This is a genomic window from Pseudomonas sp. HY2-MNA-CIBAN-0224, from assembly GCF_040310285.1.
Taxonomy (GTDB): Bacteria; Pseudomonadota; Gammaproteobacteria; order Pseudomonadales; family Pseudomonadaceae; genus Aquipseudomonas; species Aquipseudomonas helleri.
In genome coordinates this window covers 1-55,981 of the sequence record NZ_JBEOPQ010000014.1, presented here as the reverse complement: position 1 = coordinate 55,981, position 55,981 = coordinate 1, and the positions used below count along the sequence as shown (strand labels likewise).

50 protein-coding genes and 4 tRNA genes (1 of these 54 cut by a window edge) are annotated in these 55,981 nt (G+C 59.2%); 32 read left to right on the top strand and 22 right to left on the bottom strand.

The features are described from left to right. From lspA to ispH, 3 genes are all read left to right on the top strand, one after another. A protein-coding gene (gene lspA, locus AAEZ03_RS09575; RefSeq protein WP_048367375.1) for a signal peptidase II crosses the window boundary here: on the top strand, nt 1–161 show its 3' portion. The gene continues 358 nt to the left of window position 1, outside the view; the window shows 161 of its 519 coding nt (coding positions 359–519); its start codon lies off the left edge, out of view; its stop codon occupies nt 159–161. Next, nucleotides 154–591 carry an FKBP-type peptidyl-prolyl cis-trans isomerase gene (fkpB, locus tag AAEZ03_RS09570; protein WP_019411874.1) on the top strand — a complete coding sequence of 146 codons (438 nt, stop codon included), beginning with the start codon at nt 154–156 and terminating at the stop codon, nt 589–591. The genes lspA and fkpB overlap by 8 nt, the downstream gene beginning before the upstream one ends. 65 nt (nt 592–656) lie before the next feature. Then, nucleotides 657–1,604: a 4-hydroxy-3-methylbut-2-enyl diphosphate reductase gene (gene ispH / locus AAEZ03_RS09565; protein WP_048388074.1), complete on the top strand. Its 948-nt coding sequence runs from the start codon at nt 657–659 to the stop codon at nt 1,602–1,604. Here ispH and AAEZ03_RS09560 read toward each other — a convergent pair. Next, nucleotides 1,601–2,140: a GspH/FimT family pseudopilin gene (locus tag AAEZ03_RS09560; protein WP_350578045.1), complete on the bottom strand. Its 540-nt coding sequence runs from the start codon at nt 2,138–2,140 to the stop codon at nt 1,601–1,603. The two genes, ispH and AAEZ03_RS09560, sit on opposite strands and share 4 nt — an antisense overlap. A gap of 232 nt (nt 2,141–2,372) precedes the next feature. Here AAEZ03_RS09560 and pilV point away from each other — a divergent pair, with 232 nt between their 5' ends. Genes pilV through thiO form a run of 5 tightly spaced genes read left to right on the top strand, consistent with a single transcriptional unit; the run spans nt 2,373 to nt 5,603 of the window. Beyond that, nucleotides 2,373–2,813: a type IV pilus modification protein PilV gene (gene pilV, locus AAEZ03_RS09555; protein WP_185059672.1), complete on the top strand. Its 441-nt coding sequence runs from the start codon at nt 2,373–2,375 to the stop codon at nt 2,811–2,813. Beyond that, nucleotides 2,810–3,505, top strand: a complete 696-nt coding sequence (locus tag AAEZ03_RS09550; protein WP_123751292.1) for a PilW family protein — start codon at nt 2,810–2,812, stop codon at nt 3,503–3,505. Before pilV ends, AAEZ03_RS09550 begins: the two co-directional genes overlap by 4 nt. Before the next feature lie 8 nt (nt 3,506–3,513). Continuing rightward, entirely contained in the window at nt 3,514–4,056 is a 543-nt protein-coding gene (locus tag AAEZ03_RS09545) for a pilus assembly PilX family protein (protein ID WP_350578041.1), read from the top strand. Nucleotides 4,057–4,066: 10 nt separating this feature from the next. Then, a complete protein-coding gene (locus tag AAEZ03_RS09540) occupies nt 4,067–4,468 on the top strand; it encodes a type IV pilin protein (RefSeq protein ID WP_048367354.1) in 402 nt (133 codons plus the stop codon). A gap of 34 nt (nt 4,469–4,502) precedes the next feature. After that, nucleotides 4,503–5,603: a glycine oxidase ThiO gene (thiO, locus tag AAEZ03_RS09535; protein WP_350578037.1), complete on the top strand. Its 1,101-nt coding sequence runs from the start codon at nt 4,503–4,505 to the stop codon at nt 5,601–5,603. Between the two features lie 138 nt (nt 5,604–5,741). Here thiO and AAEZ03_RS09530 read toward each other — a convergent pair whose 3' ends face one another. Together AAEZ03_RS09530 and AAEZ03_RS09525 are read right to left on the bottom strand one after the other, a co-directional pair. Continuing rightward, entirely contained in the window at nt 5,742–5,972 is a 231-nt protein-coding gene (locus tag AAEZ03_RS09530; RefSeq protein ID WP_048367351.1) for a PP0621 family protein, read from the bottom strand. Nucleotides 5,973–6,089: 117 nt separating this feature from the next. After that, nucleotides 6,090–7,103, bottom strand: coding sequence for an outer membrane protein assembly factor BamD (locus AAEZ03_RS09525; RefSeq protein WP_153326862.1), 1,014 nt, complete (start codon nt 7,101–7,103; stop codon nt 6,090–6,092). A 148-nt stretch (nt 7,104–7,251) separates the two neighbouring features. Between AAEZ03_RS09525 and rluD the strand changes: the two genes are divergently transcribed. The 7 genes from rluD to AAEZ03_RS09490 all read left to right on the top strand — a co-directional run bounded on the left by rluD (nt 7,252) and on the right by AAEZ03_RS09490 (nt 12,353). Then, nucleotides 7,252–8,214: a 23S rRNA pseudouridine(1911/1915/1917) synthase RluD gene (gene rluD, locus AAEZ03_RS09520; RefSeq protein ID WP_048367800.1), complete on the top strand. Its 963-nt coding sequence runs from the start codon at nt 7,252–7,254 to the stop codon at nt 8,212–8,214. Further along, entirely contained in the window at nt 8,211–8,945 is a 735-nt protein-coding gene (gene pgeF, locus AAEZ03_RS09515) for a peptidoglycan editing factor PgeF (protein ID WP_350578032.1), read from the top strand. The genes rluD and pgeF overlap by 4 nt, the downstream gene beginning before the upstream one ends. Before the next feature lie 120 nt (nt 8,946–9,065). Next, the gene (gene clpB, locus AAEZ03_RS09510; RefSeq protein ID WP_123751296.1) at nt 9,066–11,633 is read left to right on the top strand and encodes an ATP-dependent chaperone ClpB; all 2,568 of its coding nucleotides are present in this window, start codon (nt 9,066–9,068) and stop codon (nt 11,631–11,633) included. Nucleotides 11,634–11,940: 307 nt separating this feature from the next. Continuing rightward, nucleotides 11,941–12,016, top strand: a tRNA-Asn gene (locus AAEZ03_RS09505). Between the two features lie 9 nt (nt 12,017–12,025). After that, nucleotides 12,026–12,102: transfer RNA gene (locus tag AAEZ03_RS09500), tRNA-Pro, on the top strand. Nucleotides 12,103–12,107: 5 nt separating this feature from the next. Then, nucleotides 12,108–12,183, top strand: a tRNA-Lys gene (locus AAEZ03_RS09495). 93 nt (nt 12,184–12,276) lie between these two features. Beyond that, nucleotides 12,277–12,353, top strand: a tRNA-Pro gene (locus AAEZ03_RS09490). 228 nt (nt 12,354–12,581) lie between these two features. On the opposite strand, the gene AAEZ03_RS09485 is transcribed toward AAEZ03_RS09490, so the two are convergent. Together AAEZ03_RS09485 and glsA are read right to left on the bottom strand one after the other, a co-directional pair. Then, entirely contained in the window at nt 12,582–14,111 is a 1,530-nt protein-coding gene (locus tag AAEZ03_RS09485) for an amino acid permease (protein ID WP_123751297.1), read from the bottom strand. A 24-nt stretch (nt 14,112–14,135) separates the two neighbouring features. Continuing rightward, nucleotides 14,136–15,080 carry a glutaminase A gene (gene glsA, locus AAEZ03_RS09480; RefSeq protein ID WP_048367346.1) on the bottom strand — a complete coding sequence of 315 codons (945 nt, stop codon included), beginning with the start codon at nt 15,078–15,080 and terminating at the stop codon, nt 14,136–14,138. Nucleotides 15,081–15,253: 173 nt separating this feature from the next. On the opposite strand from glsA, the gene gad reads away from it, so the two are divergent. Next, the gene (gene gad, locus AAEZ03_RS09475; RefSeq protein ID WP_048367344.1) at nt 15,254–16,651 is read left to right on the top strand and encodes a glutamate decarboxylase; all 1,398 of its coding nucleotides are present in this window, start codon (nt 15,254–15,256) and stop codon (nt 16,649–16,651) included. A gap of 58 nt (nt 16,652–16,709) precedes the next feature. Here gad and AAEZ03_RS09470 read toward each other — a convergent pair whose 3' ends face one another. The 6 genes from AAEZ03_RS09470 to AAEZ03_RS09445 form a co-directional block, all read right to left on the bottom strand. After that, nucleotides 16,710–18,011 (bottom strand): NAD(P)/FAD-dependent oxidoreductase, encoded by a 1,302-nt coding sequence (locus AAEZ03_RS09470; protein ID WP_278941006.1) that lies wholly within the window; start codon nt 18,009–18,011, stop codon nt 16,710–16,712. 283 nt (nt 18,012–18,294) lie between these two features. Beyond that, nucleotides 18,295–18,924, bottom strand: a complete 630-nt coding sequence (locus AAEZ03_RS09465; protein WP_048367338.1) for a DUF1780 domain-containing protein — start codon at nt 18,922–18,924, stop codon at nt 18,295–18,297. Between the two features lie 80 nt (nt 18,925–19,004). After that, complete coding sequence (gene yacG / locus AAEZ03_RS09460; RefSeq protein ID WP_048367331.1) at nt 19,005–19,211, bottom strand: DNA gyrase inhibitor YacG; 207 nt, start codon at nt 19,209–19,211, stop codon at nt 19,005–19,007. Then, nucleotides 19,208–19,831, bottom strand: a complete 624-nt coding sequence (gene coaE / locus AAEZ03_RS09455) for a dephospho-CoA kinase (RefSeq protein WP_048367327.1) — start codon at nt 19,829–19,831, stop codon at nt 19,208–19,210. The genes yacG and coaE overlap by 4 nt, the downstream gene beginning before the upstream one ends. A gap of 1 nt (nt 19,832) precedes the next feature. Continuing rightward, complete coding sequence (locus AAEZ03_RS09450) at nt 19,833–20,699, bottom strand: prepilin peptidase (RefSeq protein WP_350578023.1); 867 nt, start codon at nt 20,697–20,699, stop codon at nt 19,833–19,835. Beyond that, a complete protein-coding gene (locus AAEZ03_RS09445) occupies nt 20,696–21,913 on the bottom strand; it encodes a type II secretion system F family protein (RefSeq protein WP_350578020.1) in 1,218 nt (405 codons plus the stop codon). The genes AAEZ03_RS09450 and AAEZ03_RS09445 overlap by 4 nt, the downstream gene beginning before the upstream one ends. 220 nt (nt 21,914–22,133) lie before the next feature. On the opposite strand from AAEZ03_RS09445, the gene AAEZ03_RS09440 reads away from it, so the two are divergent. The 3 genes from AAEZ03_RS09440 (at nt 22,134) to AAEZ03_RS09430 (ending at nt 24,619) form a co-directional block, all read left to right on the top strand. Next, nucleotides 22,134–22,544, top strand: coding sequence for a pilin (locus AAEZ03_RS09440; RefSeq protein WP_241486374.1), 411 nt, complete (start codon nt 22,134–22,136; stop codon nt 22,542–22,544). An 84-nt stretch (nt 22,545–22,628) separates the two neighbouring features. Further along, nucleotides 22,629–24,125, top strand: coding sequence for an AlkA N-terminal domain-containing protein (locus tag AAEZ03_RS09435; RefSeq protein WP_350578016.1), 1,497 nt, complete (start codon nt 22,629–22,631; stop codon nt 24,123–24,125). Next, a complete protein-coding gene (locus tag AAEZ03_RS09430) occupies nt 24,122–24,619 on the top strand; it encodes a methylated-DNA--[protein]-cysteine S-methyltransferase (RefSeq protein WP_350578014.1) in 498 nt (165 codons plus the stop codon). The genes AAEZ03_RS09435 and AAEZ03_RS09430 overlap by 4 nt, the downstream gene beginning before the upstream one ends. Before the next feature lie 83 nt (nt 24,620–24,702). Here the strand turns inward: AAEZ03_RS09430 and nadC are convergent, their stop codons facing one another. Beyond that, nucleotides 24,703–25,551 carry a carboxylating nicotinate-nucleotide diphosphorylase gene (gene nadC / locus AAEZ03_RS09425; protein WP_048367315.1) on the bottom strand — a complete coding sequence of 283 codons (849 nt, stop codon included), beginning with the start codon at nt 25,549–25,551 and terminating at the stop codon, nt 24,703–24,705. A 400-nt stretch (nt 25,552–25,951) separates the two neighbouring features. On the opposite strand from nadC, the gene AAEZ03_RS09420 reads away from it, so the two are divergent. The 3 genes from AAEZ03_RS09420 (at nt 25,952) to ampE (ending at nt 28,866) form a co-directional block, all read left to right on the top strand. Further along, entirely contained in the window at nt 25,952–27,388 is a 1,437-nt protein-coding gene (locus tag AAEZ03_RS09420) for a DUF1631 family protein (RefSeq protein WP_502947917.1), read from the top strand. Between the two features lie 81 nt (nt 27,389–27,469). Then, complete coding sequence (ampD, locus tag AAEZ03_RS09415; RefSeq protein ID WP_153326848.1) at nt 27,470–28,033, top strand: 1,6-anhydro-N-acetylmuramyl-L-alanine amidase AmpD; 564 nt, start codon at nt 27,470–27,472, stop codon at nt 28,031–28,033. Beyond that, on the top strand, nt 28,030–28,866 hold the full coding sequence (ampE, locus tag AAEZ03_RS09410) for a regulatory signaling modulator protein AmpE (RefSeq protein ID WP_350578010.1): 837 nt from the start codon (nt 28,030–28,032) through the stop codon (nt 28,864–28,866). The genes ampD and ampE overlap by 4 nt, the downstream gene beginning before the upstream one ends. 83 nt (nt 28,867–28,949) lie before the next feature. On the opposite strand, the gene AAEZ03_RS09405 is transcribed toward ampE, so the two are convergent. Both AAEZ03_RS09405 and cra read right to left on the bottom strand, forming a co-directional pair. Beyond that, the gene (locus tag AAEZ03_RS09405; RefSeq protein ID WP_350578008.1) at nt 28,950–29,735 is read right to left on the bottom strand and encodes a TatD family hydrolase; all 786 of its coding nucleotides are present in this window, start codon (nt 29,733–29,735) and stop codon (nt 28,950–28,952) included. A gap of 9 nt (nt 29,736–29,744) precedes the next feature. Continuing rightward, nucleotides 29,745–30,734, bottom strand: a complete 990-nt coding sequence (gene cra, locus AAEZ03_RS09400) for a catabolite repressor/activator (protein ID WP_273218569.1) — start codon at nt 30,732–30,734, stop codon at nt 29,745–29,747. A 341-nt stretch (nt 30,735–31,075) separates the two neighbouring features. Between cra and ptsP the strand changes: the two genes are divergently transcribed. Genes ptsP through AAEZ03_RS09385 form a run of 3 tightly spaced genes read left to right on the top strand, consistent with a single transcriptional unit; the run spans nt 31,076 to nt 36,632 of the window. Beyond that, nucleotides 31,076–33,940, top strand: a complete 2,865-nt coding sequence (gene ptsP / locus AAEZ03_RS09395; protein ID WP_350578005.1) for a phosphoenolpyruvate--protein phosphotransferase — start codon at nt 31,076–31,078, stop codon at nt 33,938–33,940. Continuing rightward, nucleotides 33,940–34,884, top strand: a complete 945-nt coding sequence (gene pfkB / locus AAEZ03_RS09390; RefSeq protein WP_350578002.1) for a 1-phosphofructokinase — start codon at nt 33,940–33,942, stop codon at nt 34,882–34,884. The genes ptsP and pfkB overlap by 1 nt, the downstream gene beginning before the upstream one ends. A gap of 11 nt (nt 34,885–34,895) precedes the next feature. Continuing rightward, the gene (locus AAEZ03_RS09385; protein WP_153336931.1) at nt 34,896–36,632 is read left to right on the top strand and encodes a PTS fructose-like transporter subunit IIB; all 1,737 of its coding nucleotides are present in this window, start codon (nt 34,896–34,898) and stop codon (nt 36,630–36,632) included. A 161-nt stretch (nt 36,633–36,793) separates the two neighbouring features. Here the strand turns inward: AAEZ03_RS09385 and AAEZ03_RS09380 are convergent, their stop codons facing one another. Further along, the gene (locus AAEZ03_RS09380) at nt 36,794–37,063 is read right to left on the bottom strand and encodes a short-chain dehydrogenase (RefSeq protein WP_123751314.1); all 270 of its coding nucleotides are present in this window, start codon (nt 37,061–37,063) and stop codon (nt 36,794–36,796) included. 424 nt (nt 37,064–37,487) lie between these two features. Further along, complete coding sequence (locus AAEZ03_RS09375; RefSeq protein ID WP_350577994.1) at nt 37,488–37,817, bottom strand: DUF559 domain-containing protein; 330 nt, start codon at nt 37,815–37,817, stop codon at nt 37,488–37,490. A gap of 201 nt (nt 37,818–38,018) precedes the next feature. On the opposite strand from AAEZ03_RS09375, the gene AAEZ03_RS09370 reads away from it, so the two are divergent. Then, the gene (locus AAEZ03_RS09370) at nt 38,019–38,375 is read left to right on the top strand and encodes a hypothetical protein (protein WP_148070719.1); all 357 of its coding nucleotides are present in this window, start codon (nt 38,019–38,021) and stop codon (nt 38,373–38,375) included. A gap of 53 nt (nt 38,376–38,428) precedes the next feature. On the opposite strand, the gene AAEZ03_RS09365 is transcribed toward AAEZ03_RS09370, so the two are convergent. Both AAEZ03_RS09365 and AAEZ03_RS09360 read right to left on the bottom strand, forming a co-directional pair. Further along, the gene (locus AAEZ03_RS09365; RefSeq protein ID WP_350577991.1) at nt 38,429–40,966 is read right to left on the bottom strand and encodes a PepSY domain-containing protein; all 2,538 of its coding nucleotides are present in this window, start codon (nt 40,964–40,966) and stop codon (nt 38,429–38,431) included. A gap of 139 nt (nt 40,967–41,105) precedes the next feature. Next, nucleotides 41,106–43,415, bottom strand: coding sequence for a TonB-dependent receptor (locus AAEZ03_RS09360; RefSeq protein WP_350577988.1), 2,310 nt, complete (start codon nt 43,413–43,415; stop codon nt 41,106–41,108). 217 nt (nt 43,416–43,632) lie between these two features. On the opposite strand from AAEZ03_RS09360, the gene AAEZ03_RS09355 reads away from it, so the two are divergent. Together AAEZ03_RS09355 and AAEZ03_RS09350 are read left to right on the top strand one after the other, a co-directional pair. Continuing rightward, nucleotides 43,633–44,313: a Fe2+-dependent dioxygenase gene (locus tag AAEZ03_RS09355; RefSeq protein ID WP_350577985.1), complete on the top strand. Its 681-nt coding sequence runs from the start codon at nt 43,633–43,635 to the stop codon at nt 44,311–44,313. A 3-nt stretch (nt 44,314–44,316) separates the two neighbouring features. Beyond that, complete coding sequence (locus AAEZ03_RS09350) at nt 44,317–45,075, top strand: tetratricopeptide repeat protein (protein WP_350577982.1); 759 nt, start codon at nt 44,317–44,319, stop codon at nt 45,073–45,075. 74 nt (nt 45,076–45,149) lie between these two features. Here AAEZ03_RS09350 and AAEZ03_RS09345 read toward each other — a convergent pair whose 3' ends face one another. Together AAEZ03_RS09345 and AAEZ03_RS09340 are read right to left on the bottom strand one after the other, a co-directional pair. Continuing rightward, nucleotides 45,150–46,313, bottom strand: coding sequence for a type III PLP-dependent enzyme (locus AAEZ03_RS09345; RefSeq protein WP_048367284.1), 1,164 nt, complete (start codon nt 46,311–46,313; stop codon nt 45,150–45,152). Between the two features lie 396 nt (nt 46,314–46,709). Continuing rightward, nucleotides 46,710–48,944, bottom strand: coding sequence for a TonB-dependent siderophore receptor (locus AAEZ03_RS09340; protein WP_350577979.1), 2,235 nt, complete (start codon nt 48,942–48,944; stop codon nt 46,710–46,712). 184 nt (nt 48,945–49,128) lie between these two features. Here AAEZ03_RS09340 and AAEZ03_RS09335 point away from each other — a divergent pair, with 184 nt between their 5' ends. From AAEZ03_RS09335 to AAEZ03_RS09320, 4 genes are all read left to right on the top strand, one after another. Then, nucleotides 49,129–49,887, top strand: a complete 759-nt coding sequence (locus AAEZ03_RS09335) for a response regulator (protein ID WP_350577976.1) — start codon at nt 49,129–49,131, stop codon at nt 49,885–49,887. Between the two features lie 19 nt (nt 49,888–49,906). Continuing rightward, nucleotides 49,907–51,277, top strand: a complete 1,371-nt coding sequence (locus AAEZ03_RS09330) for an ATP-binding protein (RefSeq protein ID WP_350578087.1) — start codon at nt 49,907–49,909, stop codon at nt 51,275–51,277. 112 nt (nt 51,278–51,389) lie between these two features. After that, entirely contained in the window at nt 51,390–52,265 is an 876-nt protein-coding gene (locus AAEZ03_RS09325) for an alpha/beta fold hydrolase (protein ID WP_278938373.1), read from the top strand. A 38-nt stretch (nt 52,266–52,303) separates the two neighbouring features. Beyond that, on the top strand, nt 52,304–53,221 hold the full coding sequence (locus AAEZ03_RS09320) for a LysR substrate-binding domain-containing protein (protein WP_350577973.1): 918 nt from the start codon (nt 52,304–52,306) through the stop codon (nt 53,219–53,221). Between the two features lie 563 nt (nt 53,222–53,784). Here AAEZ03_RS09320 and leuD read toward each other — a convergent pair. Next, a complete protein-coding gene (gene leuD, locus AAEZ03_RS09315) occupies nt 53,785–54,399 on the bottom strand; it encodes a 3-isopropylmalate dehydratase small subunit (RefSeq protein WP_350578084.1) in 615 nt (204 codons plus the stop codon). Continuing rightward, nucleotides 54,396–55,817, bottom strand: coding sequence for a 3-isopropylmalate dehydratase large subunit (gene leuC, locus AAEZ03_RS09310; protein WP_350577971.1), 1,422 nt, complete (start codon nt 55,815–55,817; stop codon nt 54,396–54,398). Before leuC ends, leuD begins: the two co-directional genes overlap by 4 nt. Nucleotides 55,818–55,981 lie beyond the last annotated feature (164 nt).

Genomic DNA, 55,981 nt, shown 5'->3' with positions numbered 1-55,981 from the left:
TTGTGTACGGTCATGTGGTCGATTTCATTCTGGTGCATTGGCAAAACCGCTGGTATTTCCCGGCCTTCAACTTCGCCGACAGTGCGATTTGCGTGGGCGCGGTGATGCTGGCACTGGATATGTTCAAAAGTAAAAAGTCTGGAGAACCGGCTCATGACTGAGCAACGTATTGGCCAGAACACGGAAGTCACGCTGCATTTTGCATTGCGCCTGGAGAATGGCGACACCGTCGACAGTACATTCGACAAGTCCCCGGCGACCTTCAAGGTCGGTGATGGCAGCCTGTTGCCAGGTTTTGAAGCCGCCTTGTTTGGCTTCAAGGCGGGCGACAAACGCACCTTGGAGATCCTCCCGGAAAACGCGTTCGGCCAGCCAAACCCGCAAAATGTACAGATCATTCCACGTTCGCAGTTCAAGGACATGGACCTGTCTGAAGGTTTGCTGGTGATCTTCAATGACGCGGCCAACACCGAGCTGCCGGGTGTGGTCAAAGCCTTTGACGACGAGCAAGTGACCATCGATTTCAACCACCCGTTGTCAGGCAAGACTCTGACTTTCGACGTGGAAATCAAAGACGTTAAAGCGCTGTAATTCAGAGCCCGGCGTGTGCCGGGCCTGATTGGCATTATTTTTCTGCGCGACCCACGAGGCTCAGCATGCACATCAAACTCGCCAACCCCCGTGGCTTCTGCGCTGGGGTGGACCGAGCGATTGAAATCGTCAATCGCGCTCTCGAAGTCTTCGGTCCGCCTATTTATGTTCGCCACGAAGTGGTGCACAACAAATTTGTCGTCGAAGACCTGCGCTCCCGTGGCGCGATCTTTGTTGAAGAGCTGGACCAGGTACCGGATGACGTCATCGTGATTTTCAGTGCCCACGGCGTTTCTCAGGCCGTGCGCACCGAAGCGGCAGGCCGTGGCCTTAAAGTGTTCGACGCCACCTGCCCGCTGGTGACCAAGGTGCACATCGAAGTGGCACGCTACAGCCGCGATGGCCGTGAGTGCATTTTGATCGGCCACGCCGGGCACCCGGAAGTGGAAGGCACCATGGGGCAGTACGACGCGAGCAATGGCGGCGCGATTTATCTGGTTGAAGACGAAAAAGATGTCGCCAACCTGCACGTCAACAACCCCGAAAAACTCGCGTTTGTGACCCAGACCACCTTGTCGATGGACGACACCAGCCGTGTGATCGACGCGCTGCGTTCGCGCTTCCCGGCCATTGGCGGACCGCGCAAGGATGACATCTGCTACGCCACGCAAAACCGTCAGGATGCGGTCAAGCAACTGGCCGACGAGTGCGACGTGGTCTTGGTGGTGGGCAGCCCGAACAGCTCCAACTCCAACCGCTTGCGCGAGCTGGCTGAACGCATGGCCACCCCGGCTTACCTGATCGATGGCGCCGAAGACCTGCAAAAAAGCTGGTTTGACGGTGTGCAGCACATTGGTATTACCGCAGGGGCGTCGGCGCCTGAGGTGCTGGTGCGCGGTGTGATTCAGCAGTTGCATGCCTGGGGTGCAACGGGGGCAGACGAACTGGCTGGCCGCGAAGAGAACATCACCTTCTCGATGCCTAAAGAACTGCGCGTTCGCTCCCTGATTTAAGCCATGGCGCACAATGCCTGCGTCGCTTGATCGCTGCGCAGGCTGATGCGACCGCTCTTGGCTAGTACCACCTGGTAGTGGCTCAGAGCGGTGTCGGCCTGGCAAATATGCAACGTCCCCGCCTGAAATGCCCCGCCACTTAATAACGGTTCGCCCAGCGGGTTGAACCGCACGTAATGTTTTACCGGCGTATTACCGGCAATCGGTATTTGCGTGTTGCCTTGCTTGTACGCAAGGACCGGGTTGCTCTCATCCAGATGCCCCAGGCCGCTCTGATCCAGAATAATCCTCCAGCCTTTGCTCCAATCGTCTTCCAGTGCGTGCACCACCACATAGTGGTGGCGAACCAGCGCCTCGGTGCGCGCGTTGCGCAAACCGCTGGCCAATTGCTCGGCCGCGACCTGACGGCGTTGCTGTTCAACCAGAACGCCGTAGGCCGGGCCGGCGAATTGCGCGGTAATCGCGACAATCGCCAGCGTGAACAACAGTTGGATCATGCTCATGCCGTGTTGATACACCTTGTCCTCCCTGGACATGCCCTCGCGCATTCCTTGCGCTTGTATCGGTATAGCCCAGCCATGACGGGTGCCGCTCACGCAACGATTTCAGCATGTTTAAGGCGTTATCAGCGTTAGTTGGCTGACCTGAATGGACGATTAGTCCCGGCGCCTTACCAGCTAGATCCTACAAGTAAGCCCCGTGTGCAGGGCTAGGCTTTGGGCAGGTCGACACAGGACGTGTCGGCGAGTGAAGGCCAGGGTGGCACACATGAGTCGATCGGATAAACGCTGGCAACGCGGAGTCACCTTGATTGAGGTGCTGGTGGCGACGGTTATTTTGTCGGGCGGGCTGCTGGGGGCTGCCGCTGTACAGCTGAATGCGCTGAAACACACTGACAGCGCGTTGATGACCACCCAGGCCAGTTTTATTGCCTACGACATGCTGGATCGTATTCGTGCTAACCCTGCGGCTGATTACGCGGGGGCGACTGCCGGAGTGGGTTTGCACAGTGTGCTGGGCCAGGATTTGAATGACTTCAAACGCAATGTTCGCCAATTCGGCGGGGCAAGTGCCAAGGGCAGCATTGCGATCAATGAGCGTGAGGTGGCCATCACACTGGAATGGGATGACAGGCGCCCCGGGGAGTCGCTGCAAACATTCACCCTGACCAGCCAGATTGCATCCGGGTTCGCGGTGGGTGCCTCATGACACGCTGCAATGCCGGGTTTGGTCTGCTAGAGCTGCTGATTGCCCTGGCGCTGGGCGTGCTGCTGGTGTCGGGGGGCACTCAGGTTTTTTTAAGTGCTCGTGAGACTTACCTTGCGCAGTATGCCGCCGCCATCGCCCAAGAAGACGCCCGTTTTGTACTGAGCAAAATCGCGCAGGAAATTCGCATGATTGGCATGTTTGGCTGCCTGTCGACAGACAGCATCATCAATGCGCCTGCGGTGTTCCAGACGCCTGTTTCATGGCAGGGCGCAGCGGGTTCCAGGTCGTGGCGGTTCGTCAGTGGCGATGTCGGCCTGCAGGGCGCCCGGCCGGACTGGACGGTGGTGTCAGACTGTAAACGTTATGCACAGGCCTATGCCGGGCAGCCTGGGCCGCTTGAACCCGGTGAAACCGCCTTTGCATTACGTAACGTTGTTTACTGGTTTGAGAACGGGCAGCTCAAGACTGGCCCGGGTAAAGCGGTGCTGCTGGATAACGTGGCGGCGTTTGAGGTGACGTTTGGTGTCGCCAGTTCGGCAGCGGGGGCATCGGTTCAGCGCTATGAACAAAGCCCAAGTAGTTTGGCCAGTATCCGCAGCCTGAAAATAGCCCTGACACTGCGCGATCCCAAGGCACGGGTAAAGGATCAGACCTACCACCTGGTGGTGGCCCTGCGTAATCGGCTGGGTTAGGGGGAGTTATGCGTGATTACCCGCGTAAACAGTCGGGCATGGTCCTGTTGGTTTGCCTCACATTGTTGCTGTTGCTCAGTGTGCTGGGGCTTACCTCCTTACAGAGCGCCGTGCAGCAAGAAAAAATGGCGGGCAGTGTGTGGTTTGCCAATCACTCGTTGCAGGCCGCGGAAACGGGGCTGCGCATGGGCGAGGCGCAGGTGCAGACGCAGTGGCGTGAGCTGCTGGTATGCAGCGCGCCGGCTCAATGCGTGCCGCCTTTGTCGGCCCGCACGCAGGTCTTGCTCGGCCTGGACCCGCAGTCCGGTGTGCTGTGGCTTAAGGCGCCTGATGGCGTGTTCGGTATTCAAAGCCTGGGTGTGGGCGTAACGCCTGCACACTTGCCGGGTATTGCTTCAGCGCACTTTTACCGTGTGACCGCCGTTGGGGCGCGCGGCCCTTCACGTACGGTGCTGGAGAGCGTTTATGCGCGTTATCAGCCAACAGACAGCGAGGCGGGCGAACCCGTACGTCAGCAGTTTCGACGCATCATGTGGCGGCAAATCCAGTAAGGGCAACGGTATGAAAAGGTATGGAGCAGGGTTCACGTTGATGGAGCTTATGATCGTGGTCGCGATCATCGGCATCCTTGGCGCGTTCGCGTATCCGCTTTACAGCGACTCAGTGAAGCGCGGCTATCGCGCTCAACTTGTATTGCTGTTGTCAGAGCAATCCCAAAGTCTTGAGCGTTTTTATACGAAAAAAGGTTTATACAGTGGGGCGGAAAATGTCAGCCCGGGTAATCAGCACTACCTGATGACCTATGAGCTCGCCGATCACACCTACCTGTTGACGGCGACACGTCGAGCAGACTCGCCCATGGCGGGAGACGCCTGTGGTGACTACACGTTGAACCACGTGGGCCTGGCAGCCAATACAAACGCCGCCCCGGACCTGACAAGGCAACAGTGTTGGGGGCGCTGACGATTAATGTGCATTTTTTGAGCTGAGTGGATAGATGGCTAAGCAGCAACGAGTGGTGATTGTAGGCGGTGGCGTGATCGGGCTTCTGACGGCGTTTAACCTGGCGGCGGAGGTTGAACACGTGGTTTTGCTGGATCGCAGTGGCGTCGGGCAAGAGTCTTCATGGGCGGGCGGCGGGATTGTCTCGCCCCTGTACCCTTGGCGCTACAACCCGGCCGTCACGGCGTTGGCGCATTGGTCCCAGGACTTTTACCCACAACTGGCCGACCGTCTGTTCACCACCACCGGTGTCGACCCCGAAGTCCACACCACCGGTTTGTACTGGCTGGACCTTGAAGACGAAGAGCAAGCGCTGGCGTGGGCGCAGCGTGAAGGTCGTCCTTTAAGTGCCGTTGAGATTCCGGCAGTTGAACAGGCCGTGCCCGTGCTGGGCGGTGGCTATTCGCAGGCAATTTACATGGCGGACGTGGCGAACGTGCGTAACCCACGGCTGGTGAAATCACTGAAAGCGGCGCTGCACGCCATGGCTAATGTGACGATCCATGAGCATTGTGAAGTTCAGGGGTTTATCCGTGAGGGCAGCACCATTGCCGGTGTGAACACCGCGAAGGGTGAAATTCGCGGCGACCAGGTGGTGTTGTCGGCGGGTGCCTGGAGCGGCGAGTTGCTGGGCCTTTTGGGTCTGGAGCTGCCAGTAGAGCCGGTAAAAGGGCAGATGATCTTGTACAAGTGCGCGCCAGATCTGCTGTCGAGCATGGTTTTGGCCAAAGGCCGTTATGCGATCCCGCGCCGGGATGGGCATATCTTGATTGGCAGTACGCTGGAACACGAAGGCTTTGATAAAACGCCAACTGACGTAGCGCTAGAAAGTCTAAAGGCTTCGGCTGTTGAACTGATTCCTGCGCTGGCGGACGCCGAGCTGGTGGGGCATTGGGCTGGTCTGCGACCGGGCTCGCCTGAGGGCATCCCGTACATTGGCCGGATGTCTGGGTTTGACGGGTTGTGGCTTAACTGCGGGCACTACCGTAACGGCCTGGTGCTGGCGCCAGCGTCGTGTCAGTTGTTTGCCGACCTGTTGCTGGGCCGTGAGCCGATTATCGACCCGACGCCGTATGCGCCGACCGGGCGGATTTAAAGCACACCAAGCCGTAGCAGTTGACGAGCCTTGCGAGGCTACGTTCGGCTGCGCAGCAGTCGTAAAAGCAAGATCAAAAGATCGCGAGGCAAGCTCGCTCCTACAAGGCGTGACCACCGTAGGAGCGCGCTTTTGACTTTAACGGGGGGCTTGTGGCCCTTGCTGCAGGTGCTCTTGTGAGCAGAACCATTGCTGCTGTTTGCTCAGGGCGCGATCGCGCGGCAGGTGCACGCCGCAGTGGGCGCAACGCACCATTGGTTGTGCGCCCGGGTCGGCCGGTTTTTTAGGCGCCTGGAGGCTGGCTTTGTATTTGCGCCAGAACCACACGCCAGCCGCAATCAGAGCAGCCCAGATCAGTAAACGAAGCATGGTTATCCGCTATTCGAGAAAAGGTCAGCCAGTTTAGCCAAGGACTTGGCGGGCGCACAGCGGCAAATCATAGACAAAAAAAAGAGCCTCGAAAGGCTCTTTTTTATTGCCGAACATTCAGTCGAACAGACCAAAGGTCATGTAGCTGAACCACGAGCGGCTTTTGCTGGTGTCTTCCGGGTCTTCGATGATGTTGCCATCAGCGTCTTTGGCTTTGAGCTCCGACGGAATCGCGTCCTTGGCATCCTGGTATTGCTTCTGGATGTCGAGGTTGGCGCGGGTTTCACCCGGTGGCAGCGGTGTCGACGACTCGATCAGGCCCAGAGTGGCCTTGCTCAGCCATGACCGGTTGTCCGCTTCGGAAACCTGCGGCACAAACTCACCGTTCACCAGGCTTGGGTGGTTCGGGTAGTTGTCCTTGAGCACTTCAAGGCTGGTGGCAGCCAGTTGGTCAAGGTGCATGCGCTGGTAAGACTCAACCATCACCGCCAGGCCGTCACCGACCGAAGGGGTTTCCTGGAAGTTCTCAACCACATAACGGCCACGGTTGGCAGCGGCGACATAGGCCTGACGGGTCAGGTAGTAGTCGGCCACGTGGATTTCGTATGCCGCCAGCAGGTTACGCAGGTAAATCATGCGTTGCTTGGCGTCAGGAGCATAACGGCTGTTCGGGAAACGGCTGGTGAGCTGGGCGAACTCGTTGTAGGAGTCGCGTGCAGCGCCAGGGTCACGCTTGGTCATGTCGAGCGGCAGGAAGCGCGCCAGCAGGCCAACGTCCTGGTCAAACGAGGTCAGGCCCTTGAGGTAGTAGGCATAGTCGACGTTTGGATGCTGCGGATGCAGGCGAATAAAACGCTCGGCGGCGGACTTGGCCGCTTCCGGTTCGGAGTTTTTATAGTAGGCGTAGATCAGTTCGAGCTGTGCCTGGTCGGCATAACGGCCGAACGGGTAGCGCGACTCTAAAGCCTTCAGCTTGGCGGTGGCACTGGTATAGCTGTTGTTGTCCAGGTCGGCCTGCGCCTGCTGGTACAACTCGACTTCGCTCAAGTTTTCGTCAACGACTTCTTTTGTCGACGAGCAAGCGGCGGTCAGTGCGAGGATGGCGATCAGCAGCAGGTGTTTCACTTGCATGGCGGCTTGCGTCCCTATGACGGCCGCTGTCTTGGGCGGGTCCGTCCTGTTATGATGAGCGCCCCGTGAAAAGCCTCGGGGCAAAAGACGCCGTATTTAACCACAAGCGCGCAGCCGAAACCAAAGGCTTGGCGCGGTCCTGATGAGCATGTCCGAGAAAATTCAACTTCGCGAAGAGGTGCCGTCCGAACTGGGTGGCCAACGCCTCGATCAAGTCGCCGCACAATTATTCGCTGAGCACTCGCGCTCGCGCCTTTCCGCCTGGATCAAAGACGGCCGCCTAACAGTGGACGGAGCCGTCATACGCCCTCGTGATATCGTCCACGGGGGTGCCATCCTGGAGCTGACTGCCGAGCAGGAAGCACAGGGTGAATGGGTCGCCCAAGACATCCCTCTGGATATCGTTTACGAAGACGATGACATTCTGGTGATCAACAAGCCTGCGGGCCTGGTGGTGCATCCGGCTGCCGGCCACGCCGACGGTACGTTGCTCAACGCCTTGCTGCACCACGTGCCGGACATTGTGAATGTGCCGCGTGCAGGGATCGTGCATCGCCTCGACAAAGACACCACCGGTCTGATGGTGGTCGCCAAGACTATCCAGGCGCAGACACAACTGGTTGCACAGTTGCAGAGCCGCAGTGTCAGCCGTATTTATGAGTGCATCGTGATCGGTGTCGTCACCGCCGGGGGCAAGATCAACGCGCCCATCGGCCGTCACGGCCAGCAACGCCAGCGCATGGCGGTGATGGAAGGCGGCAAGCAGGCGGTGAGTCATTACCGTGTGCTTGAGCGTTTCCGTTCCCACACCCATGTGCGGGTCAAGCTCGAAACCGGTCGCACGCACCAGATTCGTGTACACATGGCACACATTAACTTCCCGTTGGTCGGAGACCCTGCCTACGGCGGTCGCTTCCGTATCCCGCCGGCAGCGAATGTGAACATGGTCGAATCGCTTAAAAACTTCCCGCGCCAGGCCCTGCATGCGCGTTTCCTCGAGTTGGATCATCCGACGAGCGGTGTACGCATGAGCTGGGAATCGCCATTGCCGGACGACTTTACCTGGTTGCTGACCCTGCTTAAGCAAGACCGTGAGGCTTTTATCGGATGAACACCTTCCTGATTCCTGACTGGCCCGCGCCGGCAGGCGTCAGGGCCTGTGTGACCACCCGTGCGGGCGGCGTCAGTGTGGCGCCGTTCGACAGCTTCAATCTGGGCGACCATGTGGGCGACGACCCCGTCGCCGTTGCCCATAACCGCCAACGCTTGACCCATATTTTTGACGTACAGCCCGCCTGGCTTAACCAGGTTCACGGGGTTGTCGTTGCGCCTGCCACCCCCGGCCAGATCGCAGAGGCCGATGCCAGCTGGACAGCCACCCCCGGCATTGCCTGTACGGTAATGACGGCTGACTGTTTACCTGCCTTGTTCTGTGATCGCGCGGGCACTCGCGTCGCTGCGGCCCATGCCGGTTGGCGCGGGCTGGCGGCCGGAGTGCTTGAAGCGGCGGCGCAAAGCCTCAATGTTGAACCACAAGACATACTGGTCTGGCTCGGCCCGGCCATCGGGCCCAAGGCCTTTGAAGTCGGCGGCGAAGTGCGTGAAGTCTTTATAAAAGACCTGCCCGACGCCGCTGCGGCTTTTGTTCCGAGCATCAATGAAGGCCGCTACATGGCCGACATCTATGAGCTGGCGCGCCTGCGTCTGGCCCGTTGCGGCATTACGGCGGTGTATGGCGGCGGTTTCTGCACCGTCACCGACCCGCGTTTTTTCTCCTACCGGCGCAGCCCTCGCACCGGTCGTTTCGCCTCTCTGGTATGGATCGAAACGCCTGCCAGTTGACGTACATCATTTTCTATACGCTTGAAACTCTCGAAACCGCCCGCATCTACTAAGGTATCTGGCAGGTTTCTTCATTCAGGAGTTTCCATCCCTCCGGCCTGCTCATAAGGAAGGTGACGAATGCGTATAGATAGATTAACCAGCAAGTTGCAATTGGCGTTGTCCGATGCCCAGTCATTGGCCGTTGGTCATGACCATCCGGCTATCGAGCCTGTGCACTTGATGCAAGCATTGTTGGAACAGCAGGGCGGTTCGATCAAGCCGCTGCTGATGCAAGTCGGTTTTGATGTAAACAGCCTGCGTAAAGAGCTGACCAAAGAGCTCGACCAACTGCCAAAAATTCAGAATCCAACCGGCGACGTGAATATGTCGCAGGATCTGGCGCGTCTGTTGAATCAGGCAGATCGTCTGGCGCAGCAAAAAGGCGATCAGTACATCACTAGCGAGCTGGTCGTGCTGGCCGCGATGGACGACAACAACAAGTTGGGTAAATTGTTGTTGAGCCAGGGCGTAACCAAAAAAGCCCTGGAAAACGCCATCAACAACCTGCGTGGCGGCGAAGCGGTCAACGATCCAAACGCTGAAGAGTCGCGTCAGGCGCTGGATAAATACACCATCGACCTGACCAAGCGTGCCGAAGACGGCAAGCTCGACCCGGTGATTGGCCGTGACGATGAGATCCGTCGCACCATTCAGGTCTTGCAACGCCGGACCAAAAACAACCCGGTACTGATCGGTGAGCCTGGCGTCGGTAAAACCGCAATTGCCGAAGGTTTGGCGCAGCGGATCATCAATGGCGAAGTGCCGGATGGTCTTAAAGGCAAACGCCTGCTGTCGCTGGACATCGGTGCACTGATTGCCGGTGCCAAGTTCCGTGGCGAATTCGAAGAGCGTCTGAAAGCAGTGCTCAACGAGCTGTCGAAACAGGAAGGGCAAGTCATTCTGTTTATCGACGAACTGCACGTCATGGTCGGTGCCGGTAAAGGCGAGGGCGCCATGGATGCGGGCAACATGCTCAAGCCAGCGTTGGCCCGGGGCGAGCTGCATTGCGTCGGTGCGACCACGCTCAACGAGTACCGCCAATATATAGAGAAGGACGCAGCGCTTGAGCGTCGCTTCCAGAAAGTGCTGGTCGATGAGCCAAGTGAAGAAGACACCATCGCGATTCTGCGGGGTCTGAAAGAGCGCTATGAAGTGCACCACAAGGTGGCGATCACTGACGGTGCGATCATTGCGGCGGTCAAACTCAGCCATCGCTACATCACTGATCGGCAGTTGCCTGACAAGGCGATCGACCTGATGGACGAAGCGGCCAGCCGCATTCGCATGGAGATCGACTCCAAACCGGAAGTGCTGGACCGTCTTGAGCGCCGCTTGATTCAACTGAAGGTTGAAGCCCAGGCGCTGAAGAAAGAAGAAGATGAGGCGGCGAAAAAACGTCTCGAGAAACTGCAGGAAGAAATCGAGCGCCATGAGCGTGAGTATTCTGACCTGGAAGAAATCTGGACCTCGGAAAAAGCCGAAGTGCAGGGTTCTGCCCAGATCCAGCAGAAAATCGAGCAGGCTCGCCAAGAGCTGGAAGTGGCACGCCGCGGTGGCAACCTTAACCGCATGGCCGAGTTGCAGTACGGGATCATCCCTGACCTGGAACGCAGCCTGCAGATGGTCGACGAGCACAGCAACCAGACTGAGAACCAGTTGTTGCGCAGCAAAGTGACCGAAGAAGAAATCGCTGAAGTCGTCTCGAAGTGGACCGGTATCCCCGTGTCGAAAATGCTCGAAGGCGAACGCGAAAAACTCATGAACATGGAAAACCTGTTGCATGAGCGCGTGATTGGTCAGGACGAGGCCGTGGTGGCCGTGGCGAACGCGGTACGTCGTTCGCGGGCTGGCTTGAGTGACCCGAACCGTCCAAGCGGCTCGTTCATGTTCCTGGGCCCAACCGGTGTCGGTAAAACCGAGTTGTGCAAGGCGCTGGCCGAGTTCCTCTTTGATACTGAAGAGGCGATGGTACGGATCGACATGTCCGAGTTCATGGAGAAACATTCCGTGGCCCGACTGATCGGTGCGCCACCAGGGTATGTGGGTTACGAAGAAGGCGGTTACCTGACCGAAGCAGTACGGCGCAAGCCTTACTCGGTGGTGCTGCTGGATGAAGTCGAGAAGGCGCACCCGGATGTGTTCAACGTGCTGCTGCAAGTGCTTGAAGACGGTCGCCTGACTGACAGCCATGGCCGTACGGTGGATTTCCGCAACACGGTGATCGTGATGACCTCCAACCTGGGCTCTGCACAGATCCAGGAACTGGTGGGTGATCGTGAAGCACAGCGGGCTGCGGTGATGGATGCGGTGAGTACGCACTTCCGTCCGGAGTTTGTGAACCGGATCGACGAAGTGGTGATCTTCGAGCCTCTGGCACGTGATCAGATCGCGGGCATTGCCGAGATCCAGTTGGGTCGTCTACGTAGCCGCCTGGCTGAGCGTGACCTGACGCTGGAACTGAACCAGGATGCCTTGGACAAGTTGATCGCTGTGGGTTACGACCCGGTGTATGGCGCACGGCCACTCAAACGTGCGATTCAGCGCTGGATCGAAAACCCGCTGGCACAACTGATTCTTTCGGGTCAGTTCTTGCCAGGCACCACGGTAGTGGCCAGTGTGAAAGACGACGAAATCGTCTTCGCATAAGGCTCAAGGCCCGTGTTTTAAGGAAGGCCTCACTGAGTGAGGCCTTTTTTTACTTAGGGTGTTGATCTGTAAGGAAAACGCTTGTAAGATGCGCCCCGCAGTAAGTCACCCGCAACGGCAACTTGGCCCAAACCAAGAAGCCCATTAGAAGACCTAAATCATTGTCTTCTAAGGAAAAAAAAGGGTTGACAAGGGTTTGAAAGGTTGTAAAATGGCCCGCCTCAGAGACGCCAACGCAGCGATGCGATGAAGTCAAAGAGAGCTGCAAAGATGTAAAGCAGTAACGTTGTAAATTGAAACAAATAGTTCCGCGATAGCTCAGTTGGTAGAGCAAATGACTGTTAATCATTGGGTCCCTGGTTCGAGTCCAGGTCGTGGAGCCAGTTTCAAGCCGGGGTATAGCGCAGTCCGGTAGCGCGCCTGCTTTGGGAGCAGGATGTCAGGAGTTCGAATCCCCTTACCCCGACCATTTTTGGGTCGTTAGCTCAGTTGGTAGAGCAGTTGGCTTTTAACCAATTGGTCGTAGGTTCGAATCCCACACGACCCACCATTTTTGGCTCCAGTTCGCTGGAGCTAGATCTTAAGATCAGAGGCCAAAAGCGCTGATCGCAGAAGGCGCCTCTTGAAGGTGCCTTTTTTTTACCGGGGTATAGCGCAGTCCGGTAGCGCGCCTGCTTTGGGAGCAGGATGTCAGGAGTTCGAATCCCCTTACCCCGACCATTTTCTGCCCGGCAGTAATGGGTGTGAAAAATCAGGCACTGATGCCAATCGCATCAGAGGCCATAAAAAAAGCGTCCTTAGGGACGCTTTTTTTATGCCTGTAGAAAACCCGGTTCCCCGCGACCTTGTAGTCGCTGCCGCAGGCTGCGATAAGGCCCGAAGGGCCTTCGGTTTTAAGCAGGACCGCGATGCGGTCCATCGCAGCCTTCGGCAGCGACTACAGGCCCATCACGCCTTCGCAGCCTTGGCGTCGGCGTCCTGCAGATCTTGCAATGCCGCTGAATATTGATCGGCCTCGGCTTTTGGCACCATCTGCCATGACGGTTTGCGCACAGCATAGAAGATGAACGGCGGCACGCCAGCAATCACCAGCCCGATCAACAAGACCCCTGCGTACTCGAAAAACGGCATGCTGCTGAAGTTATTCGGCGGGATAAAGCCGAATACCAACGCCACGCACGTCGAGAACAGCCCCAGGTAGCACCAGCCATGCAGTCCTTTAAGGACATAGCCGCGTTTAACGTTGGGCTGGGTTTTACGCAGCTTCATGGCGGACAGGAACATAAACACATAAATAATCAGGTACATCAGCGCCGCCATCGCACTGATCATCCAGAACGCATCGGACACGTTGTCGATAAAGATGTAAATCGTTGAGAGCAACGTGACGATCACCGCCTGCAGGTACAAAATATTTTTCTGCACGCCTTTCTTGTTCACTTCTTGCAGCACAGGCGGAAGCATTCCGGCCTTGCCGACAAACAACAGACCCGTCGAAGGCCCCGCGGTCCAGGCCAGTACTCCGCCCAACGCCCCGATAATCAGCAAAATTGCCATGATCGGCGTCGCCCACGGCATGTTGAAGCCTGCAAAGAAGGCGGCATAGGCCTGAATCACACCGGCTGTGAGGCTGGTTGAGTCAGCCGGTACCACCAGCGAAATCGCCACGGTCGGCGGGATGAACACCAGCAGGATCATAAAGAACGCCAAAAGAATCGCACGCGGCATTTCTTTTTGCGGGTTACGCAATTCGCGGGCGTGGATGGCGTTCATTTCGATACCGGCAAACGCCAAAAAGTTACTCACAATCAACACCAGGCCGGTAATCACCCCGGTGAATTCGCGCCACAAGTCCGAGTGCAGGTTGTGCGGGCCTGCCTTAACCGTGGTGGAAGTGTCGAAAATGGCCGGGATCAGCGCGTCCAGGGTTAATGGCGCCGCAGACTTGTGCCCCAGTACCAGCCAAGCCACGCCCAGCAATACCAGCACGGCAGCAGGCAGGGCCGTGCCCAGCAACATGAACCAGGACGTCAGCTTGGACAGCGCACCCAGGCCGTTAAGCGCGACAAACGTTGATAACCAATACAACACGATGATCACCGCCGCCGTGAACACCCCGCTTTTGGCCAGGTCCGGGTTGATCAAGTAGGCCATGGTACTGGCTGCAAATCCGAGCACGATGGGGTACCACACCACCACCTGTACCCACATGAACCACATGATAAAAAAGCCCGGACGGTCGCCGTACGCCTGCCTCACCCAGCCGTAAATCCCGCCATTCCAGCCGGTGCCCAGTTCAGAGGCCACCAGTGACACGGGGATGAAGAACAACAGGGCTGGAATCACATATAGAAAAATAGAGCCCAGGCCATAAACGGCCATGGTCGGTAGTGAGCGGATACTGGCAACAGCGGCCACCATCATGAAACAGATGGTGAGCCATGACATGTAAGTTTTTGCTTTGCTGGTCGTAGCCATTTGCGCCTCCCTTAATCTTCCTGATCAGTGCAGCAAGCTCAGATTGAGCGTGCGGCTGAGATATTCAGCGGCCAATTGGCCGCGAACGCTGTTGCCTGCTACATCCAGTGGCGGAGCAAAGGCGGCGATGGCGCACACCCCGGGTACAACGGCCAGAATCCCGCCGCCAACACCGCTTTTGCCGGGTAAACCGACTTTGTAGTACCAGTCACCGGTGGTGTCATAAAGGCCATTCAAGGTCATTTCGGACAGTATCGGCGCTACGTTTTTGGCCTCTACCACGCGTTTACCGGTGAGCGGATTAACCCCGCCATTGGCCAGTGTCACGCCCATCGTGACCAGGTCCTGGCAGGTGATCGACACCGAACATTGGCGGGTGTACACGGCGCAGACTTCCATCGGATCGGCGTACATGTAGCCGTAACTTTGCAGCAACCAGGCAATGCCGCGATTGTGCTGATTGCTGGCGGCTTCGGACTTGTACACCTCTTCGTTGACGCTTAACTCGCGCCCGGCAAAGGCGTTGTAAGTGGCCTGGATTTTCTCCCAGCGCACTTGCGGGTTTTCGGCCTTGATCAAGCTGACGGTGGCCATGGCGCCGGCGTTTACAAACGGGTTGAGCGGTCGGCCTTTGTGCAATTCCAGCGCGACCACCGAGTTGAAAGGCTCGCCGGTCGGGTCACAGCCAATCTTGCTGCGCAACGTTTGCGGGCTGTATTCGTCGAGCACATGGGCGAGGGTGAAGACTTTGGAAATCGACTCGATGGCGAATTCGTAATCGGTGTCTCCGACCTCGGCATGGGTGCCGTCGCAGAACATGATGCTGATGCCGAACAACTGCGAAGGGACAGACGCCAGATAGGGGATGTAACTGGCGTTTTTACCGTGGTGGTTGCTGGCGAAGCGTTTCAAGGCTTCCTCCAGGGCCTGTGTGACGGTGGCGTCGGCAGTCGTGACTTTTCGCTTCATTACGCTCGCTCCGTGAGTTCAGTACAGGAACGAAGACTATAGATCGGAAAAAAAGCGTTGATCGTAAATCGGACAGCAAACTCCAAATGCTTGGCTAAGCTGCATGGGTCGATGCTGAGCCGGTGGCAAGCGGTAGGTTCAGTTGTGTTGCTTATTACTCAAGGAGAGTTTTCATGGCACTGCACCGCGTCAAGCGTCACTCTGCGACTGACCCTATTTTTGGTTCATCGACTTTGGATCATGCCGCCGCGATCAAGCGCTTCCCGGAGTCGGAGCAGGTCGCAAGCGAGGTTTTCCAATTGGTCCACGACGAGTTGTATCTGGACGGTAACTCCCGACAGAACCTCGCCACTTTCTGCCAAACCTGGGCAGAAGATGAAGTGCACCGGCTGATGGACTTGTCGATAGACAAAAACATGATCGACAAAGACGAGTACCCGCAATCGGCGGAGCTTGAGAGCCGTTGCATTCATATGCTGGCCGACTTATGGCATTCCCCTGATGCGGCGAGCACCTTGGGCACCTCCACCGTGGGTTCCAGCGAAGCTTGCATGCTCGGCGGTCTGGCTGCGCTGTGGCGCTGGCGTGCTGCACGTAAAGCCGCTGGCAAATCGACTGCCACCCCGAACATGGTCTGCGGGCCGGTGCAGGTGTGCTGGCATAAGTTCGCCCGTTATTGGGACGTAGAAATCCGCGAAGTGCCGATGTCCGAAGGCCACTGGTTCATGACCCCGGAAGACCTCGACGGCCGGGTCGATGAGAACACCATCGTAGTGGTGCCGACGTTTGGCCAAACCTTTACCGGCTTGTACGAGACGGTCCAGCCGCTGTCAGATGCCCTCGATGAGCTGGAAAAACGCACCGGCCTGAGCGTGGATATTCACGTCGACGGCGCCAGCGGTGCATTCTTGGCCCCGTTCTGTGCGCCTGAAGTGCTGTGGGATTTCCGTGTTGCCCGGGTCAAATCCATCAGCACCTCCGGCCACAAATTCGGCCTGGCGCCATTGGGGGCGGGCTGGGTGGTCTGGCGCGATGCGCAGGACCTGCCAGAAGGGTTGATCTTCCACGTGAACTACCTGGGCGGCGACATGCCGACTTTCGCCCTGAACTTCTCGCGCCCGGCCGGGCAGATTATTTCCCAGTACTACAACTTCTTGCGTCTGGGGCGTGAGGGCTACGAGCGTATTCACTCGGAATGCTATGCAACGGCGCAGTACCTGGCACGTGAACTGGTCAAGATCGGGCCGTTTGAAATGCTCTTCAGTGGCGACCCCAAGCTCGGGATCCCGGCACTGACCTGGCGTTTGAAGCCGGGCGCCGACACCAATTACACCCTGTATGACCTGGCTGACCGGTTGCGTATTCGTGGCTGGCTGGTGCCCGCGTACAGCCTACCGGCGAATGTTGAAGACGTCGTGGTGCAGCGGATTCTGGTCAGACAAGGCCTGTCGATCGACATGGCCAAGCTGCTGCTGGAAGACTTTGCGCGCAACGTGAAGTTTTTTGAAGACCACAAACCCCACGGCTTTAAAGGCCGTGAGGCGGAAGCAGGGAACCACGCAGGGCGTTGAAACCTGTGGTCGCTGTCCAGGCATGAGGCCGCGCCTCGTGCTTGGACAGCGGCTGCGGTTAATGCAGTTTCAGGCGCGGTTCGGTGCCGCGTCCGATTCTGCTGCCCAGCATCAGCATCAACGTACGGAACGTGCCATACAGCGCCATCTGGTGCATGCGGTACAGCGAAATGTAGAACATCCGCGCCAACCAGCCCTCCAGCATCACCGTGCCCATCAGGCTGCCCATCAAGTTACCCACTGCCGAAAAACTCGACAGCGAGATCAACGAGCCGTAATCGCGGTAGTGGTAGTCCGGCAATTGCGTTTTACCTTCCAGGCGCAGCTTCAACGATTTGGCCAGCAACGAAGCCTGCTGGTGAGCCGCTTGCGCGCGCGGTGGCACCATTTTGTCGGTGCCCGGTTGCGGACAGGCCGCGCAATCACCAAAGGCGAAAATGTTCTCGTCGCGAGTGGTTTGCAGGGTAGGCAGCACCACCAATTGGTTGATGCGGTTGGTCTCAAGACCCGCCAGATCCTTCAAAAAGCCCGGCGCGCGAATACCGGCTGCCCAGACTTTCAGGCTCGCAGGAATCACTTGCCCATCGGCGGTCACCAGACTGTCTGCGGTCACTTCGCTGACGGCCGAGTTGGTCAGCACTTTAACCCCAAGTTTTTCCAGGGTTTTATGCACAGGTCCGCCAATGCGCTCAGGCAATGCAGGCAACACCCGTGGCCCGGCTTCGATCAGGGTGATGTGCATGTTTTCAGGTTTGATGCGGTCCAGGCCGTATGCCGCCAGTTCGTGCGCCGCGTTATGCAGTTCGGCGGCCAGTTCGACCCCGGTCGCACCGGCACCGACAATGGCCACGCTGATGGTTTCGACCGCATCTGTTTGTCCGGCATGGGCGCGCAGATAGTGGTTGAGCAATTGCTGATGGAAGCGCTCGGCCTGCTTGCGGGTATCCAGAAACAAGCAATGTTCAGCCGCGCCCTTGGTGCCGAAATCGTTGGTGGTACTGCCCACGGCAATCACCAGCGTGTCGTAGCTCAACTCGCGCGCAGGCACCAGTTCTTGCCCGTTTTCGTCGAGGGTCGCCGACAATGAGATCTTTTTCAGCTCACGGTCCAACCCGCTCATGCGCCCCAGCTGGAATTCGAAGTGATTCCATTTGGCTTGGGCCACATAGTTGAGTTCGTCTTCTGATGAGTTCAGCGAGCCAGCAGCGACTTCATGCAGCAGCGGTTTCCAGATATGGGTCAGGTTGGCATCCACCAGCGTGACGTTGGCTTTGCCGCGCTTGCCCAGGCTCTTGCCCAGGCGGGTCGCCAACTCCAGACCGCCAGCGCCGCCGCCGACGATAACAATACGATGGGTCATAGGTATCACTCACAAGGCTTAAAAAAATCGGTGCGCGGGTTATCTGGGCGAGCGCAAAGCAGCTCAAAGCGCCGGAGAACCTGGAATTCGGTGTGCAACGGGTCATCTGGGTTATGGGGCCAGGCATAAAGAGTGCCCCGTCAGATAGACGTTGCAGGGTGTGACAAAGCTACAGCATTAGCGCCATCAGGATCAAAGCCAGCATAACGGTTGCAGCTCAACGGCTCGACTCTCAGTTTGTCGTGTAGACGAACGAGGGTGTTTTCAATTAACCGCTTTGGGCTCACAAACTGATCCCGACATCGAAAATAATGCTGCGGCCCAGATTGTTGCGCAAAAAATCTGGCGCATCCGGTTGGGCGAACAATACTCGGGCAAAGGTCGGTCCCACCAGTGAAAGCGAGCGCCAGCCCTGGCGCAAATACTCGGTGGGCGGCGGGAAATGACTGTTCAGGTCCAGCACTTCACGTTTGAGGCTGGAAAAAGCGACGATGTCCAATTGGCCTAAGTCGATGTCGCGCTCTTGGTAGTTCTTGGCTTTTTTGTGCAGCGTGGGGCCCAGACGTTGCAGCAGCTTGCTGGCCGGGATCCGCTTGGGCCGCGCTTCGCGGCGCACCAGTTGGCTCAAGGAGTAAGCGCTGCGACGGCGCTGGAGTTCTTCGCGCCATTCATCGTTGAGACGACGGCCTTCATCGAGCACAAAGAACACCTCAAAACGCGCCTCACCAAACAATACGTCGGGCGGTTCCTGGCTGGCTTGAGTGAAGTCCTCGGTGTGGTAGGCAATATTCAAGCCCTGAAGCAGCCGTTGGCATACCCAACGCTCACGCTCCCATTTGCGGGCATTGGATAAAAAGGCATTGGCTTGTTCGGCCTGACTCGTAAGCAGGCGCAAGTAATCAGAGTCGTCCATGCACGCAGCTTAGCCTTGAAACAGGTGTAACTGAAAGTGTGGGGGTGGAACGTTCAATTGCACCCCCACAGGCTTCACGATTAATGCAGACGTGTTGGCAAGTCTTCTGAAAACAACTCGTCTTCAGCGTCCGGGGCCACCGGGATCTTGTGTTCTTCGCTGGCCCAGGCGCCCAGGTCGATGAGTTTGCAACGGTCCGAACAGAACGGCCGGAAGGCATTGGTGGTTGTCCATTGCACTGCGACGCCACACGTCGGGCAGTCTACGGTCATTGGGGGTTTGGTCATGGTTGGCCTCCATGCAGAGTTAAATAAAAGTGATGCAAGCGCTCAACTTCGGACTTGAGCGCGTTGAGGTCAGTGTCGTTGACCAACACGTCATCAGCATGGCGCAGGCGCTCTTCGCGGCTGGCTTGGGCCTTGAGGATAGCCTGCACTTGCTCTTCACTGGTGTTGTCGCGCAACAACGTGCGCTGAATTTGCAGGGCTTGCGGGGTGTCGATCACCAGTACGCGTTGGGTGGTCTTGTGTTGCCCGGCCTCAATCAACAGCGGCGACACCAAAATGGCGTAGGGCGATTGAGCCTGGGCCAGGTTTTGCGCGATCTCTTCACGCACCAGCGGGTGCAGCAGGGCTTCGAGCCACTGGCGCTCCTGCGGGTCGCTGAAAATCAGGCTACGCAGCGCGCTGCGATTGAGCTGTCCGTCGGCCTGCAGCACGTCATCGCCAAAGTGCTTGGCGATTTGCGCCAGTGCCGGGCGTCCGGGTTCGACCACCCAGCGCGCCGCATGATCGGCGTCGACTACGTGCACGCCCAACGAGGCAAAGTGCTCGGCGGCGGCACTTTTGCCGCTGCCGATGCCGCCGGTGAGGCCGAGAATCCAGGGTTTGGAAGAGGGGGTATTCATTTCAAACCGAAATCTGCCAATAGAAGTCGGCCATTTGACCACCCCAGAGCAATGCAATCCAGCCAGCAATTGCCAGATACGGTGCAAACGGGATGGGCGTTGAGGCCTGCGCCCGGCGCATAGCCAACAGCGCCAGCCCCACCATCGCGCCCAGCAGCGATGACAGCACAATCGTCAACGGCAGAATCGCCATGCCGCCCCAGGCCCCGAACAGCGCCAGCAACTTGAAATCGCCATAGCCCATGCCGTCCTTGCCGGTGAGCAGTTTGAACAGCCAAAAAATCGACCACAGGCTCAGATACCCCAGCGCCGCGCCCCATACAGACTGGGTCAGGCTGGTAAAGGTCTCGAAGGTATTAAGCAGCAAACCCAGCCACAGCAGGGGCAGCACCAGCACGTCCGGGACAATTTGATGCTTGAGATCGATCAGGCAAATACCCAGCAGGCCCCAGGTCAACAGCAGCATCCAGCCTGCTTGCGGGGTCAGTCCGAAGTGCCATGCGACCACGCCCGACAAGACCGCGCAGGTCAACTCGGTGAGGGGGTAACGCAGGCTTATGGCGGTTTTGCACTGCGAGCATTTGCCGTGCAGCACCAGGTAACTCAGCAGCGGAATGTTCTCCCAAGCGCGCAAAGGGTGTTGGCAGTGCGGGCAATGTGAGCGCGGCAGCATCAAGTTATACACAGGGCCTTTGGCCGGGGCGGGCAGGCCAAGCAGTTCGCGGGCCTGCGCCTGCCAGTCCTGCTCAAGCATCTTGGGCAGCCGCCACGCCAGCACATTGATAAAACTGCCCACCAGCAGGCCAAGCACCAGGGCGCAGGCGATAAAGGCGCCGGGAGACAGGGTGAAAACATCGATCGTGCTCAAATGACATGGCCCAGTTTGAAAATCGGTAAATACATGGCGATCACCAGCCCGCCCACCAAAACGCCCAGAACCGTCATGATCAGCGGCTCCATCAACGTTGTCAGGTTGTCGACCACACTGTCGACCTCGTTCTCATAATAGGTGGCGACGTGATTAAGCATGTCATCCAATGTGCCGGATTCTTCGCCAATTGCTGTCATCTGAATCGCCATGCCCGGAAACACACCCGTCGCGCCCATGGCCACATGAATCTGGCTACCGGTTGCCACGTGCTGCTGGAGCCTGAGCACCGCCTCTTTGTACACGTGATTGCCCGTGGCGCCAGCGACGGCGCGCAACGCCTCGAGCAGCGGAACACCGGCCGCCAGGGTGGTGGCCAAGGTACGGGCAAAGCGGGCGATGGCTGACAACCGCAGCAAGCTGCCGATAACCGGCAGTTTCAGCAGCCATCGATCAACCCGCTGGCGCAGGGCCTCAGAGCGTTTATAGCGATGGCCAAGCGCGAAAAAAATCAGGCAGCCACCGCCAAACAGCCAAGCGCCGTGTTGCGTCAGCATCTCGGACACAGCGATCACCGCCAGGGTGAAGGCGGGCAATTGGGCATCAAAAGAACTGAACACGCCTTGAAACTGCGGTACCACCTTGATCAACAAAATGGCACTGACCACCAGTGCAACCAGCACCACGGCGATGGGGTAGGTCATGGCCTTTTTGATCTTCTTTTTCAGGGCTTCGGTTTTTTCTTTGTAGGCCGCCACCCGTTGCAGCACGACATCCAGAGCACCGGCCTGCTCGCCTCCGTCGACAAGATTGCAAAACAGCGCATCGAAATGCGCCGGTTTTTTGCGCAGCGCCGTGGCCAGGTTGATGCCTGCGCTGATGTCCTGCTTCAGCTCGCCGACCAATTGGCGCATGGTCATGTGCTCGAAGCCTTTGGCGATGACCTCAAGGGCCTGCAGCAGCGGGATGCCCGCTTTGATCAGCGTGGCCAGTTGGCGGGTAAACAGTGAGATTTCCAGCGCGGTGATCGATTTGCCCCTGCGCGGCTCGCGGTCACTATGACGGCGGATTTTACCTGCGGTAATACCTTGGCGGTGTAGCTGAACGCGGATCATGGCCAGGCTTTGGGCACTGGTTTCGCCGCTCACAGGGGTGCCCTTGAGGTCGGTGCCTTCCCAACGGTACACCGCGGTTTTAACTGGCTGTGTTGCCATGCATTCATCCTTGAAGAGCGGCTTGCCCTGTCGGGCTGTGAGTCTGAAGGCTAGATGCGCCGGGCGCTGAGCGACTCACTGGAGCGTGTCCAAAGGTGTCTGCCATGCAGTGAGGGAGCATCCGCCCGCTAACCTTGATAGCCTGTGCGCACTTTTTTGCAGGCTTGGCACGGTTATGGCGTTTGGCCGCTGGGCCGCGTCCCACGTTTGGAGATTTTTTGTGAAACAACAACAACTCGGCATCACCCTGATCGAAATGATGATCGTGGTTGCGATCATCGGCTTGATCGCCTCGTTCGCGTTACCGGCTTACCACGAGCACACCATGAAGGCCCGCTTTGCTGAACTGAACGCCATCAGCAATACGTACAAGACGGCAGTGGCCCTGTGCTACAGCGAGAGCAATGACTTGAGCGTTTGCGACGCCGGCAGCCATGGCATTCCTGGCCCGGCCGATCCGACGGACAACCTGGCGGCGGGCATGACCGTGATTGACGGCGTGATCACCATGACCGGCACTGAGGCCGCGGGTGGCTGGACCAGCGTGATGACTCCATCGCTGAGCAGCTCGGGCGGCACACTGGTGTGGAGCCAAAGCGGTACATGCCTGGAGAAGGGGGCGTGCAAATAACGGGTAATGCTGTGGGGGGCAGTCCAGACATTGACGTCCGAAAATGGCGAGAACCGCTAAAAACCCGGTGCTATTCTGCGGCTCATGAACACACAAGACAGCCTTCCCGCACCCAGCACCGCCGCCTGTGAAATCGCCCGTTTAAGCCGCGATGCGCGGTTCGACGGGGTATTTTTTACCGCGGTTCTCAGCACGCGCATCTATTGCCGCCCGGTGTGCCCGGCGCGGCCGCCCAAAGCCGAGAATGTGGTGTATTACCCTAGCGCTGCCGCCGCCCAGGCCCAAGGTTTTCGCCCGTGCTTGCGCTGTCGGCCGGAGCTGGCGCCGGGTAACCAGTTGTGGCTGCATGGCGAGCATTTGGTGGCGCGGGCGCTCAAGCTCATTAATGAAGGCTATTTGGCCGACCACTCGCTGGAGACGCTGGCCGAGCGCATGCACATTGGCGCCCGTCAATTGCGCCGTTTGTTCGTCCAGCATTTGGGCGCGCCGCCCATGGCGGTGCATGCCACCCAGCGGCTGCTGTTCGCCAAACAACTGCTGACCGAAACCGACCTGTCGATTACCGAAGTGGCCATGGCGTCGGGTTTTCGTAGCCTGCGCCGTTTCAATGCCGCGTTTGCCGAAGCCAACCATGCCGAGCCCAGGGCGTTCAGGCGTAGCCCTAAACCCCGTGCCGACAAGGCCTTGGTGCTGCGCCTGGGCTTTCGCCCCCCGTACGATTTTCAGGCGTTGTTGGGCTTTTTGCAGAACCGGGCTTTACCGGGTATCGAGTTAGTGGATGCACAGAGTTATCAGCGAGTAATGGGCGATCCGGCGGCGCCGGGCTGGCTGCGGGTCAGCGCCTGGCCCGGCGAACAGCATGCGTTGCAACTGGAGCTACTGAATGTGCCGCCGAGCCAGATGCTCAGTGTGGTCACGCGAATTCGCCGCATGTTTGACCTCGACGCCGACCCGCTAGCCATCGCCCGAACCTTGAGTGCCAGCCCGCTGCTGGCGCCGGTCATCGAGCGTTACCCCGGCTTGCGTTTGCCGGGTGGTTGGGACGGTTTTGAGGTGGCGGTACGCGCGGTGTTGGGGCAGCAAGTCAGCGTGGCTGCGGCGCGCACACTCGCCAGTCGCATCGTGCAGCGTTACGGCATTGCGATTGAGCCGGTTGCTGGGGCGGATTTGAACCGGCTGTTCCCCGGCCCCGAGCAATTGGCGGACGCCGACATGGACCAAATGGGCATTACCCAGGCCCGCATCAACACCATTCAAGGCATTGCCCGCGCCTTGCTTGACGGGCGAGTCGATTTTGGCCTCGAACAACCGCTGCAGCACTTTATCAACCGCTGGGTGCAACTGCCGGGCATTGGCGAATGGACTGCGCATTACATCGCCATGCGCGTGCTTAAACACCCCGATGCGTTCCCGGCGGCGGACTTGATCCTGCGCCGCGAGGCCAATCCGCTGGGCGAGCCGGTGAGCACCAAAGCGTTGCAAACCCTGGCCGAAAGCTGGCGCCCATGGCGTGCTTACTCAGTGATGTATTTATGGCGTGCAGCCACAGATTCGGCTGCGGCGCGCAAGGAGCCAACATGACCCAAGTGTATTACGACCAAATGCCTTCACCGATTGGCCCGCTGTTTTTGGTGGCGGACGATGAAGGCCTTCGCGAAGTCCGCTTTGAACTGGACCGCCGCCCGCACACGCCGCTGGACGGCTGGGAGCATGCGCCGCACAAACTGGCCGAAGTGCGCCGCCAGTTGGACGAATATTTCGCGGGTGAGCGGTTGATCTTCGAGCTGCCCCTCAAACCGCAGGGTACGGCGTTTCAGCAGTCGGTGTGGCAAGCCTTGACCACCATTGCGTATGCCAAGACCACCAGCTACGGGGAGATTTCCCGGCAGATCCAGCGACCAAAAGCCTCACGGGCGGTGGGGGCTGCCAATGGGCGTAACCCGATTCCGATCATCATCCCGTGCCATCGGGTGATCGGCAGCAACGGCACCCTGACCGGTTTTGGCGGCGGGTTGGCGGCCAAGCAATGGTTGCTTGAGCATGAAGAGCGCAGCCAAGGGTTCTCGCTGGCGTAATGACTGTAGGAGCGAGCTTGCCTCGCGATCTTTTAAACATTCAACAGATCGCGAGACAAGCTCGCTCCTACAGGAGAGGGTAGTTAGATGCTTAAACGCATCGACAGGTCCACCGCTTTGACATCTTTGGTCATGGCACCGATCGAGATGTAGTCCACGCCGGTTTCGGCAATCGGGCGCAAGGTGGCGTCGTTGATCCCGCCGCTGGCTTCAAGCTTGGCCTGGCCCGCGTTGATGCGCACGGCTTCGCGCATGTCGTCCAGGCTCAGTTCGTCGAGCATGATGATGTCGGCACCCGCCGCCAGGGCCTCTTTGAGTTCGCTCAAGCTTTCGACTTCGATTTCCACCGGCTTGCCGGGCGCGATTTTGTGCGCGGCATTGATGGCTTCGGCAATGCCGCCACAGGCCGCGATGTGGTTTTCCTTGATCAGGAAGGCGTCGTACAAGCCAATGCGGTGGTTATGGCAGCCGCCACAGGTGACTGCGTACTTTTGCGCCAGACGCAGGCCCGGCAAGGTTTTGCGGGTGTCGAGCAGCTTGACTTGGGTGTCTGCGACTTTGTCGGCCAACGACTGCGCGTGGGTTGCAACGCCCGACAACATTTGCAGAAAGTTCAGGGCGCTGCGTTCACCGCTGAGCAACGAGCGGGCAGGGCCTTCGAGGTGAAACAACACTTGGTTGGGGCTCACGCGCTCGCCGTCGACCACTTGCCAGTGCACGGCCACGCGCGGGTCAAGCTGGCGGAACACAGTGTCGACCCAGGCGGTGCCACTGATCACGGCTGCTTCACGGGTAATGATCGTCGCTTTGGCCAGGCGTTCGGCCGGGATGAGGCGTGCAGTGATGTCGCCGCTGCCCAGGTCTTCGGCTAACGCACGACGCACGTTGGCTTCGATTTCGGCAGTGAGGTCGGCCAGATGTAAATTCGGCATAACGCGCTCCACAAACAAAGTGCGTCGATTATATGACTATGCCGCTGCGGAACCCAAGGCGCATGCAGCGCAGGAATAACATGCCTAACTGTGCGGCTTTTGGCAGTTTCAGGATTAATTTGCCCGCTCGATCATTGAAATGCCGAGTGTGACTGGTACAAGCGAGTTCTTTTACCGATAATCCGCCTTCTATTTGGCGTCATAGCTTTGACGCACTAAGTGATGTTCTGATTTCGACCTGCCGGCGAGTGTGCAAACACTTGCCGGTAACTGTCTGTGAGCGTCAGGCGTGACCCATGAGTCACGTGCATTTCACGGGGCATCGAAACCATTACTGGAGGGCAGGATGCAAAATGACGGGAAAGTGGGGCCTGGCTACAGGACCTCTACGGAGTTGGCGATGCATTCGCCGCTTACCCGCCTGCCTGTGATCCTGTTGCAGGTGCATGACAAGGCCGCACAGCAACTGAAATACGAACTGCAAGTGCTGTTCGACAATGCCGACGAAACCCTGTTTGCAATGGCCGACAAGGCCCGCAGTGACGCCGAGCAAAGCCTGTATTTTGAAGCCATGCGCGACGTGCGGCTCAAGCGTAAAAACATCGAGCGCAGCTTTCTTGAGCGACTGTTTTTCGCCTTCCTCAAACTGACCCAGCCAGATACCAGCGAAAGCGCCTTGCAGGACCCTGTGCCGACACAGAGCGCCTTTTCATTGGTCATTGTCGACAGCGAGCGTGATCAAGCGATCAATGCGATGGTCACTCAAGTGCTGGCCCGGGATCAGCTGGACCTTTGCCACTTGACCACGCGCCTCAACACCTTGAGCTGGGTGACGCTCAATGAGCACACCAACCCGTTGGGGCCGGCCATGCTCTGCGAGTACTTCTTGCAGGCTGAACGCGATCAGGGCGTTGATCTCAAGGTCAAACTGATCATGTTGCAGCTCTTCGAAAAGTACCTGCTCAGCCAGACCTCACGCCTGTACGCCGATGCCAACCAATTGCTGGTGGCCACGGGCGTGCTGCCCGAGATCTCGACCGGGATCGCCTGCTGTAGCTCAAGCAAGGCCGGGCACCAGCATGAGTCGGTAGTGGCGGGCGAAGACGTGAATCAGTTGGTCGGCAAGCTATTCGACTATATAAGCAGGGATCGCAACCTCGCGCCGCCGTTGAAAAAGCTCATGGGCCAGTTGCAAGAGCCCATGCTCAAGATCGCACAGCTCGATCCGCACTTCTTCAGCAGCGACAGCCATCCGGCCCGCAGCCTGTTGAACGTGATGGCTGATGCGGCGGTTGGCTGGGATGACAGCGTTGGCGTGCGCAACGAGCCGCTGTACCGCGAAATCGAACAGCTGTTGAAGCAACTGGCGCGTTGCCCCTGCGTTGGCACGGCCAAGTTGCTGGAAGAGTTGCTGAATGACTTTTTGCGCTTTACTCACGCCGAACGCGGGCTGGTCGAGCAGCTTGAGCATCGTACCCGTGCCCACGAGCAGTTGCAGGCACGCCGGTTGCGCCCGTTGGAGGCTGGCCTGCCGTCGGCGCTGGATGAGCAGGATCACTTGGGCTTGCTGCTGGTCAGCCAGCTTCGTATTGGCACCTGGATCGAGCTGCAAAACAACTCGACCTGCCGCCAGCGCTGCAAACTGATTGCGATTATGGAGCCCGAAGGTCGGCACATTTTTGTCAATCGCAGTGGTGTGAAAGTGGTGGAAAAGAGCCGCAGCGACTTGATCGGCCAACTGCGCAGCGGGACGATTTCGTTACTGGATGACCGCCCGTTGTTCGACCGTGCCCTGGCATCGATGATTGGCAGCCTGGGCCAATACAGCGCTCATTGATCCACCGCAGGCAGATTGCTCCCCATCGCCGCGTTCATCGCGGCATACTGGGCCTTTCGTTAGCGTCGTTGAGGAGCCTGTATGCAGCTGGACCCCGCAAGCGGTTGGTGCAAGGGCGTGCGCCATTGCCCGTCACCCAACTTCAATGCGCGCCCTGAGGGCGAGATCTCCCTGCTGGTTATCCACAACATCAGCTTGCCGCCGGGCCAGTTCGGCACGGGGAAAGTGCAGGAGTTTTTCCAGAATCAGCTCGACTTCACTGAACATCCCTACTTTGAAGGCATCCAGAAGCTCACGGTCAGTGCGCATTTTCTGATTGAACGTAACGGCAAAATCACTCAGTTTGTCTCGTGTCTTGATCGCGCCTGGCACGCGGGTATCTCGTGTTTCGAAGGGCGTGAGGGCTGCAATGATTTTTCTTTGGGGATCGAGCTGGAAGGCACCGATGAGCTGCCATTCACCGACGCGCAGTACGAGTCACTGCTAGCCTTGACCCGGCAATTGCAAGCCGTCTACCCGGCGATCACCGCGCAGCGCATATGCGGTCACAGTGACATCGCACCGGGGCGCAAAACGGACCCGGGCCCGGCTTTTGAATGGATGCGCTTTCGTGACGCGTTGCAGCACACAGGAGATAAGCAATGAGTTTTGTGGTGTTACTGCTGGCGATTCTGGTCGAGAAGTTCTCGGCGCTGCGCCAGCGTTTGCAGTGTGACAGCGGCTGGTTGCGCGAACTGCACAAACTGGAGGCCAGCCCCAAACTGGCGAACAAGCCGTGGTGGGTGCTGGCCATTCTGATTCTGTTCCCGGTGCTGGTCCTCGGCCTGCTGTTGTGGGTGCTGGAGCCGGTGGCGTATGGCTTGCTGGTATTGCCGGTGCACCTGTTGGTGCTGATTTACAGCCTGGGCCGGGGTGACCTGCTTGCGGGGCTGGGGCCGGTTCGCGATGCCTGGCGGCGCGGAGATCTGCAAGCCAGTGCACATGTGGCCGAGCGCGACATTGGCGTGCGTGCAGACAGCGGCGAGCAGTTGCTTGAGAAAGTGCAGAGCCATTTGCTGTGGCAGGCGTATCAGAGCTTTTTTGCGGTGATTTTTTGGTACTTCCTGCTGGGCCCGGTGGCGGCCCTGAGCTATCGCTTGCTGGCGCTGGCGGCCGAGCACAGTAAAAACCCTGAGCTGGTTGAGCGTGCCCAGCAACTGCGGCATGCCTTTGACTGGTTGCCGGTGCGTTTGCTGGCGGCGAGTTTTGCACTGGTGGGCAACTTTGCCGCGGTCACCCGGGTGATGTTGCACGAACTGCTGAGCTGGGACATCAGCGCAGAACAACTGATCAACAAAGCCGGTTGTGCCGCGGCTGAAATCCCGGCACCGCAAGTCGGCCCGGAAGGCGTCGCCAGCCTCGACACGTTGTGGGCCTTGCTGCTGCGGGCGGCGGTGCTGTGGTACACCGGCTTTGCGGTGTGGACGTTGCTGCTGTAAACCCACCGCCTGTAGGAGCGAGCTTGCCTCGCGATCTTTTGCTGGTTTAAAAGATCGCGAGGCAAGCTCGCTCCTACAGAGTTTTAGTTAGCTTCCCAGCCAAACACCTCACACGCATTCGCCGTGCTTGCCTCGGCCAACACCTCGGCACTGATCCCCATGACTCCCGCCAGCGCTTCACAAATAGCCGGCAAGTGCTCCGGGCTATTACGTTGGTTGGGGTACATGAACGGCGCCATGTCCGGCGAGTCGGTTTCCAGCACGATGGATTCCAGCGGCAAGTCGGCGATGACTTTGCGCAGGCGCAATGCCTGCGGCCAGGTCGCGGCGCCGCCCAAGCCCAATTTGAACCCCAGCTTGATGTATTCGCGGGCTTCTTCCCGGCTGCCTGCAAACGCATGAATGATCCCGCCGCGCTTAAGCCGAAAACGCTTCAAGGTCGCAATCACTGGCGCATGGCTGCGTCGCACGTGCAGCAATGCCGGGAGTAATGCGTCTGCCGCCAGCGATAACTGCGCTTCAAATAACGCCTGCTGTGCGTCGCGATCCAGCTCCGGTAAAAAGTAGTCGAGGCCGATCTCACCGACCGCACACAACTGCGGGTGCCCGGCCAGACGCTCCAGCCATTGCCCAAGCTGGCGCACATGCTCGGGCCGGTGCTGTTCCAGGTACACCGGATGCAAGCCAAAGGCGGCGTAGAGCTGAGGGTCGGTTTGGACCCAGTCCCACAGGCGCTGCCAATTGTCCTGATACACCCCCAACACCACCATTTGCCTGACCCCCAGCGCCCGGCTGCGCGCCAGTAAACACGCGCGGTCGGGGTCAAAGTCCGGGAAATCGAGGTGGGTGTGGGTGTCGATCAGGTGCATACAGCCAACCTACTGAATGCGCTGTTTAAAGGTGCGCGCAATCGCCCGGATGCCCGGCTCGTAGCGCCGATCTTCAATGGCTGCCAAGGCCAGCTCCAGGGCTTTTTCAGCGATCAGCGGGTGCTGTTGGCCCATGGCATTGACCGGCAACGGCAGGAAGTCCAGCAACTGCGTGTCACCAAACGTGGCCAGGCGCAGCGGCGGCGTGTGATCAGGGTGCTCCAGCAACGCATCGAACATGCCTTGCAGCAGCACGTAGGAGGTTGTAACCAGCGCTTCAGGAAAATGCCCCAAACGCTCCAGCAACTCGTCGATGATACGGCGGCCACAGTCGCGGCTGAAGGCTGCGCCGTGCTCGATCAGGATTTCACCTTCAAAGCCTTCCAGTGCCTGTTTGAAGCCCGCCGCCCGTGCCTGGCTGATGCTCAGTTCGGGGCGTGCGCCGATCAGGGCGATTTGTTGCGGCAAAGGGGTGAGCAGGCTGCGGGTCAGTTGCAGGCTGGCTTCGCAGTCATCGCTGATCACGGAGCAGAAGCGCGCCGGGTCGAGGGTCCGGTCAATCGCAATGATCGGCATGCCGAGGTCTTGCAGTTGACGGTAGCTGTCATCTTCCGGTGGCAGGCAACTGGCCACAAATAAAGCGTCGCAACGGCGGGCACGAAACAGCTTGAGCAACTGCCGCTCGCTGTCGGGGGCGTCATCGGAGCTGGCGATCAGCAATTGATAGCCACGCGCACGGGCGCCTTGCTCCAGTTGCTTGGCGATGCGTGCATAACTCGGGTTTTCGAGGTCCGGAAGAATAAAACCCAGTGTGCGCGTGTGCCGGCTACGCAGGCCTGCGGCTTGCGGGTTGGGGGTAAACCCATGCGCCTCGACGACTGCGCGTACGCGCTCGACCGTGCTGCTGCTGATGCGCTGCTGCTCGGCCTTGCCATTGATGACATAGCTGGCGGTAGTCACCGAAACCCCTGCCAGGTGTGCAATATCACTGAGCTTCACGCCGAAAATTCCTTATTTTTTGTAGTACGTGTCGACATTGTGGTCAATCCTAACCGATTACGGCAGTCGATCATCGTCTGCCTTGTGGTCACTGTATTTTTTTGCAACATCGCTCGGTTGACATCGATCAAACCGACAGGTTGGGCTTCAAGCGCGAGCGATTATGCAGTAACGTGCCGTTCTTTCTTGATTAAACGATTCAGCCTACGTGATTTAAGGTGTTTTCCCACGACAGCAGGGTGCTTGCCACACATCTGCTGACACACTCCGGGGAGAGCGACCTAAGCTGACATAATTCAAAACAATACCGTGCGCCATTGAGCGTCGGAAAAGGAGAACGCATGCTCGAGCTCACCATAGAGCAGATTTCCATGGGCCAAACGGCTGTGGACAAGTCTGCGGCGCTGCACTTACTCGCCGATAAACTGGTCGCCGATGGTTTGGTGGCCGAAGGTTATCTGAATGGCTTGCAGGCGCGTGAGGCTCAAGGCTCAACCTTTTTGGGGCAAGGTATTGCGATCCCCCATGGCACCCCTGAAACCCGCGACCTGGTGCACACCACCGGCGTGCGTTTATTGCAGTTTCCACAGGGTGTGGACTGGGGCGACGGGCAGATTGTGTACTTGGCGATCGGGATTGCGGCCAAGTCCGATGAACACCTGCGCCTCTTGCAACTGCTGACCCGGGCGCTGGGTGAAACTGATCTGGGTGAAGCCCTGCGCCGTGCCAGCACACCAGAGGCTCTGCTCAAGTTGCTCCAGGGTGCCCCGCAAGAATTGGCGCTGGACGCGCAGATGATCGGCCTTGGCGTATCTGCCGACGACTTTGAAGAACTGGTTTGGCGCGGTGCGCGTTTACTGCGCCAGGCCGATTGCGTGAGCAATGGTTTTGCCGCCGTCCTGCAACAGGCAGAAGCGCTGCCGTTGGGCGATGGCCTGTGGTGGCTGCACAGCGAGCAAACGGTCAAACGCCCGGGGCTGGCGTTTGTGACCCCAGACAAACCCATTCGCTACCTTGGCCAGCCGCTCAGCGGCCTGTTCTGCCTGGCCAGTTTGGGCGAGGCGCATCAGGCCCTGCTTGAACGCCTGTGCGCTTTGCTGATTGAAGGGCGTGGCCAAGAGTTGGGCCGCGCCACCAGTCGCCGTGCGGTGCTCGAAGCCCTGGGCGGCGAGTTGCCAGCCGATTGGCCGAGTGCACGCATCACCCTGGCCAATGCCCACGGTTTGCATGCGCGCCCGGCCAAAGTGCTCGCGCAATTGGCCAAGGGCTTTGAGGGCGATATTCGTGTGCGCATCCTCGATGGCCAAGAGGGCAGCGCCGTGTCTGCCAAGAGCTTGAGCAAACTGCTCAGCCTCGGCGCCCGTCGTGGCCAGGTGCTGGAATTTATCGCAGAACCGACCATTGCCAATGACGCATTGCCAGCCATTTTGGCGGCGGTTGAAGAGGGCCTGGGCGAAGAAGTCGAGCCACTGGCAGCGCAAGCGGAACACGCGCCAGCGTTGGCCGAGATGGCTGAGGTGGTGCTGGCTCCGGCTGCAGGCAGCGTGATCCATGCCGTGGCGGCGTCGCCGGGCATTGCCATCGGCCCGGCGCACATTCAGGTGCTGCAAACCTTCGATTACCCGCTGCGCGGCGAGTCGTCCGCCGTTGAGCGTGAGCGTCTGCAGGGTGCTATCGGTGCGGTGCGCCAAGACATCGAAACACTGATCCAGCGCAGCCAGTCCAAGGCCATTCGCGAGATTTTCATCACCCACCAGGAAATGCTCGACGACCCGGAACTGACCGATGAAGTCGGTTCGCGGCTCAAGCAGGGCGAAAGCGCTGAAGCCGCCTGGATGGCGGTGATCGAAGCGGCGGCCCGTCAGCAGGAGTCCTTGCAGGACGCGCTGCTGGCCGAGCGTGCGGCGGACTTGCGCGACATTGGTCGCCGCGTGCTGGCGCAGTTGTGTGGCGTCGAAAACCTGGCCGAACCCGATCAACCCTACGTGTTGGTGATGGACGAAGTCGGGCCTTCTGACGTGGCGCGCCTCGACCCGGCGCGGGTGGCGGGCATTTTGACCGCACGCGGCGGGGCGACCGCCCACAGCGCCATCGTGGCGCGTGCCTTGGGCATTCCTGCCCTGGTGGGGGCCGGTGACGCCGTGTTGTTGCTGGCGCCGGGCACGCAATTGTTGATTGACGGTCAGCGCGGCCGCTTGCACGTGGCCCCCGATGCGGAAGCCCTGCAACGCGCTCTCGATGAGCGTGACAGCCGTGAGCAGCGCTTGCTGGCCGCTTCGGAGTTGCGCCATCAACCGGCCGTCACGCTAGACGGGCACGCCGTTGAAGTGTTCGCCAACATCGGTGAGAGCAAAGGCGTGGCCGCTGCGGTTGAGCAGGGCGCTGAAGGCATTGGCCTGCTGCGCACCGAGCTGATTTTTATGGCTCACCCCCAGGCGCCAGACGAAGCGACCCAGGAAGCCGAGTACCGCCGCGTGCTGGACGACCTGCATGGGCGACCTTTGGTGGTGCGCACGCTGGACGTGGGGGGCGACAAACCCCTGCCATACTGGCCCATCGAAAAAGAAGAAAACCCGTTTTTGGGGGTGCGCGGCATTCGTCTGACCTTGCAGCGCCCACAGATCATGGAAAGCCAATTGCGCGCGCTGTTGCGCTCGGCTGACAACCGCCCGCTGCGCATCATGTTCCCGATGGTTGGCAGCGTGGCTGAATGGCGTGCGGCGCGGGACATGACTGAGCGTTTGCGCCTGGAAATCCCGGTGGCTGACTTGCAACTGGGGATCATGGTCGAAGTGCCTTCTGCCGCCTTGCTGGCGCCGGTGCTGGCCAAGGAAGTCGACTTTTTCAGTGTCGGCACCAACGACCTGACGCAATACACGCTGGCCATCGACCGTGGTCACCCAACCTTGTCGGCACAAGCAGACGGCTTGCACCCGGCAGTGCTGCAACTGATCGACATCACCGTTCGCGCCGCCCATGCCCACGGCAAATGGGTGGGTGTGTGCGGTGAATTGGCGGCCGACCCATTGGCGGTGCCGGTGCTGGTGGGCATGGGTGTGGATGAACTCAGCGTCTCGGCCCGCAGCATCCCTGAAGTTAAAGCACGAGTACGTGAGTTGAACATGGAACGTCTTAAAACACTGGCCGAACAGGCCCTGAGCGTCGGCAGCCCGGACGAAGTCCGCGCATTGGTAGAGGCCCTGTAATGGCCAGAATTCTCACCATCACCCTTAACCCGGCGCTGGACTTGACCGTGCGCGTGCCGCACCTGGAGCCCGGCGAAGTCAATCGCAGCCAAGCCTTGCTCAGCCATGCGGCGGGCAAGGGCCTCAACGTGGCACAAGTGTTGGCCGACCTTGGCCACTCGCTGACCGTCAGCGGGTTTCTGGGCGAAGACAATCAACAAGCCTTCAATGCGTTGTTTGCGCGCCGTGGTTTTGCCGACGCCTTTATCCGCGTGCCGGGCGAAACCCGCAGCAACATCAAACTTGCCGAAGACGATGGCCGCGTCACGGACATCAATGGCCCCGGCCCCCACGTGAACGATCTGGCGCAACACGCCTTGCTCGACAAACTCGACCACATTGCCGCCAGCCATGATGCGGTGGTAGTGGCGGGCAGCTTGCCACGTGGCGTCAGCGCGCAGTGGTTGCGCGAATTGGTGCTGCGCCTCAAAGCCTTGGGCTGCAAAGTGATTCTGGACACCAGCGGTGAAGCCTTGAAAGAAGGCTTGCGTGCAGGCCCGTGGCTGGTCAAACCGAATGCCGAAGAACTCAGTGAAGCGCTGGGCCGCCCGGTCAGCAGCGTGGAGTCGCAAGTGGCGGCCGCCACCGAGCTACAGACCTTGGGGATTTCCCATGTGGTGATTTCTCACGGGGCTGACGGCGTGAACTGGTTCAGCCGCGGGACTCAACCCTTGCAGGCGCTGCCACCCAAAGTGCGTGTGGCAAGTACGGTCGGTGCGGGTGATTCGCTGCTGGCGGGTATGGTGCACGGCCTGATCAGCGGCCACAGCCCGGAACAGACCCTGCGCAGCGCAACCGCGATTGCGGCAATGGCGGTCACCCAGATCGGTTTTGGAATCAGCGATGCGCTGCATTTAGTGACGCTCGAAAGCGGCGTCAACGTCCGCGCCTTGGCACAAGAATAAGAGGGATACACATGAAATTAGCCATTGTGACGGGCTGCCCCAACGGCATGGTGACCAGCGTGCTGTGTGCCCGCTTGCTCGATGCCGCCGCGCAGCGTCAGGGCTGGAGCACCAGCGTAGAAGTGCATGACCCCAAGCACCCTGAGCGTCAGTTGTCCAAGGCGACCATCGACGAAGCGGAGTGGGTGCTGGTGGTCAGCAGCACGCCGTTGGACATGCAGCGTTTTATTGGCAAGCGGGTATTCCAGAGCAGCCCGGCCCAGGCCCTGCAAGATGTTGAAGCCGTGTTGCTGCGTGGCGTCAACGAAGCCCAGGTGTACACCGCCCCCAGCGTTGAGGCTGAGGTTACCGAGCAGGCCCACGCGCCTAAAATTGTTGCCGTGACCGCCTGCCCGACGGGCGTGGCGCACACCTTTATGGCGGCAGAAGCCTTGCAACAGGCGGCCAAGCGCTTGGGCTACGACTTGCAGGTCGAGACCCAAGGCTCGGTTGGCGCCCGCAACCCGTTGAGTGCCCAGGCCATCAGCGACGCGGACGTGGTGCTGTTGGCGGCTGATATTGAAGTCCCGACTGAGCGCTTTGCGGGCAAGAAAATCTACCGCTGCGGCACCGGCATTGCGCTTAAACAGGCCGAAGCCACGCTGAAAAAAGCCCTGGCCGAAGGTCGGCAAGAGAGCGCGGCAACCGGCGGTGCGGCACCGGCCAAGCAAGAGAAAACCGGCGTTTACAAACACCTGCTGACTGGCGTGTCGTTCATGCTGCCGATGGTGGTGGCGGGCGGCTTGCTGATCGCGTTGTCCTTTGTGTTTGGCATTACCGCTTATAAAGAACCGGGTACCCTGGCTGCGGCGCTGATGCAAATCGGCGGCGATGCGGCCTTCAAATTGATGGTGCCGTTGCTGGCAGGTTACATCGCTTATTCGATTGCTGACCGTCCAGGCCTGGCGCCGGGGATGATTGGCGGCTTGTTGGCGAGCACCTTGGGGGCTGGTTTTATTGGCGGGATCATTGCCGGTTTTATTGCCGGCTACTGCGCCAAGGCGATCAGCCGTTATGCGCGGTTGCCGCAAAGCCTTGAAGCGCTGAAGCCGATTTTGATCATCCCGCTGTTTGCCAGCCTGTTCACCGGCCTGGTGATGATCTACGTGGTCGGCAAGCCGGTGGCCGGCATGCTCGAAGGCTTGACGCATTTCCTCGACAGCATGGGCACCACTAACGCGATCCTGTTGGGCGTGTTGCTGGGCGGCATGATGTGTGTTGACCTGGGCGGGCCGATCAACAAGGCGGCGTATGCGTTTTCGGTCGGTTTGCTGGCCTCACAAAGTTATGCACCGATGGCTGCGACCATGGCGGCGGGCATGGTGCCACCGATTGGGTTGGGCATCGCGACCCTGATTGCACGTCGCAAATTCGCCCAGACCGAGCGCGAAGCGGGCAAGGCGGCGATGGTGCTGGGGCTGTGTTTTATCTCGGAAGGCGCGATCCCGTTTGCGGCCAAAGATCCGCTGCGGGTGATCCCGGCGAGCGTCGTGGGCGGTGCGCTGACGGGGGCGTTGTCGATGTACTTCGGCTGCAAACTGATGGCGCCTCACGGCGGGTTGTTCGTGCTGTTGATCCCGAATGCCATCAACCACGCGTTGCTGTATTTGCTGGCGATTGTGGCGGGTAGCCTGGTGACCGCAGTGGTCTACGCCCTGATCAAACGCCCGGAGCCCGTGGACATGGCGCTGGAAACGGCCAAGGCGTGAAGCAAGCCCCTCACCCCAGCCCTCTCCCGAGGGAGAGGGAGCCGATTGGGGGTTGCTGTTGATTGGCTGCGGTCTGCTGGCCTTGGCGCTGATGTCGTAAACGACTCGGTCAGCCCCCTTTCCCTCTGGGAGTGGCTTGGGGTGAGGGCCAGCCATCTCGCTTATTTCGGTTGTAAACGCCAGCCCAGGACGTTGAGCAGATCGCAGCCATCGCGCAGCAGGATCATGGCGGTGGTGGCGAGTTGTTTGAGGTCGATGGCGTCGGCATCTTGCACGTCGCGACTGGAGAAAGTTTCCATCAGTTGAGTCACCGCCAGTACGCGGGCGGTGGCATTGGCGTGCAAGACGTCAAGCGGGGCGTTGCGGTCGATCAGTAAGGCGGGGATGGTGCAATCGATGGCGGTGAGCGGGATGTATGTTGAGTTAGTCATGGGTAAATCTCTTGGGCATAGAGTTTAACCATCCGCTTTCGTCGCCAAACAAAAACAGGTGGCCGCTGTACGCGGGTTGGCGAACCGGTATAGCCCAAGAAAACCCGGCAGATCCGAAGATCTCCCACGCACAGCAGCCATAAAGCACAGCGAGCAAAATACACGCTCAGCCGTATATAGCAATTACGCATTATTCTTGAGCATCCCAGATCGCCAAACCCGGTCGCCTTTTGGGCGAGCGATGACTATAGGCGCCGTACGGCAAACGCAGCAATTGGCAAAGCTGTGCGAAACATCCCGAATAATCGTGAGAGCAAAAGCCCCTCACCCTAGCCCTCTCCCGGAGGGAGAAGGAACCGATTGGGGGTTGCTTGAGCATATTTACAGTCTGAAAGTAGTGCCATTGAATCCAGAAACAACCCGGTCAGCTCCCTCTCCCGGAGGGAGAGGGCTTGGGTGAGGGCGCTTTTAACATTCGCCCGGCCACGCGATACACCTCTTCCATTACCTCATTCATTTGTTCAAGCACCTGCCGGTTATCAAACCTCAACACGGTGATCCCCAGACCTTGCAGGTAAGCCGTTCTACGCCGGTCGTAGGCCAGCGACTGCGCATCAAAATGCTGGCCGCGGAATTTTAGATTCAGCAGTTGTCTGGCGCGTATTTTTTGCCAAAGGCGTAACTCGCAGTCGGTTTGCTCGACGCGTAAGCGCCGGGCGAACTGGCGTTGCTCATGGGTGAGGCGTGGCAGCATGTTTCACTTCCCTGTGAAAAGTTGATGTGCCAAGTTCAGCGTAGTTGTTTAAATCTTCACTGCCGCCCACTGAGTTTGGATATTACAGAGCTAGCTGTAAGAAAGTTCCTTTATTAAGTGTGAACACAATATTTTTTGATTCTTAATCTAGTCTTATAAAACAGAAATATTTCAGGCTTGCATTAGCCAAAGGGACTAGTTATGAGAAGAGGCAATATAAAAAGATCGGTCATCAACTATATAGCCAGCACTTTATTTATTCTGCTTGGCATTGTAGCCCCAGCTTATGGCGCCGCGCTGTGCAATGGCGGACCGGCGCTGCTGGGCGGGGTGCGGTGTGACATGTTACCGATTGGCGGCGGCTCGGCGTTGTGTTTGTTTATCGGTGTTGATAACAATGCCAATGGCCGAGTTGAAGGAGGAACTTCTGATACGTGCATCTTGATTGACGCCAATAATAAACAGCACCCTGGCTACAGTTGTACCCAAGCGTGTAGGAATACTAACGATTGTTCCAGGCCGCAGTGTTTTTCTTCAAAAATATCAGGCAATAAATAAAAATATTTTGGGTAAAAAACCGCCCTGACTTTCATCAGGGCGGTGATTATCGATTAGTACACATCCCGGCGATAACGCCCTTGTTCGATCAACTGTTGCACCGCATCAGCCCCGAGCAGGTCGATCAGCGTTTGATCCACGCCCGCTGCCATGCCGTTCAGGCTGCCGCAGATGTAAATCGCCGCACCGTCTGCCAGCCAGCGACGCAGTTCATCGGCAGCCTCGCGCAGCCGGTCTTGCACATACACCTTGTGCGCCTGGTCCCGTGAGAAGGCCAGGTCCAGTCGGGCCAACTCACCACTGGCCAACCAACCTTGCAGTTCGTCGCGGCAGTAGAAGTCGTGCGCCGCATTGCGTTCGCCAAACAACAACCAGTTTGGCTGCTGGCCTTGGGCGATTCGGGCCTTGAGCAAACTGCGCAGCCCGGCAAGCCCGGTGCCGTTACCCAGCAGGATCAACGGGCAAGGTTCGGCAGGCAGGTGGAAGCCACTGTTGCGCCGCAGCCGCAGGCTGATCGCCGCGCCCAGTGGTGCATGTTCAGTCAGCCAACCTGAACCCAGGCCCAGGCTGCCATCGGGGTGGCGCTCCTGGCGCACGATCAGTTGCAGCACGCCGTCCTGGGGAATGGAGGCAATCGAGTATTCGCGCATGTTCAACGGGATCAGGGCGTCGACCAGCGCCTGAGCGTGGAGGCCGACCAAGTGGCCGCGATTCTCTGGCAATTGGCGGCTGGCCAACGCTTGAGCGAGGGTTTCTTGCAGGCCATCCAGGTGCACCGGTGTGTTTGCCGACAAGCCCAACCCATCGAGCAGGTGTTCAACCGCCCAGGTCGATTGCCTTGGCATCACCTCAACCAGATCTCCTGCCTGCCAGGTGAAGCTGGCGTCAGGCGCGCTGAGGCCCAGCAGGTAAACCCCGGAACCGCTGCTGTCAGGGTTAAGCAGTTGCCGCTGCTCAAGGGGCCAGTTGGTGTAGCTCGGCGCTTGCCAGTTGGCGCCGGGCACAGCGCCTGTCAGTTGACTGAGGTGCACTTGCCAGTGGTGCAGGGCTTCGGGGTCGCCACTGTCGACCTGCACCGGACTGAACAACGACTGCGCGCCACGCTCTGCCAGCCATTGCTGGATACGGATGGCAAAGCCGCAAAAGTGCGGATACTGGCGATCACCCAAGGCCAGCACCGAGTACTTGAGGGCGCTGAGGCTCAGCGGTTGGCCGAGGATTTTGCGTTCAAAGCCGCGCGCGCTGTCCGGGGCTTCGCCATCGCCAAAAGTGCTGACCACAAACAAGGCATTGCTGGCCTGCTGTAAGTCTTCTTCGCTGACGGCGGCCAATGGCTGGACGCGCACCGGCAAGCCCGCCGCCTGCAATTGCCCGGCAGTTTGCCAGGCCAGTTGCTCGGCAAACCCGCTCTGGCTGGCAAAGCCGATGAGCCAGGACGACGCATCGCTCTGGGTGTCGCTAAAGCCCTGTCGCGCCTGTTTAACCTGGCGTTTTTTGCGCCGACGGTCCAGGTACAGCAACCAGCCGGTAATAAAGAACAGCGGCATGGTCAGGGACGCCACGGTGACCAGCACACGCCCGGTGATGCCCCAGTAGCTGCCGGTGTGCAGGGCGTAGATGCTGGTCAGCAATTGCGCCTTGTAGCTTTTTTCGTCATAGCGATCGACGCGCTTCACCACGCCGGTAGCCGGGTCGAGAGTGATCTGGTTGAGGGCTCGCTCATGGGGCGAGGTTTTCAAGAGGTAATAGACCGTCGCGGGCATGCCGCCAGCAGGGGGCATGCGGATGTTGAACTGGCTCAGGTCAGGCCCGGCGGCTTTCTGGATACTGGCCCACATCGCGTCATAGTCCGCCACCAGCGGTGCGCCACCGGCACTCGGCGGCCCACCGCGCCCGCCTTTGCGTTGTTCACTGTTGGGGCTGTCGGAGAAGAGCTTTTGCAGGCCTTTGTTGTACCACTCGTAGGACCAGGACAAGCCGGTCAGGGCGACCAACAGGTAAAAGATCAAGCACCAGGTGCCGGCCACCGCGTGCAGGTCCCAGTTGAAGCTGCGGCCTTTTTTCGCCCAGTCCAGGGTCAGCCAGGCGCGCCAGTTCAATGCCTTGCGCGGCCAGCGCAGGTACAAGCCCGACAGGCAGAAAAACAGCAGCATCAAGGTGCAGGCCCCGGTGATCTGGCGGCCGGTATCACCGATGGCCAGAAAACGGTGCAGTTGCAGCATCAGGTTGAAAAAGCCCAGGCCAGAGACGTCGCCCTGGTAGTCGCCGGTGTACGGGTCGACATAGCGCAATTGGCCACGGCGTTCGCCCGGCGGCGGGGTGAAAAAAATGCGCGAGGCGCTCTCGGTGTCAATGCCGCCCCAAATCATGGCCACTTGTTTGCCTTCGGTGGCCTCGACTTTACGCACCAATTCGGCAGGCGGCAGCACGCCGCTGTCGAGCTTCTGGACCTTGAGCACGGTCGGATTGAGCCAGTCCAGTATCTCGTCCTGAAACGACACGGTCGCGCCTGTGATGCCCATCAGAGCCAGGACCAGCCCTGCGGTTATTCCAAAAAACCAGTGCAGCTGGAACAGGGTTTTCTTAAACACGACGGCCGCCTTGCTCGCTCAATGTGTTGCGTCACCGCGCATTATGCCGTGACACAGTTGTTTACACGCAAATGCCCCGGCCATGGTTGGGTCGGGGCACTGGTTGTCGCTGTGGGCTGGCCCACAGTGGCTTGCGCGCTTAGAAGTGGAAGCTGGTAGTCAACAAGGCTGTACGGCCTGCCGCCTGATTGGCGAAGTGTGCCGCATACGCTTTGTCGTAGTACGTTTTGTCCGTCAGGTTTTGCACGTTCAGTTGCAGGTCGATGTTTTTGGTCAGCTTGTAGCTGGCCATCGCATCGTAGCGAGTGTAGGACGGCACATAAACGGTGTTCGCCGTGTCGCCATAGACCGCGTCGACATAGAACGCACCGCCGCCAATGGTCAGCTTCGGCATGACTTCATAAGTGGTCCACAGGCTGAAGCTGTTTTTCGGCGTGTTCGGCATTTCGTTGCCTTTGTCCGACACTGCAGCCGTGTTCACGCTGCCGTTACGGTTGGCTTTCATGCCCGGATCAACCAGCTCGCTTTTCAGGTAGCTGTAGCCTGCAAACACTTGCCACTTGTCTGTGATTTTGCCGCTGGCCGACAGTTCGATACCGTCAACACGGGATTTACCGGCGTTTTCATAGGTGTACGAGTCGGTCAGGACACGGGTGTTTTTCTTCTCGGTACGGAACACCGCAGCGGTCAGGGACAGACGGTCCTGGAACACATCCCACTTGGTGCCCAGTTCGTAGTTAACGGTTTCTTCAGGCTTGAGGTCGCTGGTGATGATGCTGCCCGGAGCAATCAGGCCATTACCTTCGACGCCTTCACCGACGATGCCGCCTGGCGGTGTGGCCGATGTGGCGTAGGACAGGTAAACGCTGCCGTTATCCAGTGGTTTCCAGACCAGACCGGTCTGCCAGTTGAAGAAGTTGCTGTCGTTTTTGGCTTTGGTACGGCCCGTCGCGGCGTTGGTGTTCGCGGTGGTATCAAACTGGTCGTAACGCAGGCCGGCGTTGAGCAGCCATTGCGGGTCGAGTTCGAGGGTGTCAAACACGTAGGCCGCTTTGGTCACGCCCACGGTGTTGGTGCCGTAGTAGTTGCGCGCTTCGGTGCCGGTCCACTCGTCACTCGGGTTCGGGTTGGACAGCGAGGTGCACTGGCCGCCGCTGTTACCGACCATACCAGGTGTACAGCCGTCCGGTTTAGGGTTGCTGTTCGGCGTTACGGTGTAGCCGCTGGCGCGGGTTTCTTCGCGAGTGAACTCAACACCGGTGGAGTAGGTGTTCTTGAAGCCCGCCAGGTTGAAGTTACCGTACAGGTCAGTCTGATTGGTGGTGGTCTGGGTCGTCGACACACGGGTGTTGGCGCGGCGCCAAACGGTGCCGTACTGGTTCACGTTGTGCTGGCTGTCGTCTGGCTGGGTCAGGATGTAGTCCTGGCCGGTGTTGCCGTGACGGAAGGTGTTCTTCACGGTCATCGAATCGTTGAAGTCGTGTTCGAACGTGATGGTGCTGATGTCGACACGGGTCTTGCGGAAATCGCGGTCTTTGAGGCCGTAGAAGTTATTGCTGTTGCCGCCGTCGTCCGGTTTGTCGTGTACGTGCGCGGCGGTTTTAGACGCGCTGCCGTAGCCGTAAGGAATGCCCGAATCTGGCAGGTCGTCGCTTTTGAGGTGGTAGTAGCTGAGGTTCAGACGGGTGTCGGTGCCCAGGCCGAAGGTCAGCGAGGGAGCGATGCCCCAGCGGTCGTAGTTGACCGAATCACGGCCCGCGACGTTTTGCTCGTGGCTCATCAGGTTCAGACGGAACGCGGCGGTGTCGAGGAACTGACGGTTGATGTCGACGGTGTAGCGGCGGGTCTGGTCCGAGCCGTAGGTGAAGCCACCGTTGAGGAAGTCGCCCAGTTTTGGGGTCTTGCTCACCAGGTTCAAGCTACCGCCCGCCGAGCCACGGCCACCGAACGACGAGTTCGGGCCTTTGCTGACTTCGATGGATTCGATGTCGAAAATTTCGCGGGTTTGCCCGCCTGCGTCGCGCACGCCATCCAGGTAGGTATCGCCCTGGGCGTCAAAGCCACGAATAAAAGGACGGTCGCCTTGTGGGTTGCCGCCTTCGCCGGCGCCAAATGTCACACCCGGTACGGTGCGCAGGGCGTCTTGCAGCGAGGTGGCGGCGGTGTCTTGCAGCACTTGCTGCGGGATGACGGTGACCGAGCGCGGCGTGTCGACCAGCGGCGCGGTGTACTTCTGGGAGCTGGCTTTTTCTGTCTGGTACGACTGCTGAGTTTGCTCACCGGTCACGGTGGTTGCACCCAAAGAAATACTGTTGCCTTGCGCTGGCTTTTCGGTGCTTTCAGCGGCCTGGGCCATCTGGTTGACAGAGGTTGCCGTGAGCGCTACACCGATGGCCGAAGCCAGTAAACGCGGTGAATTGGCAGGTATTTTTATACGTTGGCGCGACATCTGAAGATCCTCCCCCCGGAATTTGAGGGCGGAATATAGTGCAAACAATTCCTCCTAACAATTGAGAGGGATTACTATTCGCGCTAAATTTACATTCTTTACAATTTGCCGTTACGGGTTTTGCAAGGCTGTTCGTCCCCCGTTTTTTTAACAAAGTTTTACACGATCAATAAGAATCAATACCATTGGCACCCTTCTCTTGTTCAGGTATCGCGCCATGCTGCTGCACATTCCCGGCTTGTTCTCCCGTGAAGAAGTCCAGCGCATTCGAGAGGCGTTGATGGCCACAGAGTGGGCCGACGGCAAAATCACTGCCGGGTATCAGTCCGCCAAAGCCAAGCACAACTTGCAATTGCCCGAAGGTCACCCGCTGGCCAAGGAAATCGGCGCGGCGATGATTGAGCGCTTGTGGCAAAACCCGTTGTTCATGTCGGCGGCCTTGCCGCACAAAGTGTTCCCGCCGCTGATCAACTGCTACACCGGGGGCGGAAGTTTCGACTTTCATATCGACAACGCGGTGCGCCAGCCCAAGGGCAGCCCGGAGCGGGTGCGCACGGACTTGTCGGCCACCCTGTTTTTCAGTGACCCGCAGGACTACGACGGCGGTGAGTTGGTGATCCAGGACACCTACGGTGTGCAGCAGGTCAAGTTCCCGGCGGGGGATATGGTGTTGTACCCCGGTACCAGTTTGCACAAGGTCAACGCGGTGACCCGTGGCGCCCGTTTTGCCTCGTTTTTCTGGACCCAAAGCCTGGTCCGTGAAGACAGCCAGCGCACCTTGCTGTTCGAGATGGACAACGCCATTCAGCAATTGACACGCGATGTGCCCGATCACCCGTCACTGATTCAACTCACCGGCACCTACCACAACCTGTTGCGCCGCTGGGTTGAGGTGTAAGCCATGAGCTTTCAATTACGCCGCGAAGAACTGCTCAGCGGCGAGCAACTACAAAGCATGCTCGCCGAGAACCCGGCCCGTGCCGCACAAGCCATTTTGATGGCTGCCAAGCAAGGCATTCTTGAAGGACAAGCGCTGCTCGGCCAGATCCTGCTGGAAGGGCAGGGTATTGAGCGCGATGTGCCGCTGGCCTTTCGCTGGTTCGCCATTGCCGCCAACGGCGGGCACTTGATGGCGCGCAACATGCTCGGGCGCTGCCTTGAACATGGCTGGGGATGCGAGCTGGATGAGCGCGCGGCCGCCAGCCATTACCGCCTGGCAGCTCAGGGCGGGCTCGATTGGGGGCTGTACAACTACGCTAACTTGCTGGCGACCGGGCGCGGTGTGGTGCAAGACCAATACGCAGCGTTTGCGCTGTACCGCGAAGCCGCGCATTTGGGTCACGCCAAGTCGATGAACTTGCTGGGGCGCTACCTTGAAGACGGTCGTTATTGCCCGGCAGACCCGCAGGGCGCGCGCCAATGGTATGAACGCTCCGCCCATGCCGGTGATTTTCGCGGGCAATTCAGCCACGCCGCCGTGCTGGCCGAGCGCGGTGATGTAGAGGGTGCTCTGGTCTGGCTGGAGCGTGCCCAGGCCATCGGCAACCTGAAGTTTTTGCGGGTCAGCCGCGTGGCGTTGCTTGAGGCCAAAGAGCCGGCCATTCGGGCGATGGGTGAGGTGTATCAAGCGCGAATCAACACCTTGCAGCAGGCGGTGTGACACCCATCGGCGGCGCCGTCAGGCCATAAAAAAACCTCCCCGGAGGCCAATCCAGGGAGGTTTTTCTGTAAGGCTTACAGGTAGAACGACTTCAGTGGCGGGAAGCCATTGAACTCAACAGCGCTGTAGCTGGTGGTGTAGGCGCCGGTCGACAACCAGTACAGGCGATCACCGATGGCCAGGTTGAGTGGCAGGCCGTATTTGTAGTTTTCGTACATGATGTCGGCGCTGTCGCAGGTAGGACCGGCGATGACCACTTCTTCCATTTCGCCTTTCTTTTCAGTCCAGATCGGGAACTTGATGGCTTCGTCCATGGTTTCGATCAAACCAGAGAATTTGCCGACATCGGTGTACACCCAACGCTCAACAGCGGTGCGCGACTTGCGGGCGACCAGGACCACTTCACTGACCAGAATCCCGGCATTGGCGATCAACGAACGGCCCGGCTCCAGAATGATTTCTGGCAGGTCGTCACCGAAGTCTTCTTTCAGGAAGCGAATGATTTCTTCGGCGTAGGTTTCCAGGCTGTTGGTACGGGTGATGTAGTTGGCCGGGAAGCCGCCACCCATGTTGATCAGCTTGAGCACGATGCCGTCTTCTTCTTTGAGGCGCTCGAAGATCACTTTGACTTTGGCGATGGCCGCGTCCCACACGCTGATGTCGCGCTGCTGCGAACCCACGTGGAACGAAATACCGTAAGGCACCAGGCCCAGGTCGCGGGCCAGGATCAGCAGGTCCATGGCCATGTCGGTCTGGCAGCCGAACTTGCGCGACAGCGGCCAGTCAGCCGTGGTCGAGCCTTCAGTGAGGATGCGCACGTAGACTTTGGAGCCCGGTGCGGCCTTGGCAATGTTGCGCAGGTCGGCTTCGGAGTCGGTCGAAAACAGGCGCACGCCTTTTTCGTAGAAGTAGCGAATGTCTTTGGATTTTTTGATGGTGTTGCCGTAGCTGATGCGATCCGGGGTCACGCCCTGGGCCATCACTTTGTCCAGCTCGTAAATCGAAGCGATGTCGAAGCTCGAGCCTTTGTCGCGCAACAGGTTGATGATTTCAACGGCCGGGTTGGCCTTGACCGCGTAGTACACCTTGGCGAATTCGAAACCTGCACGCAGGTCGTCGTAAGCCTGGCTGATCATGGCGGTGTCGATCACCACGAACGGGGTTTCTTGGGTGTCAGCGAACGCCTTCATTTTTTGGAAGGTTTCGCGCGCGAAATATTCTTCGACCTGAATCGACATACGTAGGGACTCCTAGTGGCAAACGTCATAAATCAATGGGTGCAAATGAACATCCTCCGTATCCCCACTTTGGTTCGCCTACTTCCCAAGGCATGTCCGCCGAAAGCTTGCTCTCTCGTCGTCAGTACTTGAGCCGGATGGATCGTTTCCAGCATGGATGTTCGGCGCGAACTTTAGGGCGTGACTGCGCTTAGATCAACTAAAAATGTCGCATTTTTATAAGCCTTCGTCGGGTCGCCAAAGTGAGCTATTTAAGTAACCGACCTTGATGACGGTGTGATGTTCCCACCGTGGCTTTTTTGCCCGTTGTCCAATAGACGAAGCCCGCCATAGGGCGGGCTTCGGTAGTTGCACATTGAAGCGTGGCTTACCTGGGGGGAAGGATCGGGCCGGGCCTCAAAATGCAGTACTCAGGGTCAACGACAGGCTGCGCGGATCACCATAAATGGCGCCTGCATAGAAGCCGTATCGGGTGTAGTAGGTTTTGTCGAAGAGGTTGTTGGCATTCAGGGTCACGGCCGTGTCATCGGTGAGGTCGTATTTAGCCATTGCGCTCCAGATGGCATAACCCGCCCAGGTCACGTCGGTGGGGCCGCGGCTCACACCGTTGGTGGGAATGCCCGCCGGGGTAGACGTGGCGCGAATGCTGGTTTGCGCGGTGACGCCGGTGCCTAAGGTCAGGCGATCAAGTGCACCCGACAAGCGGTAGGTGGTCGAGGCCTTGAACAAGTGCGACGGGTCACTTTGGCCGTCGGCGTTGAGACGGCGGAAGTGCAGGTAAGTATAGCCACCGTAGACATTCCAGTTTGGCGTCAAGGCGCCGGAGACTTCGAGGTCGATACCTTCGGTTTCTACGCCGGTGCCCGTGGTGTAGGCCTGGTTACCGGTGGGCGTGGTATTAGCGCCATCGGTCACCGCCTTGTTTTCCTGACGGGTCAGGAAGTAGGCCGCTTGCGCATTGACCTGGCCGTCGAACCACTCACCTTTAATTCCGGTTTCGTAGCTCTGACCGCGAATCGGCTCGATCTTGTTGCCGTTGGCGTTTTCTTCGCTTTGCGGGCTGAAGATGTCGGTGTAGCTGGCGTACAGCGAGTAGGTGTCGTTGAGGTCATACACCGCGCCCAGGTAAGGCGTGACGATGCCGTTTTGTTGTTGATTGCTGCGCGCACCGTTAGTCGACAACGTGGTGCTGCTGTAGTCGCTGATGCGCGCGCCGAGGATCACCGACAAGGGGTCGGTAATGCTCAGGCGGGTGGCTGCATACATACCTTGCAGGCGGGTGGTGGTTTTGGTGTGCAGGCCGGTCTTGTAGGCGTTGATCCGGTAGTCGCTGTCCACCCCGTTGTGCCAGTCGGTAATCGGGAAGCCGTTGTTGGCGCGGAACTGGCACCCCAGCGCGCTGGCGCTGGTGCGGTCATCGCTGACCATGTTGCAACGGTACTGAGGCGACCAGGCGACGGTGCGGCTGTCGTTATAGCCGAACATGGCCTGATGGGTACGGCCGAACAAGCTGAACGGGCCGGTCACGTCGACTTGTGCCGATTGCTGGGTGGTGTCGGTAGAGCTGTGCAAGCCATTGAGCACGGCGCCGGTGCCATCCTGATTCCAATAGCCGCCGAATGCGCCGCCGCCTTTGGAGTTGACCTTGGCCAGCCCACGGTGATTCAACGCTTCAGTGGTGCTTTGCGAGGCTTTGACGTTAAGCGTCCAGTCGTTGTCAAAACGATGCTCCAGCGAGCCGAACGCCGTACGGGTGGTGTATTCGCCAAAACTCCAGCTCGGCACCACGTTGGTGCTGCGCGGCAGGTGGGTTTTACTGCCATCGCCGTACCAGATCGGGATGTTCGCGCCCCAGCCGCCGCCGACGTTCTTGTAGTACTCGTATTGATAGCCGGCGCCCAGGGTTGTGGCGTCGGTCAGGTCAAATTCAAAGTTGGCCAGCGCGGCCCGCGAACGGTCGGACTGATGGTCACGGAAAGAGTTGGAGTCTTCTTGGGTCATGACCAGGCGCGAGCGCAAGCGGCCATCTTCTGACAAGGGCACGTTGAGGTCAGCGCCCAGGCGCCGTTTATCCCAGCTGCCATAGGTGGCGTAAGCACGGCCGCCGAACTCGAAGCCCGGACGTTTGCGCATCAGGTTGACGGTGGCCGACGGGTCGCCGGTGCCGCCCAACAGGCCATTGGCACCGCGAACGATGTCGATACGTTCGTACATGTCCATGTTCAGCGAGTTACCGGCGCCGCTGAAGTCCGAGCCGCCCGGGAACTGCAGGCCGTCGGTTTTCCAGTTTGTGATCGGATAGCCGCGTGCCCGGTACTCGGTGCGCCCGCCCACTTCCGATTTGCTCATGGTGATGCCGGGTGCGCTGTCCAGCGCTTGCTCGATATTGGTGATCTGGCGGTCGGCCATTTGTTCCTGAGTGATGGTGGTGACCGACTGTGGCGTCTGGCGCGGGGTGAGTTTCATACCCGTCGAACTGGTGGTGCTCTTGACGGTGTAACCCAGTTGGCCGCTGCTTTCATCGGCCGAGGGCTGGGTGCCCTGGACATTCAGGGTGTCGAGTTCCAGCGGCGCGGCGCCAGCCTGTTGGCTGGTCATGCCGAGCATTGCACTGAGGCCCATGGCGACCATGATTGCGACAGGGCTGCGGGGAGCTGAAAGGCGAGAAGGGGTGCTTAATATCAAAGGTCGTGCTGAGAGATCCGTCATCATGCCCTGCGTTGTCATTGGTAATACTTCGTATTTGCAGATAATGTTTGGTAGCATTTTAGGTATCGCGCCGTCAGGCACTATTACGGATATGTGTGGGTATGTAATGGAATGTAATGAGCAGTACGTTTTGCCCACCCCCAAACCCCTCGCGGCCGCCAAGACGCTGTTGGTGGTCGATGACGACGATGAAATCCGCGAGTTGCTCTGCGACTACCTGAGTGAGAACGGCGATCAGGTGCTGGCCGCTGCCGATGGCGTGCAGATGTGGGCGCACCTTGAGCGCCAGGCGGTCGACCTGGTGGTGCTGGACGTCATGCTGCCGGGCGAAGACGGCCTCAGCCTGTGCCGCCAGTTGCAGTCGCGCCCCGGCCTGAGCGTCATCATGCTGTCGGCCAAAGGCTCAGCGCTGGATCGCATCATTGGCCTGGAGGTGGGCGCCGATGATTACCTGACCAAGCCTTTCGAGCCCCGTGAGCTGGTGGCCAGAATCAAGGCGGTGATGCGCCGACAAACTCGGGCCGAGCCCGTTGTGGATCGCCCGGTCACGACCCACCGCGAGTTCGCCGGTTATCGTCTCGATGATGTAAAGCGCCTGCTGCACACCCCGGATGGTCAGACCCTGACCTTGCCGCGCTCCGATTTCAGGGTGTTGCGTGATTTGCTCCAAACCCGTGAGCAGGTGCTGTCCCGTGATCAATTAACGCTGAGTGCAATGGGCCGTGAATACGCGCCCGACGACCGCTCGATCGACATGTGCATCAGCCGCCTGCGCCAGCATTTCAAGGACGGGCCCGTGCAGATCGTGACCGTGCGCAATGAAGGCTATCTGTTGAGCGTATCCAGCCCTGAAGCGGCGGTTTAGCCCGGTGCGCGACCTGCTGATGAAGGGGGTGATGCGCCTGTGGCCGAAAACCCTGTTTGGCCAGCTCACGCTGATTCTGGTCAGCGGCACGCTGGCCATTCAATTGTTGTCGAGCAGCATCTGGTTCGACGTGCGTTATGCACAGGTGCTCGAAGCCCCGGTCCGGCTAATGGCCAGCCGCACCGCACCACTGATTGACCAGCCCGGTTGTTTGCCGGGTCAGCCGCAGAAAGCACCGGCCAATTACACGGTCAGGTGTCTGGCCGCGAAACCCGATAGCCAACCTGAAAACGACCGTGCTGCCCGACGCACAGCGCTGCTATTGAAACAGGCGCTGGCATATGAATTGGGGCATGAGCCCACGGTTGAAATGATCGAGGTCGACCTCACCGATGCGCAGGGCCAACCGCTGGTCTGGCGCAGCCTGTTTGGCCTGCAAACGGCCACGGCGCACATCGACTTCGCGGTGCCGCTGGCCGACGGTCATTGGTTGAGCATCGAGGGGCACGAGTTGCAGGGCTGGAGCGGTGAGTCGGCGTGGGCCTTGATTGCCGACTACATTCTGCGGGTCTATGTGGTGCGCATTATCGGCGTGATCGGGATGTGCTGGCTGGCGGTGCGGCTGTGCCTGCGCCCGCTTAAACGGCTGAGTGATGCCGCCAATGCGCTGGGCGATAACCTGGATCAGAAGCCATTGGCGGTTGAAGGGCCGCTGGAGGTTCGCCAGGCCGCCCAGACCTTCAACGCCATGCAGAAACAGATTGTCGCGATGGTCAATGACCAGAGTTTTTTTCTTGCGGCGGTGTCCCACGACCTGCGCACGCCATTGACCCGCATGCGCTTGCGCATCGAGCGGTTGAGCGATCTCGATCAGCGTGAGCGCTTGAAGCAGAACATCTACCAAATGGACAAAATGATTACCCAGGTACTCGTCTATTTGCAGAGCGCCAACCAGCACACGTGCCAGTTTATTGATGTCGACAGCGTGTTGCGCAACCTGTGCGCAGAGTTGTCGACCGCCGCCGAGCCGTTGCCGGTCAGCGGCCGGGGCGGGATGATCTACGCCAACGGCGTGCTGTTGCACCGTTGCTTGCAGAACTTGCTGGTAAACGCACAAGCCTATGCCTGCGACATCACCCTTGAGGTCGAGCGCTCGTCTAGCGGCGTAACGTTGCGCATCAACGATCGCGGGCCGGGCATTGCGCCAGCGGTGTTGCAGTCGATCACCGACCCGTTCGTGCGCGCCGATCACTCGCGCAACGATCAGTCCGGCGGTTTTGGTTTGGGCCTGAGTATCGCCAAGCGCATTGCCATCAGCCACAAGGGCAGTCTGACGTTGAGCAATCGTGACGGGGGCGGCTTGACCGCCTGTGTGTTCTTGCCCGCTTAGTGAGGGTGGGGGTGCGATGTTTCACACTTCATGAATCGAGCCGCCACGGTTTGGCCCTTGCAGCAGAATCTGAGGGCCCTAGCATGGGCTGACCATTAGAAGGAGCAGCCTCATGTTCGCGGGATTTCAAACAGCTCAGCGCCAGGTCAATGGCGTTCACATTGCCTACCGTATTGGCGGCAACGGGCCCGGATTGTTGTTGATCCATGGCCACCCGCAAACGCACGTCATCTGGCACAAGGTCGCTGAGCAGTTGGCGGAGCACTTCACGGTGGTCGCGGCCGACTTGCGCGGTTACGGTGACAGCGAAAAGCCCGAAGCGGTGGCCGATCACAGCAACTACAGCAAACGTGAAATGGCCCGCGATTCGCTGGAGCTGATGCGCAGCCTGGGGTTTGAGCAGTTTTCGGTGCTGGCCCATGATCGCGGTGCGCGCGTGGCTCATCGTCTGGCGCTGGACCACCCGCAGACCGTCAACCGTTTGGTGATGCTCGACATCGCGCCGACGCTGGCGATGTACGCGCAGACCGACGAAGCCTTTGCCCGGGCTTACTGGCACTGGTTCTTTTTGATTCGCCCGGCGCCGCTGCCGGAACGCCTGATCGAAGCCGACCCCGAGCAATACCTGTTGAGCGTGATGGGCAGTCGCAGCGCCGGTTTGCAGCCGTTTACGGCGCCTGCGCTGGCCGAATACGTGCGCTGCATTCAATTGCCAGGTACGGCGCGGGGGATCTGCGAGGACTACCGCGCCAGCGCCAGCATCGACCTTGAGCATGACCGCGAAGACATCGATGCCGGTCGGCAACTGAACCTGCCGGTGCTGGTGCTGTGGGGCGCGCAAGGCACGGTCGGGCGCTGTTTCGACCCGCTGGCCGAATGGCAGAAAGTCGCAACCGATGTGCGTGGCCAGGCGTTACCGTGCGGGCACTACATTGGCGAGGAAGTCCCGCAATTGCTGCTTGAGCACGTGCTGCCTTTTTTGCGCTGAGCTATTCTCTGCATTCTTGTCGCCACGCGTTCATGACCATGCCGCCCAAAAAAGACACTGCGCCGTTGCCTGAAGACCTGCGGGTGTTCCTTACGGTTGTGCGCAAGGGCGGCTTTGCCGCGGCGGCAGAAGAGCTGGGATTGTCCCCGGCCTATGTCAGCAAACGTATCCAGATCCTTGAAACCACCCTTGGCAGCCGCTTGCTGCACCGCACCAGTCGACGTGTCGCCCTGACCGACGACGGTGAGCGGGTGCAGCGCTGGGCGGTGCGCATCCTCGATGATGTTCAGCAGTTGCAGGACGAACTGTCCGAAGCGCATACCGCGCCCCGTGGCCGTTTGCACCTGTGCAGCAGCTTTGGCTTTGGCCGCAACCATGTCGCGCCGGCCATTTCGTTACTGGCCGAGCAATACCCGGAACTGGAAATCCGCCTCGATGTGTTTGATCGTGTGGTGGACATTGTGCATGAAGGGTTCGACCTGGAAATCCATGTGGGCGATGACATTGCCGGTCAACACATCGGCCGTCGTCTGGTGACCAACAACCGCGTACTGTGCGCCTCGCCCGATTACCTCAAGCGCCGGGGCGTGCCTGAGTCGCTGCAAGATTTGCAGCAGCACGATTGCCTGGTGCTTAAAGAACGCGACAACGCATTTGGTATCTGGCAACTGCAAGGCCCGGAAGGTGAAGCCAGCGTGAGGGTCAGCGGGCCGCTGTCTTCCAACAGCGGCGAAATCGTATTGCAGTGGGCGCTGGACGGGCGCGGTGTGTTGCTGCGCTCGATGTGGGATGTAAAACCGCTGCTGGACCAAGGGCGGCTGGTGCAAGTGCTGGCTGACTACCGGCAAAGCGCCGACGTATGGGCGGTGTACCCGACGCGGTTGGCCAATTCCGGCAAGTTGCGGGTGTGTGTGGAGTTTTTGCAGGCGCACCTGCGACAACTCTCCACCTTGTAGGATCGAGCTCGTCTCGCGATCTTTTAAAGATCAACAGATCGCGAGACAAGCTCGCTCTTATCAAACATAAAATAAGTGATTGATTCTAAAGGCCTTGTAGGAGCGAGCTTGCTCGCGATCTTTTGATCTTGATCTGGCTTTTGATCTGAGAGGCCCCGTTAAACCACGCTGGCCGAACGCAGGTTTTGCGCAGTGGCTAACCCGGCAGGACGCCGGGTTAGCCGCGACACGGCCAGGGATGGCCGATCGCGGCGGACCCACGGAGCAAGGCCTGTGGTGAGGGCATGCCGAGCCTCAGCGAGGCACCGAGGGGTTGGGGCAAAAAGCGTTTGGTTACTTTGCGCTTTCAAAGTGACGCGCCGTAAGGGCGGAACCCTAAGTGGCCGTTGCCGCAGCAATGGATATGTACCCAAGAATCCCGAAGTGGATGGTTTTACGGCTGCACGCAGCCGATCGCAGCCTTCGTACCTCGTCAGCGACTACAGTGTCCTGTTTGATGCGCGACAGCGCGGCGTCGAAGACGGGGCGGCAACTCCTACAGGGGGCTGGGGTGAGGGCGCTTTTCAGCGCAACCAGGGATTAGCCTGCAAATGCCGCTGCTCAAATTCACGAATCTGCGCGCTGCGCTGCAAGGTGCTGCCTATCGCATCCAGCCCCTGTAACAGCGTAGTTTTACGTAGGTCGTCGATCTTGAATTCAATCACTGACCCCTCCGCCAGGCGGATACTTTGCGTGATCAGGTCAATCGTGATTTCAGCCGTTTCGGGCTGGCTGATGAGTCGGCCCAGCGCCTGCACCAATACGTCTTCGAGGGTGATCACCAGTACGCCGTTGCGCTGGCAGTTGTCATAGAAAATCCCGGCGAAGCTGCTGCCAATCAGTGCGCGGATACCTAGCTGTTTCAAGCCCCAGACCGCATGCTCGCGGCTGGAACCACAGCCGAAGTTCGGCCCGGTGACCAGAAAACGCGCGTCTTGCCACGCGGGCTGATTGAGGATGAACTCAGGGTTTGGCGCGCCCGAGGGCAGAAAGCGCAGATCGAAAAACACACCGCGGTCCAGCCCGTTGCGATCAATACCTTTAAGAAACTGTTTGGGCATGATCACGTCGGTGTCGATATTAGCGGCGAGCAGGGGCGCGGCCTTGCCGCTGACGGTGGTGAAAGGTTGCATGCTCAGAGTCTCCCGGCAAGTTGGCGAACGTCAGTGAGGTGGCCGGTAATGGCGGCGGCCGCGACCATGGCCGGGCTCATCAGGTGGGTGCGTGCCCCGGCGCCCTGGCGGCCTTCGAAGTTGCGGTTGGTGCTGGAGGCGCAGCGGTCGCCGGGGGCGAGCACGTCATCGTTCATGGCCAGGCACATCGAGCAGCCGGACTGGCGCCACTCAAATCCAGCCTCGATAAAGATCGCCGCCAAGCCTTCTGCTTCAGCCTGATCGCGTACCTGGGTGGAGCCTGGAACTATCATGGCGCGTACATGGGCTGCAACTTTGTGGCCGCGCACAACATGGGCCGCGTCGCGTAAATCTTCTATACGGGCGTTGGTGCAGGAGCCGATAAAGGCGTGGCTGATGACCACCTCGTTCAGCGCCATGCCGGGCTCCAGGCCCATGTAGCTCAAGGCGCGACGCATGTCCTGGCGCAAAATCAAATCGCTGACACCCTGCGGGTCAGGTACGGTGCTGCCAATGGTCGCGGCCTGGTCGGGGCTGGTGCCCCAGGTGACCATGGGTTGCAACTCGCTGGCGTCCAGGTGCACTTCTTGATCGAAGCGTGCGCCGGGGTCGCTGTACAGCAAGCGCCAGCAGGCCACGGCGCGTTCCCATTGTTCGCCTTGCGGGGCGCGCGGCTTGAGTTGCAGGTAGGCGAACACTTTGTCATCGGGGGCCATAAAGGCGCCGCGAGCACCGGCTTCGACGGCCATGTTGCAGATGGTCATGCGCGCTTCGACGCTCAGCGCTTCAATGGTTGAACCGGCAAACTCGATGGCGTAGCCGCTGGCGCCGGAGGCACCGATCTTGCCGATCAGAGCCATGATCACGTCTTTGGAGGTCAGCCCTGTGCCCAGCTCACCGTCGACTGTGACACGCATGCTTTTCAGGCGTTTATACACCAGGGTCTGGGTGGCCAGCAGGTGCTCGATTTCCGAGGTGCCGATGCCGAATCCAAACGCACCCAGTGCGCCGTAGGTAGTGGTGTGGCTGTCACCGGCGGCGATCACCATGCCGGGCAAGATAAACCCTTGTTCCGGGGCGATGACGTGTTCGATGCCCTGGCGCTTGTCGAGCACATCAAACAGCTCGATGGCGAACTTTTCGCAGTTCTGTTGCAGGTACGACACCTGTAACGCCCCGCCGGCATCGGCCATGGCTGCAACGCGCAGCGGCGCGGTCGGGTTCACATGGTCAACCACCGCCAGTGCAGTTTGCGGGCGCCACACATCACGCCCGGCTTCGCGCAAACCACTGAAGGCTTGCGGGCTGGTGTACTCGTTAATGACCTGACGATCGATGTAGAGCAAAACATGCCCTTGGTCATCGAGCGCGCACACGGTGTGCGCATCGATGTGCTTGTCATAGAGGGTTTTGGCGTGGGTCATGGGTCAGGCTCGCAGCGAAAGGCATGCGAGCCATCATAAGGACGGGCGGTGCACCATCAATGGCCAGGCAGTGATGGCTCAGATCATGATTCGTGTTGGATAAGCCCTGTAGGCGCGAGCTTGTCTCGCGATCTTTTAAAGGTCAAAAGATCGCGAGACAAGCT

What these genes read in the sequence shown, in the direction of transcription:
- pfkB (WP_350578002.1), top strand. Translation starts at nt 33,940, where the DNA reads ATGGCCAGAATTCTCACCATCACCCTTAACCCGGCGCTGGACTTGACC.
- pgeF (WP_350578032.1), top strand. Translation starts at nt 8,211, where the DNA reads ATGAACACCTTCCTGATTCCTGACTGGCCCGCGCCGGCAGGCGTCAGG.
- AAEZ03_RS09360 (WP_350577988.1), bottom strand. Translation starts at nt 43,415, where the DNA reads ATGTCGCGCCAACGTATAAAAATACCTGCCAATTCACCGCGTTTACTG.
- AAEZ03_RS09550 (WP_123751292.1), top strand. Translation starts at nt 2,810, where the DNA reads ATGACACGCTGCAATGCCGGGTTTGGTCTGCTAGAGCTGCTGATTGCC.
- AAEZ03_RS09330 (WP_350578087.1), top strand. Translation starts at nt 49,907, where the DNA reads ATGAAGGGGGTGATGCGCCTGTGGCCGAAAACCCTGTTTGGCCAGCTC.
- AAEZ03_RS09430 (WP_350578014.1), top strand. Translation starts at nt 24,122, where the DNA reads ATGACCCAAGTGTATTACGACCAAATGCCTTCACCGATTGGCCCGCTG.
- nadC (WP_048367315.1), bottom strand. Translation starts at nt 25,551, where the DNA reads ATGCCGAATTTACATCTGGCCGACCTCACTGCCGAAATCGAAGCCAAC.
- clpB (WP_123751296.1), top strand. Translation starts at nt 9,066, where the DNA reads ATGCGTATAGATAGATTAACCAGCAAGTTGCAATTGGCGTTGTCCGAT.
- AAEZ03_RS09530 (WP_048367351.1), bottom strand. Translation starts at nt 5,972, where the DNA reads ATGCTTCGTTTACTGATCTGGGCTGCTCTGATTGCGGCTGGCGTGTGG.
- AAEZ03_RS09465 (WP_048367338.1), bottom strand. Translation starts at nt 18,924, where the DNA reads ATGGACGACTCTGATTACTTGCGCCTGCTTACGAGTCAGGCCGAACAA.
- rluD (WP_048367800.1), top strand. Translation starts at nt 7,252, where the DNA reads ATGTCCGAGAAAATTCAACTTCGCGAAGAGGTGCCGTCCGAACTGGGT.
- AAEZ03_RS09370 (WP_148070719.1), top strand. Translation starts at nt 38,019, where the DNA reads ATGAGAAGAGGCAATATAAAAAGATCGGTCATCAACTATATAGCCAGC.
- AAEZ03_RS09435 (WP_350578016.1), top strand. Translation starts at nt 22,629, where the DNA reads ATGAACACACAAGACAGCCTTCCCGCACCCAGCACCGCCGCCTGTGAA.
- AAEZ03_RS09470 (WP_278941006.1), bottom strand. Translation starts at nt 18,011, where the DNA reads ATGACCCATCGTATTGTTATCGTCGGCGGCGGCGCTGGCGGTCTGGAG.
- AAEZ03_RS09340 (WP_350577979.1), bottom strand. Translation starts at nt 48,944, where the DNA reads ATGGTCGCCATGGGCCTCAGTGCAATGCTCGGCATGACCAGCCAACAG.
- glsA (WP_048367346.1), bottom strand. Translation starts at nt 15,080, where the DNA reads ATGAAGCGAAAAGTCACGACTGCCGACGCCACCGTCACACAGGCCCTG.
- AAEZ03_RS09350 (WP_350577982.1), top strand. Translation starts at nt 44,317, where the DNA reads ATGAGCTTTCAATTACGCCGCGAAGAACTGCTCAGCGGCGAGCAACTA.
- AAEZ03_RS09375 (WP_350577994.1), bottom strand. Translation starts at nt 37,817, where the DNA reads ATGCTGCCACGCCTCACCCATGAGCAACGCCAGTTCGCCCGGCGCTTA.
- gad (WP_048367344.1), top strand. Translation starts at nt 15,254, where the DNA reads ATGGCACTGCACCGCGTCAAGCGTCACTCTGCGACTGACCCTATTTTT.
- AAEZ03_RS09545 (WP_350578041.1), top strand. Translation starts at nt 3,514, where the DNA reads ATGCGTGATTACCCGCGTAAACAGTCGGGCATGGTCCTGTTGGTTTGC.
- fkpB (WP_019411874.1), top strand. Translation starts at nt 154, where the DNA reads ATGACTGAGCAACGTATTGGCCAGAACACGGAAGTCACGCTGCATTTT.
- ptsP (WP_350578005.1), top strand. Translation starts at nt 31,076, where the DNA reads ATGCTCGAGCTCACCATAGAGCAGATTTCCATGGGCCAAACGGCTGTG.
- thiO (WP_350578037.1), top strand. Translation starts at nt 4,503, where the DNA reads ATGGCTAAGCAGCAACGAGTGGTGATTGTAGGCGGTGGCGTGATCGGG.
- AAEZ03_RS09335 (WP_350577976.1), top strand. Translation starts at nt 49,129, where the DNA reads ATGGAATGTAATGAGCAGTACGTTTTGCCCACCCCCAAACCCCTCGCG.
- pilV (WP_185059672.1), top strand. Translation starts at nt 2,373, where the DNA reads ATGAGTCGATCGGATAAACGCTGGCAACGCGGAGTCACCTTGATTGAG.
- coaE (WP_048367327.1), bottom strand. Translation starts at nt 19,831, where the DNA reads ATGAATACCCCCTCTTCCAAACCCTGGATTCTCGGCCTCACCGGCGGC.
- AAEZ03_RS09325 (WP_278938373.1), top strand. Translation starts at nt 51,390, where the DNA reads ATGTTCGCGGGATTTCAAACAGCTCAGCGCCAGGTCAATGGCGTTCAC.
- leuC (WP_350577971.1), bottom strand. Translation starts at nt 55,817, where the DNA reads ATGACCCACGCCAAAACCCTCTATGACAAGCACATCGATGCGCACACC.
- ampE (WP_350578010.1), top strand. Translation starts at nt 28,030, where the DNA reads ATGAGTTTTGTGGTGTTACTGCTGGCGATTCTGGTCGAGAAGTTCTCG.
- AAEZ03_RS09525 (WP_153326862.1), bottom strand. Translation starts at nt 7,103, where the DNA reads ATGCAAGTGAAACACCTGCTGCTGATCGCCATCCTCGCACTGACCGCC.
- AAEZ03_RS09405 (WP_350578008.1), bottom strand. Translation starts at nt 29,735, where the DNA reads ATGCACCTGATCGACACCCACACCCACCTCGATTTCCCGGACTTTGAC.
- yacG (WP_048367331.1), bottom strand. Translation starts at nt 19,211, where the DNA reads ATGACCAAACCCCCAATGACCGTAGACTGCCCGACGTGTGGCGTCGCA.
- AAEZ03_RS09320 (WP_350577973.1), top strand. Translation starts at nt 52,304, where the DNA reads ATGCCGCCCAAAAAAGACACTGCGCCGTTGCCTGAAGACCTGCGGGTG.
- AAEZ03_RS09560 (WP_350578045.1), bottom strand. Translation starts at nt 2,140, where the DNA reads ATGTCCAGGGAGGACAAGGTGTATCAACACGGCATGAGCATGATCCAA.
- AAEZ03_RS09420 (WP_502947917.1), top strand. Translation starts at nt 25,952, where the DNA reads ATGCATTCGCCGCTTACCCGCCTGCCTGTGATCCTGTTGCAGGTGCAT.
- AAEZ03_RS09485 (WP_123751297.1), bottom strand. Translation starts at nt 14,111, where the DNA reads ATGGCTACGACCAGCAAAGCAAAAACTTACATGTCATGGCTCACCATC.
- ispH (WP_048388074.1), top strand. Translation starts at nt 657, where the DNA reads ATGCACATCAAACTCGCCAACCCCCGTGGCTTCTGCGCTGGGGTGGAC.
- ampD (WP_153326848.1), top strand. Translation starts at nt 27,470, where the DNA reads ATGCAGCTGGACCCCGCAAGCGGTTGGTGCAAGGGCGTGCGCCATTGC.
- AAEZ03_RS09540 (WP_048367354.1), top strand. Translation starts at nt 4,067, where the DNA reads ATGAAAAGGTATGGAGCAGGGTTCACGTTGATGGAGCTTATGATCGTG.
- AAEZ03_RS09385 (WP_153336931.1), top strand. Translation starts at nt 34,896, where the DNA reads ATGAAATTAGCCATTGTGACGGGCTGCCCCAACGGCATGGTGACCAGC.
- AAEZ03_RS09345 (WP_048367284.1), bottom strand. Translation starts at nt 46,313, where the DNA reads ATGTCGATTCAGGTCGAAGAATATTTCGCGCGCGAAACCTTCCAAAAA.
- AAEZ03_RS09355 (WP_350577985.1), top strand. Translation starts at nt 43,633, where the DNA reads ATGCTGCTGCACATTCCCGGCTTGTTCTCCCGTGAAGAAGTCCAGCGC.
- AAEZ03_RS09445 (WP_350578020.1), bottom strand. Translation starts at nt 21,913, where the DNA reads ATGGCAACACAGCCAGTTAAAACCGCGGTGTACCGTTGGGAAGGCACC.
- AAEZ03_RS09380 (WP_123751314.1), bottom strand. Translation starts at nt 37,063, where the DNA reads ATGACTAACTCAACATACATCCCGCTCACCGCCATCGATTGCACCATC.